This window comes from Pseudonocardia sp. Cha107L01, assembly GCF_052566575.1.
In genome coordinates, this window is record NZ_CP199579.1 from 1,816,147 (window position 1) to 1,873,817 (window position 57,671).

Sequence of the window (57,671 nt, forward strand, 5' to 3'; positions counted from 1 at the left end):
AACCCGGCCACGACCAGCATGATGCCGAAGACGACCAGGTAGGCGGCCCACGGCATCAGCCAGATGGTGAGCAGCTCGGCCACCGCGATGAAGAAGAAGAACAGGCTGAACAGCACGATGGTCAGCGCGACCAGGAAGAAGACGCTGCCCTGGACACCCTTCTTGACCTCGGCGGTCACCTCTTGCTTCGCCAGTTCCAGCTCGGCGCGCAGCAACGTGGAGACGTGCGAGGACGCCTCGCGGACCAGGCCGCCGATGGACGCGTCACCGTTCACCGACGGCTCCGCGGACAAGGGGATGGAGCGCAGCGGGGTCGGGACTTCGGTTCCCCGGCCACCGGGAGTCGGGTTGGCCACCTCGTTGCCTCCTGCCGGTACGTCATCTGGGTCACCGCACTCGACGCGGCTCCCAGCGGAAGATCGTGGTCGACATCGTGCCACGGCGGCCGGTGGGGTGCGTAGGGCAGTGCCCCGTGTTCGGCAAGAAGTCCGGTCGGCACACGATCGAGCGATTCGGCGCCCGAGTGTGCGTCCGGGCGTGGCGCGCGCCGGACAGCCGAGCTCGGCCTGTTCAGATACAGAGGTCAGTCGTCCGGGCGCCCGCGCAGCCGTTTGACCCGGCCCCGGCGGGTCTTCTCGTCCATCCGGCGCTGTTTGGCCCGTTTCGACGGGCGGGTCGGCCGGCGCGCCGGCGGGTCCGGTGCGATCGCCCTGGTGAGCATGGCCGCCAACCGCTCCCGGGCGGCCTCTCGGTTGCGCAGCTGCGAGCGGTGCTCCGAGGCGACCACGGTGAGCACGCCGTCGGTCAGTCGGCCGCCAAGACGGCGCAACAGCCGCTCCCGCAGCCGCTCGGGCACCGACGGCGAGCGCGCCAGGTCCACCGACAGCTCGACCCGCGAGTCGGTGGTGTTGACACCCTGCCCACCGGGCCCCGACGAGCGGGAGAACCGCCAGCTCAGCTCGCCCTCGGCGAGTACGAACGGCTGGGGGCCGGGTACGGCAATACCGCCGCGCCCGGCCCCGCCGTCGGCGGTCGGGCCGGTCAGTCCTCGCCCTTGCCCTCGGCGAGCCCGGTCGAGATCAGGTCCATCACGCTGGAGTCGGCCAGTGTGGTGACGTCGCCGATCTCCCGGTTCTCCGCGACGTCCTTGAGCAGCCGGCGCATGATCTTCCCGGACCGGGTCTTGGGCAGCTCGTCGACGACCATGATCTGGCGCGGTTTGGCGATCGGGCCGATCTCCTTGGAGACGTGGTCGCGCAGCGCCTTGATGGCTTCCTTGCCCTCAGTCGAGTCGCTTGCGGACTTGGCCACGTTGCCGCGCAGGATCACGAACGCGACGATGCCCTGCCCGGTGGTGGGGTCGGACGCGCCGACCACGGCGGCCTCGGCGACGGTCGGATGTGACACCAGCGCCGATTCGACCTCCGTCGTGGAGATGTTGTGCCCGGACACGAGCATGATGTCGTCGATGCGCCCGAGCAGCCAGATCGCGCCGTCGTCGTCGTACTTGGCGCCGTCGCCGGCGAAGTAGTAGCCCTGCTTGGCGAACCGCTTCCAGTAGGTCTCCCGGAAGCGCTCCTCGTCACCCCAGACGCCGCGCAGCATCGAGGGCCACGGCTGGTCCAGCACCAGGAAGCCGCCCTGCCCGTTGCCGACCGGGGTGCCCTCGTCGTTCACGATCGTCGCGGAGATGCCGGGCAGCGGGCGCATCGCCGAGCCGGGCTTCGTGGCGGTCACCCCGGGCAGCGGCGAGATCATGATCGCGCCGGTCTCGGTCTGCCACCAGGTGTCCACGATCGGGCAGCGGTCCTTGCCGATGTTCTCCCGGTACCACATCCAGGCCTCGGGGTTGATCGGCTCGCCGACGCTGCCCAGCACCTTGAGCGAGGACAGGTCGTACTTCTCCGGGATCTCCTTGCCCCACTTCATGAACGTGCGGATCAGCGTCGGAGCGGTGTAGTAGATCGACACGCCGTACTTCTGGATGATCTCCCAGTGCCGGCCCTCGTGCGGGGTGTTCGGGGTGCCCTCGTACATCACCGAGGTGGCCCGGTTCGCCAGCGGTCCGTAGACGATGTAGGAGTGCCCGGTGACCCAGCCGATGTCGGCGGTGCACCAGTAGACCGACGTGTCCGGTTTGAGGTCGAACACGTTGCGGTGGGTGTAGGCGGCCTGGGTCAGGTAGCCGCCGGAGGTGTGCACCACGCCCTTGGGCTTCCCGGTGGTACCCGAGGTGTAGAGGATGAACAGCGGGTGCTCAGAGTCGAACGCCTCCGGCGTGTGCTCGTCGGACTGGCCCTCGACGACGTCGTGCCACCACAGGTCGCGGCCCTCGGTCATCGACACGTCGGTCTCGGTGCGCCGGACCACGATGACGTGTTCGACGCTGGGCGTGTCGGTGAGCGCCTCGTCGATGTTCTCCTTCATCGGCGCCGGCTTGCCGCGGCGGAACTGCCCGTCCGAGGTGATCACCAGCTTGGCCTCGGCGTCCTGCACCCGGGAGCGCAGTGCGCCCGGGGAGAAACCGCCGAACACCACGCTGTGCAGCGCGCCGAGCCGGGCGCAGGCCAGCATCGAGATGGCGGCCTCCGGGATCATCGGCAGCTGGATCGCGATCCGGTCGCCCTTGGTCACGCCGAGCGAGGCGAGCGCGTTGGCCGCCTTGCACACCTCGCGCTGCAGGTCGGCGTAGGTGATGGTGCGGCTGTCGCCCGGCTCGCCCTCCCAGTGGAAGGCCACCTGCTCGCCGTGCCCGTCGGCCACGTGCCGGTCGACGCAGTTGTAGGCCACGTTCAGCTTGCCGCCGACGAACCACTTGGCGAACGGCGCGCCGCTCCAGTCCAGCACCTGGTCCCAGCGCTGCTCCCAGTGCAGAGCATCGGCCTGCTCAGCCCAGAACGCCTCGCGGTCGGCATCAGCGTGGGCGTACATCTCCTCGGTCGCGTTCGCCTGTCCCGCGAATTCCTCGCTCGGCGCGAAGCTGCGGGTCTCGGTGGACAGGTTGCTCAGGGTCTCGCTGGAGCCGGTCACCCGTTCCTCCTGGTGTTGGTGCGTGTGCTGTCTCATGGCCGAGTTCTCGCTGACCCGGCGCGTCTCCTCCGACAGGGATAGCCGCGGCTCACGGGTGGAAAACCTGTAGCCGACCGTAGCGGAGCGAGTACCCGGCGGCCGACCGGACCGGCCCCGAACGGCGGAGTTGGGACACCTCGGCCGTCGGATGGTCGGGGACGGTCCTGCCCGGCCGGGTGGGCGGGTGCCGCGCGGTCGGGTTGGGCGGGGTGCTGCCCGGTCGGGTTGGCGCACGCCTGGCAGGATCGCGGCCGTGAGCCCCGCGAGCGGTACCGCTGACCCACTGGCTCCGCTGGTCGAGCTACCCGGTGTGGCCGAGGCGGTGGCCCGCGCCAGGGAAGCGGTGGCCAAGGCGCACGCGCACCCGGTCAACCGACGCGGCTGGCCCGCCACGGCGGCCGAGGCCAGCGTCCGCGCGGCCCGCGCCTCGGCGGCGCTGGACGGCGGGGAGGCGGGGCTGCCCGCCGACGGTGTGGTGTCCGATCCGGTGTTGGCCGGCGCGCTGCGGGTCGCCGAGGAACTCGGCCGGCTGCTGCCCGTCTGGCGGAGCGCGCCGCTGCAGGCGCTGGCCAGGCTGCACGTACTGGCCGCGACCGACCTGGTGCCGGTCGCCGACCGGGACGCGGTGTTGGGCCGGCCGAGGACGATGGGCGGCGTCACCGAGCGGCTGGAGCTGCTCGGGCGGCTGGTCGGTACGAGCTCGGTGCCGGCGCCGGTCCTCGTCGCGGTGGTGCACGGCGAGCTGCTCGCGGTCTCACCGTTCGAGCTGGCCAACGGCGTGGTGGCCAGGGCGGCGGCCCGGCTGACCGGACTGAGCACCGGCCTGGACCCCAAGGGGTTGGCGGTGCCGGAGGTCGGGCACCTGCGCCGCGGCAAGGAGTACCAGGAGGCGGCCGCCGGTTTTGCCGCCGGCACCAGGGACGGGCTGGCTCGGTGGCTGCTGCACTGCTGCGCGGCATGGGAGCTCGGTGGCCGGGAGGCGGAGTCGATCGCCGAGGCAGCGTCCTGAGCCAGTGCCCGGGCCGCGTGGACTGAACCAGCGCTCGGGCCGCGTGGGCTGACCCGGTGGGCGGACGTCGTTGGCCGACCCCGGAACAGCGGGCGGACGTCGTCGGCCGCCCCGGAGCGGGTGGACGCCGTTGGCCGACCCTGGACATGAGTCGGGCGGCGCTCCCGAGGGGGCACCGCCCGACGCGTATGAATATCCGGGTTCCAGGCGTGCACTACGTGTCGTGCTCTTGGCCTCGGCGTCCGGCGTCCCAGTACGCAGGCCCACGACGACATGCCTCCCGCGGCGTGCTGTGCGTGGAGTGCCCGGTATTCATACCCGGAGCTCTGGCTGGGGTGGACGAGGCTTCTCTGCCGCCTCGCCCCTGGCCGACCGGAGGTCCGTGACACCATTCCTACTGGGTGGCTGCGGTCACATCAAGAGGTCAGCGCAGGTGCACCGTTACAGACACGCTCGGTACCTGAACGGGTTGCCCCGACCGATGAGTAGTCATCCGTTCAGAGTCTTGTGGCGGAGTCGTTGTCAGGGGTTGGTGAGCTGGTCAGCCGGGGTTTTGCCGGCCGAGCCACCGGGCGCCGAGCATGGCGACCACGGCTACCCCGCCCACCGCGATGGCCAGCGGGACGGTCCGGGCCGGCAGCAGCGAGCGGGCTCTCGAGCCCAGCCGGATGTGCAGCGGAATCGGCGCGACGAAATCGAGCACCGGCCAGCCGTTGGCCCGCGCGGCCCGGCGCAGCGCGCGGTCCGGGTTGACCGCGTGCGGATGCCCGACGAGCCTTAGCAGCGGCAGGTCGGTAATCGAGTCGGAGTAGGCGTAGCAGTCCTCCAACCGGTAGCCCTGGGCCTGCGCCAACGCCCGGGCGGCGACCGACTTGCCCTCGCCGTAGCAGTAGAAGTCGATCTCCCCGGTGTACCGCCCGTCGGCCACCGCCATCCGGGTCGACGCACTGTGCTCAGCGCCCAGAGCTGCGGCGATAGGCTGCACCATCTCCTCGCCGGAGGCGGACACCACCACCACGTGATGACCTTGACGGTGGTGGTCGTCGATCAGGGCGGCGGCCTCCGCGTAGATCATCGGTTGCAGGATGTCGCCGAGCGCCTGCTCGATCACCGCGCGGACCTCGGCCACCTCCCAGCCGGCGCACAGCGCACTGATCCGCTCGCGCATGCGCTCCATGAAGTCCGCGTCCGCGCCGGCGACCATGAGCAGCAGCTGTGCGTACCCGCTGCGCACCAGGGCCCGCCGCCCGATCAGGCCGCGGTCACGCAGCGGACCACTGAAGGCCAGTGTGCTGGAGCCGGCGATGATCGTTTTGTCCAGATCGAAGAACGCGGCGACGGAAGCGTGGCCGAGGTCGCCGGGGATGCCCGCCGTCGCGGGGGTGGTGCCGGTGGTTTGGGTACCGCCTGACGTGCTAGTCGGCGTACTCGTTCGAGTGCTGCTCGGCAGGCTCACGAGAGCGGCGGCGCCAACGGGGCTGGCGTCGCTCGGCGTGTTGTCGGCGGCTGGGGAGGGCGCCTGTCGGGTGCTGTCCGGGCTCAGTGGTGGGGTGCGACCGTGCACCTGATCGAGCATAGAGCCGCGCCGAGCGGGCCGGTCAACGCGCCCGTTGGATACGGATCTGTATCTGCCCACAAGAATTCGGGCGAGTTGGCCAAGATGGCGCTACAGTACGTAGGTCTGGCTTCGGCCGGATAGGTTCAGCTCGACCCCCCGGAGCTGAACCGTAAGACGACCCCCGCCTACCCCCCTGGCGGGGGTCGTCCTCGTTTCCGGCCCTTGTCGGACGGGCGGATCCGAAGGTGCGGAGATCGCTTTCGCACAGCTCTCCCACAGCATGCCGCGGGTGCCGCGTGAACCGGCACGATTTGTGACGCCGGTGCTCCAAATTTTCGCGCCCGGACATGTGACAGTCATTCGATGTTTACCAAGTGGCGTCCTCGGTGTGACGAACGCCACGCCACCGGGCAGGCCCGGCGCCGACCGCGGGCGCCGAGGGGTCCGCCCGGTCGGGGCGCGCGCCCCCGCGGGTGGGGAACCCCCAATTTCAGCATCTCGTGCGGCCCCGACAACTCCGCGTGGAGCAGCCGCTCAGGGCCTCACTTATCCACAGCACCACCGGTTATCCACAATTCGATCAAGGCCGCTATCGCTGCTCTCCCGCCCGGCCCAGGGTGGAAACAACACCTTGGGCGCCGGCCGGCAGCGGCGGCGCCCTAGCCGAACCGGGAGGTCTGGGCATGGATCAACAGCGAGCACTGGTGCTGATCGCCGATGGCGAGCTGCTGGATGACGTGCTGCGGCTGGCGGCCGCCGCCGGCTGCGAGCTGGAGCGTGTCCCCGACGCGGCGGCCGCGCGGCTGCGTTGGTCTTCGGCGCCGCTCGTCGTGCTGGACGAAGCCGCCGCGCGAGCCTGTGCCCACGCCGGTCTGGCGCGACGGCAACGGATCGTGGTGGTCAGTCGGGGGGAACCGCCGGGCGAGCTGTGGCAGCACGCGGTCGTGGTCGGCGCCGAGCACGTGATTGCGTTGCCCGACGCCGAGGGCTGGCTCGTCTCCGCGTTGGCCGATGCGGCGGAGGGGGTCCGGCACCGGGGTCGGGTGGTCGCCGTGGTCGGAGGTCGGGGTGGCGCGGGTGCCTCGGTTCTGGCCACCGCGGTCGCCATCGCCGGTATGACCGACGGCGAGCGGGTGATGCTGGTGGACTGCGACCCGCTCGGTGGCGGGCTGGACCTGCTGCTCGGCGCCGAGGACGTGCAGGGCCTGCGCTGGCCGGATCTCACGCTGTCCGAGGGGCGGGTGCCGTCGGCCTCGCTGCGCGCGGCGCTGCCCAGGCCGGCGCTCGGTGGCGGCCCGGGCGAGCTGACCGTGCTGTCCTGTGACCGCGGTGGCTCCGGCCCCCGACCCGGCGCGGTCGCCTCGGTGCTCGACGCCGGCCGGCGCGCCGGTGAGACCGTGGTGTGCGATGTGCCCCGGTACCCGACCGAGGCGGCGCTGGCCGCGTTGGACCGGGCGGACCTGACGGTCCTGCTGGTGCCCGCCGAGGTGCGTTCCACGGCTGCCGCCGCCCGGGTCGCGGGGCTGTTGCGGCAGCGGGGCTCGTCGGTCCAACTGGTGGTGCGCGGCCCCTCGCCGGGCGGTCTCTCGCCGCGGGACGTCGCCGCCGCGCTCGGCCTGCCGCTGCTGCACGCGATGCGGCCGCAGCAGGGGCTGGGTCGCTCGCTGGACCAGGGCACCCCGCCGGGCACCCGCAAGGGTCCGCTGGCGAACGCGGCCAGGGCGGTGCTCGACGAACTGCACAGCCAGGCCGGTTCGGCACCGCTCGGCGAGGTGTCCGCGTGACGGCGGCAACGCTCGTCGACCGGGTCCGCGACCGGCTGGCCAGCGCCGGTGCCGAGATCAGCTCCGCGGTGGTCGCGGCCGCGGTGCGGGCCGAAGCCGGTGGCGTCGTCTCCGACGTCGAGGTGCTGTCCGCTCTGCGGCTGCTCCAGCAGGAGTTCACCGGCGCCGGGCCGCTCGAACCGCTGCTCCGGGACACCAGGACCACCGATGTGCTGGTCACCTCGCCGGACGCGGTCTGGGTGGACCGAGGGGACGGCCTGGTCCGGACCGACGTGCGCTTCGCCGACGAGGCATCGGTGCGCCGGCTCGCGCAGCGGCTGGCGTTGGGCGCGGGCCGACGGCTCGACGATGCCAGCCCCTACGTCGACGCCCTGCTGCCCGGCAGCGGAGTTCGGCTGCACGCGGTGCTCGCCCCGATCGCCGCCGACGGCGACTCGCCGGGCAGATCAAGGCGCAGCTCGCCGGGCCGCGCGCGTCCTCGGCGGTGCTGGCCGGTCTGCCGGTCCTGGGAGTACTGCTCGGCCAGGGCATCGGGGCAGACCCGTGGCACATCCTGACTGCCACGCCGGTCGGTCAGCTCCTCCTGGTCGCGGGTACCGGTCTGGCGGGCGCCGGAATGCTCTGGAGCGGTCGGATCACGGCCAACGCGGTACCGCGATGATCCCGCTGCTGTTGTTGGCCGGCGCCCTGCTGGTGGCGCCATCGTGGTCACCGGGCCGGGCCCGGTTGTTCCGGCTCCGCCAGTCGGTCGAGCCCGAGGCCGGCGCGCGGCGGCGGGCCGGGCGCTGGACGTTGCCCGCCGGGGCCGGAGCGGCGGCCGCATTGCTCACCGCGACCTCCGTCGGTGGAGTGGGTGGCGGCCTGTTCGGCGCGGTGCTCGGCGTCGCCGTGGCCCTCGGCTGTCGGCGACTGCTGGCCCGTGAGGCCGCCCCGGCGGCGGACCCGCTGCGCCTGGCCGGTGGGTGGGATCTGCTGGCCGCCTGCCTGCGTTCGGGGCTGCCGGTCTCACTCGCCGTACGCGCGGTCGCCCAGCACATGCCGAGCCCGGCCGCCGCCGAGCTGAACGTCATCGCGGACCGGCTGGCGCTGGGCGCGGACCCGCACGCGGCCTGGGAGGTCCCCGAGTCCTCGCCGCTGCACAAGCTCGCCCGGGCTGCTCGCCGGTCCGCGCACAGCGGCGCAAGTCTGGCCGCCGTGGCCGAGGCGGCGGCCGTCGAGGTGCGCGCCACGGCGCTCGACCTGGTGGCGGCTCGAGGTCAGCGCGCGGGCGTGCTGATCACCGGTCCGCTCGGGCTGTGTTTCCTGCCGGCCTTCCTCGCCCTGGGTGTGGTCCCGGTCGTGATCGGCCTGGCCAGCGGCCTCGCGGTGGCGTGGTGAACGCCGCGACAACCGCCGGGTCGACTCGTCCGAGACCAGCCGCGCCGCCGTCGGCGGCGGGGTCCGAACGAAACCAAGGAGAAGATCATGATCGGATTGCGGACCTGGCTCACGGGGCGGTTGCGGTCGGCGTTGGCCGGCGAGGCGGGAATGAGCACCGCCGAGTACGCGATCGGCACGATCGCCGCCGCCGCATTCGCCGCGGTGTTGTACGCCGTCGTTCGAGGGGACGGGGTGGTCAGTGCACTCACCGCCATCGTGCAGCGGGCGCTGTCGGTCAACTTCTAGAACGCCTCCTCGGCTGGGCCCGGCGGCGGGACGACGACCGGGGCGCGGTGACCGTCGAGGCCGCGCTGGCGCTGTGCTCGTTGGTCCTGGTGCTGGCACTGGCGGTCGGTGCGGTGGCGGCGGCCGGTGCTCAGCTCCGCTGTCTGGACGCCGCGCGGGAGGCCGCGCGGCTGGTCGCCCGCGGCGAGCCGGACCGGGCTCGCCAGGCCGCCGCTGTCATCGCGCCCGGGAGTGCGCGGGTGGACATTCGTGTCGTCGGGGACGAGGTGACGGTTGAGGTGTCGGGCAGGGGCGTCGGGCGGTTGCCCGGACTCACCGTGTCGGGCCGCGCGGTGGGTGTACTCGAGCCGGGGGCGCTGCTCGGTGGCCCGTCCGGCGGCGAGCCGGTCGGCGCGGGGCCACCGTGAGCAGGCGTGCGGGTCGGAGCGCCGTCGGTGGCTCCGCGGCCGAGTCGGATCCGGGCCTGATCGACGGGATGGCGCGGCCGCGGGGCGTCGAGTCGGACCGCGGCCAGGACCGGGGCGTTGCGACGCTGTGGGCTGCCGGTGCGATGTCCGTTGTGCTCGCGGTCATGGTCGTCGGGATCAACCTGGGGGCGGCGGCAAGCAGCCGGCATCGGGCCGAGGCGGCGGCCGACCTGGCCGCGCTGGCCGCCGCCAGCCACGCCGGCGACGGTGAGGCCGCCGCGTGTGCGCACGGCGCTCGAGTCGCGCACGGGATGTCCGCTCGCTTGGTCAGTTGCCGACTAGCTGGCTGGGAGGCAGCGGTCGAGATCGAGGTAAGGCCGTCGCTCGCACTGGGCTCCTGGGGCGTTGCGCACGGGCGGGCCCGTGCCGGGCCGGTTACCGGTGATCAGTGAACGGGCCGTTTCCGCCACGGGGGACAGTCATCGAAAGACGCTAAGTGGTCGACTCATTTCGCCGAGCGGGCGTGACTGTGAGCATTCGGTGGACACCGCCCTTTGGTGGCGCGTTCACCCGCTGAACCATCTCGAGGGCCGCGCTCGTCGTAGACACCGCACCAATCGGCGACATGAGCTGGCATGTGTACCCACTCGCCCATTGACTTGTGCCTGCGCCGCTCGTTTGTGGCGAGCAACGCACTGATACGACGGAGGACGCGGCAATGTCGTGGTGGGACAGCTACCGGGCGGTGTACCGCGCCGAGCTGAAGGCCAGCGCATTCGAGCTGGCGGATCACAGTTGGCCGGTACTTCCCGGCAGCTACTGGCAGGCGGAGCGTTGGATCGGCGCGGAGGGCGCCGCGGTGGCAGGGCTGGCACCGATCGAGAGTGACGGTCTGGTTCGGGCCACCCATGACCCGGCCGAGGTGGACATCCGGTGGGCGGAGCGGCCCTATTCGGTGCTGCTGGCTACCGGCGCCGTCGTGGATGCCATCGAGGTCTCCGCGCTGGTCGGTCGCCGGATGTGCGCTGTGCTGCGGGAGCTCGGACTGGTGGTTCCCGTCGCGGCCACTCCGACCGGGCGCTGGTGGTTCGCGGTCCGGGCCGGTGAGGCGTTGCGCCCGGAGCTCGCCTCGCGGGCGGATGTCGTACTGCACGGCCGTGGATCCTGGGTGGCCGCGCCGCCGTCGGAGGGGCCACAGGGAGTAGTGCACTGGCGGGTTCCGCCGCCGGCCTGTGGTTGGCAGTTACCCAATCCGTGCGACCTGCAGGTTGCGCTGCTCGACGTGCTCGGGCAGCGCATCACGCTCGCCCCGGCGGACACCGGGATCGGGTCGGTGGGCACCGGGGTCCGCTCCTGACTGGTGTCGGCGCCGGCCCGGGGGCGCGGTCCGGAGCGCAGGTCTTCTGGGCTCCTGTTTTACCTCAGCCGTTTACCTCAGCCGCGTCCCTCGGGCTCGGGCTCAGCGGTCGTGCTGGCCGAGCGCACCCAGCACGATGTCGAGCACGATCACGGCACCGGCCTTGTCCAGCGGGTTGTTGCCGTTGCCGCACTTCGGTGACTGCACACAGGACGGGCATCCGGCGGGGCATTCGCAATCGGCGATGGCGTGCCGGGTCGCGGTGAGCCAGGGGACCAGCTCCTGGTAGCCCCGTTCGGCGAACCCGGCACCGCCCGGATGCCCGTCGTGCACGAACACGGTGGGTACGCCGGTGTCCGGGTGCAGCGCGGTGGACATGCCGCCGATGTCCCACCGGTCGCACACCGCGAACAGCGGCAGCAACCCGATCGCCGCGTGCTCGGCGGCGTGCAGCGAGCCAGGTACCCGGGATGCGTCCAACCCGGCGTCGAACAGCAGGGACTCTTCGATCGTGTACCACACCGCGCGGGTGTGCAGCGTCTGCGCGGGCATGTCCAAGGGCACCGTCTCGATCACCTCGCCGCTGGGGCGCCGCCGCAGGTACGACACCACCTGCGAGGTCACCGTGACATCGCCGAGCCGCACGGTGACCCCGGTGCCGGCCAGTTCAGCGCGGTCCAGTTCAGCGCCTCCTGGCCGGGACCCGTCCAGATCGGGCGCGACCATGCCCCCGGAGCCCTCGGGCGCGACGACGGCGACGTCCACCACGGTGCGGGCCGAGGTGTTCCAGGCGGGCTCCTCGGCGTGTACCAGCGCGAGCCCGTCGTCCAGGTTCAGTTCGTCGACCACGAAGCTCACGCCGCGGTGCAGGTACACCGCGCCCGGATGCAACGTCGACGTCGCAACCGCCAAGTCCGACGTACCCAGCATCCGGCCGGTGTCCGCCTCCACCACCACGACCTGGCCGGCGCCCGAGCCGCGGATGTCCACGCCGGCGGCCGGGCGTTCGGACGGCAGCGGCCAGAACCAGCCCGAGGGGCGGCGACGGAGCACCCCGTCGGCCGCCAACGCATCCAGCACCACGCGGGCCCGTTCGCCGCCGAACACCGAGGTCACCTCGGCCTCGGTCACCGGTGACTCCGCCGCCGCGCAGGCCAGCTGCGGCGCGAGCACGTACGGATTCGTCGGGTCCAGCACGCAGCTCTCCACCGGCCGCCCGAGCAGCGCGTCCGGATGGTGCACCAGGTAGGTGTCCAGCGGATCGTCCCTCGCCACCAGCACGACGAGCGCCTCCCGGCCGGCGCGGCCGGCCCGCCCGGCCTGCTGCCAGAACGAGGCGCGGGTGCCAGGGAAGCCGGCGATCAGCACCGCGTCCAGGCCGACGATGTCGATACCCAGCTCGAGTGCGTTCGTCGACGCCACCCCGAGCAGCTCGCCGGAACCCAGCGCGGCCTCCAGGGCACGCCGCTCCTCCGGTAGGAACCCGGCCCGGTACGCCGACACCCGGGAGACCAGCGACGGATCCACCTCGGCCAGATCGCGGGCGGCCCGCAGCGCGGTGACCTCCGCCCCCCGCCGGGAGCGCACGAACGCCAGCGTGCGCGCCCCCTCAACCACCAGGTCAGCCAGCATCCGGCCGGCCTCGGTGCCGGCGGAGCGCCGAACCGGTGCGCCGTTCTCCCCGGTCAGCTCCGCCAGCAGCGGCGGCTCCCACAGTGCCACCGTGCGTGGCCCGCGCGGCGAGCCGTCGTCGGTGACCGCGGTGACCTCCAGCCCGGTCAGCCGCCCCGCGGACTCGGCCGGCCGGGCCACAGTGGCCGAGGCCAGCACGAACGTCGGGGCGGCCCCGTAGAGCGCGCACAGCCGGCGCAGTCGGCGCAGCAACAGCGCCACGTGCGAGCCGAACACGCCCCGGTAGGCGTGACACTCGTCGATCACCACGTAGCGCAGCCGGCGCAGGAAGCTGGCCCACTTCGGGTGCCTGGGCAGGATCGTGCGGTGCAGCATGTCCGGGTTGCTGAACACCCACCGGGAGTGCGCCCGCACCCAGTCGCGCTCGTCCATCGCGGTGTCGCCGTCGAAGGATGCCGCCCGAACCTCGTCGAACCCGTGGGCCAGCACCGAGCCGAGCTGATCGGCGCCGAGGGCCTTGGTCGGGGAGAGGTACAGGGCCGTCGCCTTCGGCTCGGCCAGCAGCGTTGACAGCACCGGCAACTGGTACGCGAGGGACTTGCCCGAGGCGGTGCCGGTGGACAGCACCACGTGCCGCCCGCCGTAGGCGAGCGAGGCGGCCGCCACCTGGTGCGACCACGGCCGGCGCACACCCGAATCGGCCAGTGCCGCGACCGCTCTCGGGTGTGCCCAGCCCGGCCAGTCGCCCTCCACGGCCGGGCGGGCGGGCAGCTCGGCGACATGGGTCAGTGGCGACTCCCCGGGCGCCACCCCGGCCAGGACCCGGGCCAGCAGGCCACCGGGTACCGGACGCTCAGGGCACCCGCCGGCCGTGGTGGGGCGAGCGTCCAGCGGCGCCGGGGGAGCTGGCGGCGCGCTGCGCGAGGGACTGGGGAGGGCGGACATCGACCCCATTGTGACCCGCGGGACCGACAACCCCAGGAGACCGCCGTCGAACCGGTACGCCCAGCCGCGCGGCCGCGCCCCGCCCGAAGAGCCCAGATCCGACTCGGTTCAGTGGTTTGACCGGACTCGATTCAGCGCAGGTCCAGCGGGCGTTACCGGGACTTGGCAAGGTCGGCGAAACCCACAGGATTGACACCGTCTCGGGTGAATTGTGGGTGGATCGAGAATGACGCTGACCACGTTTTGCCGGCCATGCCTACACCCCTGCTCAGAGGGTCGGAGCCACCCCCATACACTGCGGCAACATCGGGAGTCGCTGCCTAGCGGCACCGTCATGAACAACGTGAGGATCGGTCCAAGGTCAGTACTGATCTCGCCGTCCCCCCGTTGACGAATGCGATTCAACCAGGAGGACGGATGTCCCGGCTCATCCTCGCGGAGGGCCTCGAGCTCTCCTCGAGTGACCGCACCGTTGTCGGTGTGGTCGCCGTGGTCGCCCTGATTGCACTGGTGATCGGTTTCGTGCTGCGCAAAGAGGTTCTGGCCGCGGGCCAGGGTACCGAGCGCATGCAGGAGATCGGCCGCGCGGTGCAGGAAGGCGCTTCGGCTTATCTCAACCGTCAGTTCCGCACACTCGGCGTATTCGTCGTGATTGTGTTCGTGTTGTTGTTCGTGCTTCCCGCCGACAACACCTCGGAGCGGATCGGACGGTCCATCTTCTTCGTGGTCGGGGCGGCCTTCTCGGCCACCATCGGCTACCTGGGCATGTGGCTGGCCACCCGGGCGAACATCCGGGTCGCGGCCGCGGCGCGCGAGGACGGAGGCCGGGAGAAGGCCATGCGGGTCGCGTTCCGCACCGGCGGCGCGGTCGGCATGTTCACCGTCGGCCTCGGCCTGTTCGGCGCCGCGCTGGTCGTCATGGTCTACGCCGGCCAGGCACCCAAGGTGCTGGAAGGTTTCGGTTTCGGTGCCGCACTGCTGGCCATGTTCATGAGGGTCGGCGGCGGCATCTTCACCAAGGCCGCCGACGTGGGCGCCGACCTGGTCGGCAAGGTCGAGCAGGGTATCCCGGAGGACGACCCGCGCAACGCGGCCACGATCGCCGACAACGTCGGTGACAACGTGGGCGACTGCGCCGGTATGGCCGCCGACCTGTTCGAGTCCTACGCCGTCATGCTGGTCGCCGCGCTGATCCTGGGCTCGGCGGCGTTCGGCCTGCAGGGGCTGCTGTTCCCGCTGATCGTGCCGGCCATCGGCGTGATCACCGCGGTGCTCGGCGTCTACATCACCCGGGCGAAGGCCGGCGAGGGCGGCCTCAAGGCGATCAACCGGAGCTTCTACATCTCGGCGCTCTTCTCCGCCGTGCTCTGTGTCATCGCCGCGTTCGTCTACCTGCCGAACAGCTTCGACAAGCTCAACGGCCCGACCGACACCACCGTGGTCACCGACGCCGCCGGCGCGAACCCGCAGGTGATCGCCTCCGTCGCGGTGATCATCGGCATCGTGCTGGCCGGTGTCATCCTGTGGCTCACCGGCTACTACACCGGCACCGAGCACAAGCCGGTCAAGGACGTCGGCGACTCGGCGCGTACCGGTGCCGCCACGGTCATCCTGTCCGGCATCTCGATCGGCTTCGAGTCCGCCGTGTACACGGCACTGGTGATCGCGGCGGCCGTGTTCGGGGCGTTCCTGCTGGGCGGCGCGTCGGTGACCGTCGCACTCTTCGCGGTGGCGCTGGCCGGTACCGGCCTGCTCACCACGGTCGGCGTCATCGTGGCGATGGACACCTTCGGTCCGGTCAGCGACAACGCGCAGGGCATCGCGGAGATGTCCGGCGACGTGACCGGCGCCGGGGTGGAGATCCTCACCGAGCTGGACGCGGTGGGCAACACCACCAAGGCCATCACCAAGGGCATCGCGATCGCCACGGCCGTGCTGGCCGCGACCGCGCTGTTCGGCTCCTACCGGGACGCCATCACGAGCACGCTGGCCTCGGCCGGGCAGGCGGCGGCGACGCTGCCCCGCTCGTTCCTCTACCAGGTGTTCAGCCCGAACGTCCTGGTCGGTGTGATCATCGGTGCCGCGGTCGTGTTCATGTTCTCCGGGCTGGCGATCAACGCGGTGACCCGCGCCGCCGGCGCGATCGTGTTCGAGGTCCGCCGGCAGTTCCGGGACAACCCCGGGATCATGGAGGGCACCGTCCGGCCGGAGTACGGCAGGGTCGTGGACATCTGCACCAGGGACTCGCTGCGTGAGCTGGCGACCCCGGGTCTGCTGGCGATCTTCGCCCCGATCGCGGTCGGCTTCGGTCTCGGCGTCGGCCCGCTGGCCGGCTACCTGGCCGGCGCGATCGCCTGCGGCACCCTGATGGCCGTCTTCCTGGCCAACTCCGGTGGCGCCTGGGACAACGGCAAGAAGCTGATCGAGGACGGCGTGCACGGCGGTAAGGGTTCCGCCGCGCACGAGGCCACGATCATCGGTGACACCGTCGGTGACCCGTTCAAGGACACCGCCGGTCCGGCGATCAACCCGCTGATCAAGGTGATGAACCTGGTCTCGGTGCTGATCGCGCCGGCCGTGGTCGCGCTGTCGGTCGGTGCCACCGAGTCGACGCCGCTGCGGCTGGTCATCGCGCTGATCGCAATCGTGATCATCGTGGTTGCCGTGGTCGTGTCGAAGCGGCGGTCCACCTCGATCGCCGACACCCCGGCAGAAGAGACCGTCGGATGACCTCAGCCTGACGTTCGGGCTGGTCAATGCTGTTCCGCGCCGCCTGGTTCCCAGTTGGGACCAGGCGGCGCGGTACGTTCGCCGCCGGTTTGCGGCGGTGTCGGCGCGACGGGGCGGGCCCCGGCGCCGGGCCGCGATCGGTGGTGAGAGGAGGTCCAGTGGTCCGTCGGGTGAGTGCGTCCCGGATCGGTTCCGTCGCGGTCGTTCCGGCGCTCGCGGTGTGCGTGCTGTCCCTGGTGGCCGGTTGTGGCGGGTCCGGTGGCGACAAGCTGCCCGCCGCCGACGACCCGGTGGCCTGGGCCGGCCGGATGTGCGCGTCGCTGCAGCCACTGAGCGCGGTCAAGATGGCGAGCCCGAAACTGGACCCGAACAACCCGGCGGTCAGCAAGTACGCGTTGAGTACCTACTTCGCCAGTGCCGAACAGGCCGCCGGGCAGTCGGTGGAGGGGCTGTCGCAGGCCGGGCCGTCACCGATCCCCGGTGGCGACGACGTGGCCACCAAGCTGCACGGCGCACTGGAACGGCTACAGACCGCCTACCACAACGCCAAGGCCCAGATCGACGACATCGACCCGAACGACCCGGTCGCACTGGGCACCCGGCTGCCCGACATCTTCAAGTCGCTGGTGGCCGCCAGCAATGACAAGGACCTCGAGACCATCGGGACCAACCAGGCGCTCAACGACGCGGTCAAGAAGGCGCCCAGCTGCTCGCTGGTACCCGCCGCGAGCCCGCCGGACGCGGGTTCGCCCGACCTACCCGACTCGCCCGCGGCACCGAGGGCACCGAACTAGAGCGGGCCCGTGCGGGAGACCGCCGACCAGCGCGAGCCGGGGTCCCGAGGCGGTCTCCCGCCACTCGACCGGGTGTGACGTCCGGCGCACTTTCCGCTGCGCCCACCGCGACACTGGCTCGGCCAATCGGTTGTTCTTGGCCGCTCAACCGGTTGAAACTCCCGCGCGGCGCCGCGCCGGCTGGTGATCACCGGGGCGCCGAGGCGAGGGCGCTGCCGTAGATCTTCTCGGGCGCGCGGCTCGGGCCCCGTCCACCGCTGGGCCGATCGTGGCCGGCAGCGGCGGCTGGCACGGGTCGCCGGAGGGTTGACGCCGCCCGCACAGAGCCCCAGCGGGCAACTCCGGGGCGGCGGTTACCCGCAGGCCCTCAACCGACCCCCGGGCGGCCCCCAGGTGCACCTGTGCGGCGGCCGGGTGAACATCCTGGGCCACCCAAACGCCGGCCCCCGTCCACCCTGGCGATTCCGACCCGCCGGATCGTCCACCTCTGGGTGAAGTCGTCGGTCCGGAGGGCAATCGGGCGAGTTTCTGTCGGCGCGTCGGTGTAGTGGAATCGAACAGCTGTTCTACTGTGATCGCCGTGGCGCAGCTGTCCTTCTTCTCCGCCGAGGCGAGCGACGCCCGGCTGGACGACCTCGCCGGGTTGCTGTGCGGGCCGGCGCAGGTGGTGCGCTTCGGCGCCAGCGATACCGCCCGGCTGAGCATCGTGCTCGCCGACCCCAGCCGAGCCCCCGCGCTGTGCGCCGCCGCTGCCGCCCGGGGCGTGGTCACCGAGCTGGCCCACAGCGAGGGCGGGTCCCAGGTGCTGCGCACCGCGTTCCGCAGGGACCTGGTCGAACTGGCTGGTCAGTGGTGTCGGGGCGCGATCAAGTCGGTGCCGGAAGATTTCACGATGGACGGGGCGTTACTACGGATGTGGGTGCTCGGCGCGGGACTGCCGGACCGCCGCTCCGGCTACCTCCTCGGGCTCGACCCACACGCCCCGCAGACGCACGTGCCGTTGGCCGAGGCGGTCACCAGGCTGGGCCTGCCGGTGATCCGCCTGGGACCGCGCGGGGCCGGTCCGGCACTGCGGATCTGCGGCACACGGCGGTTGCGGCGCCTCGCCGAGCTGATCGGGGAGCCACCGGCCTACACGCCGGCGGCGCACTGGCCGGATGCGCTGCTGCCCGCCGGCTGACCCGGTGCCGCACCGGGCCGGCGGCGGCGCGCCGGCTGCATCCGGCGTACGGTCGCGCACCGCGCTGAAGGCCGGCCAGCGAGCCGGTCCCGGGTGGAGTCGACCGCGACGACGGCGGGCGCGGGGCCGGGTCCCGGCCGGAACCGCTCGGACAGCGTCAGCCGCCGATCCGGACCGCTCGATCCACGGGCTTCGGCGGGGTGTCCGGCCCCTCGGCGGGACCGTTCTGGGGCCACCCCGGCCGACCCGGACCGTCGGCACCGGCCGGGGGTCGGCAACCGGGTGGTCGAGGAGGATCGGTCGGGCCTGCTGGTAACCCTGTCCGGACGCCCGGGTTGTGCCGGAAGGGGGGACGGGGCGGGTGGTTGAGGCCGGTGGGTCCGCTGATGCGGGTTGACGGGCTGGTTACGCTGCCGCACGGCTCCTCGGACTTGACCGATGGCCCTGTGCGGCGACCGCCCCGGATGTGTCAGTCTGGCGGGAGCTGCTTGTGGGGGGTAGCTGGTGGCGCGGTCGGTTGAGCGCCAAGAAGAAGGGAACGGACGCGGAAGTGGCAGCGGCAAGGACTAGTGGGGGCTCGGCCCGGAAGAAGAACACCGGGAGCAGCAACGGCACTGGCGCGAGCTCGAGCAACGGCAACGGCGCGGCCACCCGCAGGCTGGTCATCGTCGAGTCCCCGGCGAAGGCGCGCAAGATCGCGTCCTACCTGGGCGCGAACTACGTGGTCGAGTCGTCGCGAGGTCATATCCGCGACCTGCCACGCGGTGCCGCCGACGTCCCGGCCAAGTACAAGGGCGAGTCGTGGGCCCGGCTCGGCGTGAACGTCGACAACGAGTTCGAGCCGCTCTACGTGGTCACCCCGGAGAAGCGGGCCACGGTCACCGAGCTCAAGGACGCCCTCAAGAACGTCGACGAGCTGCTCCTCGCGACGGATGGGGACCGCGAGGGCGAGGCGATCGCCTGGCACCTGCTGGAGACGCTGAAGCCGAAGGTGCCGGTCAGCCGGATGGTCTTCCACGAGATCACCGAGCCGGCGATCCTGGCCGCCGCCGCCAACCCCCGCGAACTGGACCACGACCTGGTCGACGCCCAGGAGACCCGGCGCATCCTGGACCGGCTCTACGGCTACGAGGTCTCTCCGGTGCTGTGGAAGAAGGTCATGCCGAAGCTCTCGGCGGGCCGGGTGCAGTCGGTGGCGACCCGCATCATCGTGCAGCGCGAGCGGGAGCGGATGGCGTTCGTCTCCGCCGGCTACTGGGACATCGCGGCTGTGCTGGGCACCGACCCGTCGGCCGCCAAGGACGAGACCGGGCCGCGCACCTTCGGCGCCAAACTCGTCTCGGTCGACGGCACCAAGGTGGCCACCGGGCGCGACTTCGGCCCGGACGGGCAGCTGAAGGGCTCCGCCGTCGCGCTGGACGAGGCCAGCGCGCGCCGCCTCGCCGAGGCACTCGACGGCCGGGACTTCACCGTCGACAGCGTCGAGTCGAAGCCCTACACCCGCAGGCCGTACGCGCCGTTCATGACCTCGACGCTGCAGCAGGAGGCCGGCCGCAAGCTGCGCTTCACCTCCGAGCGCACCATGCGCTCCGCGCAGCGGCTGTACGAGAACGGCTACATCACCTACATGCGTACCGACTCGACCACGCTGTCCGAGTCGGCGATCAACGCGGCCCGCACCCAGGCCCGTGAGCTCTACGGGGACGCCTACGTCGCCGACAAGCCCCGGCAGTACACCCGGAAGGTGAAGAACGCCCAGGAGGCGCACGAGGCGATCCGCCCGGCCGGTGAGTCGTTCCGCACCCCGGGGCAGATCGCCCGCGAGGTCGACGGCGACGACTTCCGGCTCTACGAGCTGATCTGGCAGCGCACGGTCGCCTCGCAGATGGCCGACGCCCGGGGCACCACGGTGTCCGTGCGGGTCTCCGGCACCGCCGTCACCGGCGAGGAGTGCATCTTCGCCACCTCCGGTCGCACCATCACCTTCGCCGGCTTCCTGAAGGCCTACGTGGAGACGGTGGACGACCAGGCCGGCGGCGAGGCCGACGACGCCGAGTCGCGGCTGCCGCAGCTGACCGAGGGCCAGTCGCTGACCGCCGAGGAGCTCAACCCGGAGGGCCACTCCACCAACCCGCCGGCCCGCTACACCGAGGCCAGCCTGGTCAAGGCGCTCGAGGAGCTGGGCATCGGCCGCCCGTCCACCTACAGCTCGATCATCAAGACCGTGCAGGACCGCGGCTACGTGTGGAAGAAGGGCAGCGCGCTGGTGCCGTCCTGGGTGGCCTTCGCGGTGATCGGGCTGCTGGAGCGGCACTTCGGCCGCCTCGTCGACTACAACTTCACCGCCGCCATGGAGGACGAGCTGGACTCCATCGCGTCCGGCTCGCAGCACCGCACCGACTGGCTGTCCGGGTTCTACTTCGGCTCCGAGCCGGCCGCCAACGGGTCCGGCGACACGAACGGATCCGCCGCCGACCGGTCGGTGGCGCGCTCCGGCGGGCTGAAGAAGCTGGTCGGGGTCAACCTGGAGGAGATCGACGCCAGGGAGATCAACGCGATCCCGCTGTTCAGCGACTCCGAGGGCCGTGAGGTCGTGGTCCGGGTGGGCCGCTACGGGCCGTACCTGGAGCGGATCGTGGATGGTACTTCGCAGCGGGCGAACCTGTCCGACGAGCTGCCGCCGGACGAGCTGACCCCCGAGATCGCCGAGGAGCTGTTCTCGGTGCCGCAGGAGGGTCGCTCGCTGGGCGCCGACCCGGTGACCGGGCACGAGATCGTGGCCAAGGAGGGCCGCTACGGGCCCTACGTGACCGAGCTGCTGCCCGACCCGCCCGAGGGCACCCCGAAGGCGAAGCTGCCCAAGCCGCGCACCGGCTCGCTGTTCAAGTCGATGGCGCTGGACGCCGTGACGCTGCAGGACGCGCTCAAGCTGCTCTCGCTGCCGCGCGTGGTGGGCACCGACCCGGAGTCCGGTGACGAGATCACCGCGCAGAACGGGCGGTACGGGCCCTACCTGAAGAAGGGCACCGACTCCCGCTCGCTGGCGAACGAGGACCAGCTGTTCACCGTCGAGCTGGACGAAGCGCTGAAGATCTACTCCCAGCCCAAGCAGCGCGGTCGGGGTGCCGCGTCGTCCACGCCGCCGCTGCGCGAGCTGGGCACCGACCCGGTGTCCGGCAAGCCGATGGTGATCAAGGACGGTCGGTTCGGGCCGTACGTCACCGAGGGCGAGACGAACGCGTCGCTGCGCAAGGGCGACGAGGTCGAGTCGCTCACCGACGAGCGGGCCGCCGAGTTGCTCGCCGAGCGCCGGGCGAAGGGCACCGCGCCCAAGCGTGGCGGGGCGGCCCCGAAGCGCGGTGGCACCCGCCGCAAGTCCAGCACATCGGCCTGACCCCACCCCGGGTCACCGCCCAGCGCACCGTCAGGGTCTCACCTGACGGTGCGCATTGTGGCGCCGAAACGGCGGAATTCCCACGGAATCGGCAGGTCCGGAGCTAGGCTCCCGCGCTGTGAGCAGCGACTCGAAGCGGGCTCCGGACGGTGCCCTGTCCGCGGAGCCGCACACCGATCCGATGATTCCGGTGATCACCGACGACATGCTGCCGCCGCTGGAGAATCCCCGGGTACCCACGCTGGACGACCGCGCACTTGCCGCACTGCTCGCGGAGCTCGACGGCGACGAGAACGTCCCGTTCGAAGCCGACCAGGACCCGCTGTACGACCCGCTGGACCCGGTCGACGCGCTGGACCGGTCCGCCCCGAAACTCCCGGTCAGGCCGCTGACCGGCCCGCCGTCGCCGCGCGCCGCCCCCGATACGCCGCCGCGCGGCCCGGGTGCGGGCACCCGGCGACCGGCCGGGCCCACAAGCCCACCGCGGCCGGGCGCACCGGTCGGCCCGCCGAGGGTGGCCGCCGATCGCGCCGCCGGAGCCGCTGAGACCCCTGACCCGTCCTACCTGACCCAGTCGCCGGTCGGCCCGGTCCTGCGGTCGCGCTACGGGGAGTACCGGCCACCGGTCGTCAGCCCCGTGGTACCCGACGTACCGAGCCTGACCGGGCTGACCCGCCGCTCCCGGAGCAAGCTCGGTTCCAGGCTGTTCACCGTGGTGTTCGTGGCGATCTTCGTGCTCATCCTGATCCAGACGGTGGTCAGTGTCTTCAGTGAGAGCGCGGGACACTGAGCGGTTGGCGACCGGGGGCCCGAGGGGCCGGTAGATCGGGTCGGCGCTGGTAGGACCTGTTGCGGACCGGTGCCTTAAGTGTCTCTCATCATCGACGGCTACCCTGGAATGGCCCAGATAGCCCTACGGTGCGGCCCGCCGCCAGCGAGGAGGTGAGGCGCGATCGGTTCCGATTCGGCGCCCACCGGCGCGGCTGACCACCCGCCCGGCGCCCCCGATCCCGCGGCCTTCGGCGGTATCGACCTGTCATCCTCGGTCACTCACCGGGTTCGCGGCGTGCTGGCCATCCCGTCGTTCCGCCGGCTCTGGTTGGTCACCGCGTTGGCCTCCACCGGCGACTGGCTGTCGCTGCTGGCGCTCTCCGCGCTGGCCACCCAGCTGACCACCAGCTACCAGGCACAGAGCTTCGCGCTCGGCGGGGTGGTCGCCACCAGGCTGCTGCCCGCGCTGCTGCTCGGCCCGATCGCCGGTGTGCTCGCCGACAAGCTGGACCGGCGCAAGCTGATGGTGGTCTGCGACCTGGCCCGATTCCTGCTGTTCTTCTCCATCCCGCTGGTCGGCTCGCTGTGGTGGCTGTTCGCGGCCACGTTCATGATCGAGATCTGCTCGATGTTCTGGATCCCGGCCAAGGACGCCTCCATCCCGAACCTGCTGCGCCGGCCGGACCAGGTGGAGACGGCCAACCAGCTGAGCCTGGCGATGACCTACGGCGTCGCGGTGCTCACCGCCTCCGGGCTGTTCACCGCGGTGTCCACGGTGGGCAACCTGCTCGGTACCCGGCCGGGCCCGACCACCACCGTCTACATCGCGCTGATGATCAACGGCGCCGGTTACCTGCTCACCGCGCTGACCGTGTGGTTCAAGATCCCGGAGATCTCCGGGCGCTCGCCGGGGCGGACCAGGGAGGACGACGCCGGGTTGCTCGCGCTGTTGCGCGACGGCGCCCGGTTCGTCGGCTCGACGCCGCTGATCCGCGGCCTGGTGATCGGCATCATGGGTGCGTTCGCGGCCGGCGGCGCGGTCATTGCGCTGGCCAAGCTGTACGCGACCAGCCTCGGCGGCGGCGACGCCGCGTACGGCATGTTGTTCGTCTCGGTGTTCATCGGGATGGCCGCCGGGATGGGTGTGGTGCCCACACTGGCGCGGCGGCTGCCGCACAACCGGCTGTTCGGTGCCGCGATCGTGGCCGCCGGGTTGAGCCTGGTGCTGGTCGCCGTCGCGCCGCACCTGTTCGTCGCCCTGGCCGCGGTGGGGATGGTCGGCTGCTGCGCCGGGGTCGCCTTCCTCACCGGGCTCACGATCATCGGCGCCCAGGTCGCCAACGAGGTGCGCGGGCGGGTGGTGGCGTTCGTGCAGTCCATCGTCCGGCTGGACCTGCTGGCCTCGATGTCGGTGGTGCCGCTCGCCGTCGGCCTGGTGCAGACCAGGGTGATCACGCTGTTCAGCCACCCGGTGCACGTGGACGGCACCCGGACCGTGCTGGGGGTGGCCGGCCTCGTCGCCTCGGTGGTCGGTGTGCTGGCCTACCGGCAGATGGACGACCGGCGCTCCGAACCACTGCTGCCCGACCTGCTCGGTGCGCTGCGCCGCGGTGCCCGCCGCCCGGTCGGCGGCGTGCTGATCGCGGTGGAGGGGGCAACCGCGGCGGAGTCCGCCGAGCAGACCCGCCGGCTGGTGACCTGGCTGCGCGACGAGGGCTACCCGGTCAGCCAGCCCGGCGAGTTCCGGGAGGACGCGCCCCGGCTGACCGGTGCGGTACTCGGCGCCGAGCTGACCGGTACCAGGGCGCGTGCGCTGGCCGCGGCCGCGGTCCGCGCGGACGTGGTCGAGCGCGAGGTGCGGCCGGCGCTGGAGATCGGTGAGATCGTCGTGATGGACCGGTTCGTGGCCAACCCGCTGATGCAGCTCGGGCTGGCCCAGGCGGCCGCCGACGCGGCCGGCGGGATCGGCGGGTCCGGGTCGACCGCGTTGGCCGCGTCGGCCGCGGACAACCTGGACAGCAACGAGCTGCACAGCCTGACCAACTGGGCGACCGGGCGGCTGCGCCCGGACGTCACGGTGCTGCTGGACCGCGCCCCGTCCGCCGGCCCGACTCAGGCCGGCCGGCGCCAACCGCTCTCGATGGGTGAGGAGCACCTGCGGGTGCAGCGCTGGCTGACCAGGATGGCGGCGGCCGAGCCGCACCGCTACGTGGTGGTCGACGCGGACGCCGCCCCCGATGTCGTCGAGGAGCAGATCCGCGCTGGCATCCGGCCGCTGGTAGACACCGCCTCGCTGCGCCAGCCCAAGCGGCGCCCCCGCCTCGGCCTCGCGCTGGGCCCGCGGAGGTAGCTGTGGCATCCGTCGGCGGGGTATGGGCGGAGGTGGTCGGACAGGACCGGGTGGTCGCCGAGTTGGCGGGCGCCGTGGCCGATCCGACCGCGATGACCCACGCCTGGCTGTTCACCGGCCCACCGGGCTCCGGCCGCTCGGTGGCCGCCCGCGCGTTCGCGGCCGCGCTGCAGTGCCCGACTGGTGGCTGCGGGCAGTGCCAGTCGTGCCACACGGTGCTCGCCGGCACCCACCCCGACGTACGCGAGGTGGTGCCCGAGGGACTGTCCATCTCGGTGTCGGAGATGCGCGCGCTGGTGCAGATCGCGGCGCGCCGGCCGAGCTCCGGTGGCTGGCAGATCGTGGTGATCGCGGACGCGGACCGGCTCACCGAGGGCGCGGCGAACGCACTGCTCAAGGCGGTGGAGGAGCCGACGGCGCGGACCGTGTTCCTGCTCTGCGCGCCGTCCGACCACCCCGACGACGTACCGGTGACGATCCGCTCACGGTGCCGTCTGGTACCGCTGGGCACACCGCCGCCTCCGGCCATCGCAGCCGTGCTGGCCGCGCGCGACGGCATCGACGAGGAGACCGCGTCCTGGGCCGCGCTGGTCTGCGGCGGCCATGTGGGGCGGGCCCGGCGACTGGCCAGGGACACCGAGGCCCGGATGCGCCGCGAGCAGGTGCTGGCGCTGCCGCTGTCGCTGCGCGGGTTCGGTGAGGTGTTCTCCGCCGCCGACGACCTGATCGGCTCCGCCGAGGCGGAGGCGGCCGACGTGGCCGGCTCCCGGGACGCCGCCGAGCGGGAGGCGCTCTCGGTGGCGATGGGGTCCGGCGGTACCGGCAAGGGCGTGGCGTCGGCCCAGCGCGGCGCGAAAGCCGCCGAGCGTGAGCTGGAGCGGCGGCAGAAGTCCCGGGCGACCCGGAGCCAGCGCGACGCGTTGGATCGCGCACTGGTCGATCTGGCCGGCTTCTACCGGGACGTGCTGACGACGACTCTGGGCGCCTCGGTGCCGGCGACCCACCCGGACCGGGCCGGTGACACCCGGCGGGCCGCGTCGACCTGGTCGCCGGAGTCCACCCTGCGCCGGCTCGAAGCGGTACTGAGCTGCCGCGAGGCGCTCGAGGTCAACGTCAAGCCCCGGATCGCCGTGGAGGCCATGCTCACGATCCTCTACCGGGGCTGACTCGGCCGAAGATGCTCCCTCGGAGCACCGAGACTGAGCCGGCGCGGAGGCCCCGAAGCCGGCAGCTAAACTACCCGAGCACGACGCCGCCTTAGCTCAGTCGGTTAGAGCGACGCACTCGTAATGCGTAGGTCCGGGGTTCGACTCCCCGAGGCGGCTCCACAGGAACACCAGCTCAACGCTGGTGTTCCTCGCAGTAAGTGATCCACTTGTTCGGGATCATGGAATCCTTTGTGGAATCCCTGGTGTGTCGGGTCTACCTTCGCGTTCATGGCGACCGGACACGTCGAAGTCCTCAAGAGTGGCTTCCGAGCCGTCGTTTATGCAGGTAAGGACCCGATTACCGGCCGCAAGGGCTACCTCAAGGAGACTCATCCGACCCGGGATCTGGCCGTGCGGGCCAAGGAGCGCCTCGTTGGCCAGGTCGAAGCCGATCGGATTCCCGACCAGAGCGCCACGCTCGACCACCTCCTCAGACGGTGGCTCGAGGTCGCCGATCATGAGCTGTCCACGAGGGAGACCAACGAGGGGTACATCCGACGGACACTCGGGCCAGCACTCGGTGACATGCAGCTGCGCAAGCTGCAGCACAGGGTGGACATCGTGGACCGCTTCTACACGCATCTGCGCAGGTGCAATGTGCTCTGTGACGGTCGCCCCTACGTCGAGCACCGGCGGGCCGACCTCCATGAATGCGAGACCGCCAAGTGCCGGCCTCATGTCTGCAAGCCGATGAGTCCTGGCGCGGTCCGCCGAGTACACGCCATCCTCTCCGCCGCGATGAACTACGCAATCTCCTGGGGGTGGGTGGACCGCAACCCCGCGCAGTACGCCCACCCTCCGAAACTCGCCCGCCGCCGCCCGAAGCCCCCGGAGCCGGACCGAGTGGCCGAGCTGATCAACAGAGCGTGGGCGGATGACCCCGAGTTCGGTCTCTATCTCTGGCTGGCGGTCACCACCGGAGCTCGGCGTGGTGAGCTCGCCGCCCTGAGGTGGGTCAGCTGTGATTTGGAGCATGGCGAGCTGCTCATCGAGGACAACTACGTGGTCCGCAATGGAGAACAGCGCATCAAGGGCACGAAGACCGACGATCCCCGTCGGCTCTCGCTCGACACGTTCAGCGTCCGCCTTCTCGTCGACTTCAGAGCCGCTCGCAATGCCGCACTGCGGCCTGCCGGGATTGAGATCGCCTCGGATGCTTTCGTCTTCTCGCCTGACCCCGCCGCCAGGCGACCGTGGCACCCCGATCACTTCACGCACGCCTACGGCAAGTTGGCGACGGCCGCCGGCGTGGCGACTCCACTCCGCAACCTCCGACACTTCAATGCCACACAACTGTTGAGCGGCGGCGTCGACCTGCGGACCGTCGCTGGGCGCCTGGGGCGTAGCGACGGTGGGGCGACGACACTGAGGGTCTATGCCTCCTGGACGAAGAACGCTGACCGGCGCGCCGCGGAAACGCTCGCCGGCGATCTTGACGGGCTACGGAGGAAAGCCGCCGCCGAAGCGCCGGCTGACATCACCGCGAAGCTCGCACGCCGGTTGGCCGGTGCGAGTCTGCCGGCGGCGAAGTTGTTCCCCGAGGGCGGTGCTGCGTCGACGTTCCGAGATGTCTCGGAAGGTATTCGGGACGCCATGCGGAATGGCCTGCTGGAGCCGGGAGCGTTGTTGCCCACGATCGGTGAGATCGCCGATCGGTGCGGACTTGCCCGGTCCACCGTCCAGCGAGCTATCGAGCAGTTGAGAACAGCCCGGCTCATTGTCCGAAGTCGGGGCCGTTGGATCGTTGCGCAGCCGCACGCCGTGGCGGACACAGAGCGTTCGGAGCCCGCGTGACGTCCTCGGAGTCGCGGCTCGGCCACGGCCAACCCGTTGATCTGGAGTTTCGTGTGCCGTCCCCGGTGCAGGAGCTGGACGATGAACGTCTCTCCCGCCAGGGGGTCCGTGTCTTTCTGAAGCGCGACGATCTGATCAATTCCGAACTGCCCGGCAACAAGTGGCGCAAGCTCAAGTACAACCTCGAAGCGCCGAGTGTGATCCGGAGGACTGTCATGGCGCGCGGACGTAAGGCTGTGAAGGAGCGCTCGAGACCGGTTTTCGCGGACGGCAGGCCGATTCGGTTGGAACCGCCTGCAGGAACCCAGCCTGCATGGGCGACAACGCCTCCCTACCCGGCGGACCTGATGGTGCGGGATACCGAAGCGCCGGAGCCGCTCCTGCCCGAGGATGCCGGCCTCGGGATCCCGGTCGAGGTGACTGCGGGGGACGCACGTCACCCCCTCATCACGGTGGGCGACTCCATCACGATGGGCTTCAAGAGCCTCGCGATCACCGACACGAGCCTGTCGTGGCCCGCTCTCCTCGCGGGGGCGCTACAACTCGCCCCAGGAGTGTTCACCTATCCGACCTATCCCGGGCCTGTCGACTGTCCGGGTCTACCGCTGAACCTCGAGGCGCTGGTCAGAGGCATCGACTCCGCCGAGGCGGGCGGCCTGCCCGTCATCCGTGAGGTGCGTGGTGTGCACGCCGCGATCGCGGCCGTGACCCACGTGAAGGGCTACTGGGAGCATGGGCCGGGGGGCGGCGTGCCGCTCGGGTCACGCGCGTACCACCACAACCTCGCCGTCTACGGCTGGACCGTCCGCCAGGCCTACACCGAAACGATCGGGCAGGCGACGGCGGCGGTCACCGAGCCGCAGGGCCTCGTGAGCTCCTTCTCACCCGAGGTGTCGCACGCGTCTGAACGTGCAATGCTGCGTGCGCTGGAGGGGCCGTCGACGGGCCCTGATTCCACGGTCACAATGATCGACGCCGCGCGCGCCATCGGCGCTGACGGCGGCATCGACACGCTCGTGGTCGCCCTCGGCGCCAACAACGCTCTGCCCAGCGCGGTCCAGCTGCGCCTCGCCTGGTCCGGCATGGACGACAAGCCGACTGTGTGGACACCGAGCGATTTCGCTGCCGACCTGGGCGGCCTCCGCGACAAGGTCGCCGAGATCAACGCCCGCCGCGTCATCTGGGCGACGGTGCCGCACGTGACGATCGTTCCGATCGCCCGAGGGATGGGCGTCAAGCCTGCCGGACAACGCTACTTCGGCCGCTACGTCCACGCCTGGGTGTCTGACGCCGAGTACCTGCCCGGTGTCAACCCTGCCCTGACCGGCGAGCAGGCGTGGGCGATCGATTCGGCCATCGACCAGTACAACTACACGATCAAGAAGATGGTCTACGAGGCGCGGGTGGCGGCCCGACCGAGGGACTGGCTGATCCTCGACCTGTGCGGGCTGCTCGACCGGCTTGCGTTCCGCCGCTACATCGCCGACCCGCTGACCCAGCCCTCATGGTGGGCCGCGAAGGCCTACCAGCTGCCCCCGGTGCTGTCCGCGCTGACGCCGCAGCCGGACACGCAGTTCTTCACCTCCGACCAGCTCGGTAGACGCAAGGGCGGCCTGATCGCCCTGGACGGCGTTCACCCCACCACCATCGGGTACGCCATCCTTGCCCAGGAGGTGTTCCAGATCCTCCAGCACCTCAACCCGGACGTGCAGGGCAGTGGGATCGACTTCGCGGCCGCCCTCGCGGCCGACACGCTGGTGAGCCACCCGCCCAGCGGCCTCGCCGACGACCTCCGGCCGCTCCATGTGATCAACAGTGTCGTCGACCTCGTACAGGTTGCGCTGGGCAAGCACACGTCGTAGCCCCGTCCAGTGTCACGTTCGTCGGACCGGACCTCGAGCCCGCGATCGGTTCCATAAGGGGTGCGTGCGCGTTCAGTACGGCGAGACGCCCGAAGGGGCAGATGGGGGCCGCATCGTTGGCCTCAGTTGACTCAGCTCATTCGGCGTGGCGCGCAGACGCGAGACAGCGGTGCCGAACTCAGAGTCGGTGAGCACGCCACGGCCGCGCAGTTCCTCGAGCACCCGGAACTGACCGGTGGCGGTCACAGACGACGAGCAAGGGGCCGGCACACCCGTCGCGTGCGCGTCGACTAGCGCGGCGAACTCCCGGACCTTGCGAGAAGAAAGCACCGCCGCGGTCTTGATCGTCCACTGCCAGCCAGGTCCACTGATCGTGAGGAATACGTCGCGCACCGCCCCACCGTCGCTGGGGTTCGCCGCATCCGTGGTCGACTCGCTGACCGAGGTACGCACGCCCGCCAGCGAATGCACCTCGCGCCCGCGCTCGATGCGGTCGCGATACAGCGTGACGCCGTTATAGCGGGCCACCAGGTCGGTGAGCCGTGCCGCGCACCTCGGCCGCTCGGCCTTTGCCAGGCGATACTCGTCCCTGCCCTGCCGCAGCTGGACCCGAGTACGGGCCACTCCCTCGTGCAGACGCTTGCCGCGAGTCGTGATGTTATTGCGGAGCTGGGTGAACATCGGACCTCTCGAGGTGGTGGGTCGTATCCGCATCGTCGTTGACTACGGGTCCGGTGTCACGGGGTCGGGCGTGTAACGGGGCGCACGACGCTGAGGCCGATACCTGCCGGGCGGGTGTGGTGGAGCTGGCCAGGGGGCATGGAGCAGTGCCTGTCAACCCGTCCTGATCCGGCCGCGCCATGGCCCCGGAAGCGTTGGGTAGGGGTTCCTCTGCTGAGACACCCACAACTGAATGCGGTCGAACAGTGGCTGGCGGTGATCAATGTGCGGTGGGTACCTCGACGTCGTGGGCGTGGATCCACCTGATCCGCTCCGGCAGCCCGGGGAGCGCCGCGTCGCGGCGGCCGGCTGCGGCGCCTTCGAGCTTGTAGAAGCGGCCGGCCTGGCGCGAGTAGTGCTGCACCCGCCGCGCCCTGCTGCGCCGCAGCCGCTCGTAGGTAGCGAACGCGTCCGGGTAGCCCGATGTCCCGGCGCGGGCGAGCAGGCCGGCCAAGACGTAGGCGTCCTCGATGGCTTGGCCCGCGCCCTGGCCCTGGTGGGGCAGCGGCGCGTGCACGGCGTCGCCGGCCAGCACGACCCGGCCGCGGCTCCAACGGGCCAGTGGCGGCAGGTCCAGCAACGCCCAGAAATGCATGTCTCCGCCGACGTTGTCGATGAGTCCGAGAATGCGGGAGTCCCACCCGAGGCCGCGGAATAAGGCCAGCGCTTCCGTGCTGCTGCCCGCCGTGCGATGGCTGGTGCGCGTCCAGTCAGGGAGCCTGTCGGGCTGGTGGACGGCAAGCAAGTTGATCAGCGTGCCGTCATCGATGCCGAAGGCGACCACATGCGTGCCGGGGCCGCACCAGAACTGCATCGACGTCGGCGTCGGCATGTCGGGACAGCGCTCAACCGGGATTAGCCCGCGGAACCCGATCTCGCCGGACAGGACCGGGGCGATAGCCCCGGCGACGTGGCCGCGGACGGCCGAGTGGATGCCGTCCACACCGACCGCGATCCGAGCCAGCACGTCCGCTCGCCCGGCGAACCGCAACCGCACCCCGCCGAGCTCCTGGTCGATCCCGACCAGGCGGTGGCAGGTGTGCACCCGCTCCGGCGGGACCGCCTCGGCCAGCAACCGACGTAACGTGGCGCGGTGCAGCGTCAGGAAGGGGCCGCCCATGCGTTCGCGGTACCAGTCACCGACCGGGTGCGACCAGATCAGCGTGCCGTCGTCCCAGCGCCGGAAGTGGACATCCGGTGGCGCGTTGCCCGCCGACTCGGGGCGGACACCCAGCCGGTCGAGCAGCCGGGTGGAGTTGGCGGCGAGCGCGACGCCCGCGCCGACCTCACGCAGATCGTCGGCCTGCTCGAACACATCGACCGAGACACCCGCCCCCAGCAGCCCGATCGCTAGTGTCAGACCACCGAGCCCGCCACCCACCACCGCCACGTCGACGTCGTGATTCAGCGACCACGCCTCCATCGGCCCGCACCGGGGGCAAGGACGCGCCCAGCATCGGATTCACAGTGGCCTCAAGCCGGTCCGGGCGCAAGTGCCCCGCGCCGGTCCGTTTGTCGATCCCTACCGGACACCGGGGCGATGAGTCATCGGGAATTCGCCCGCCTCCGCCAGTAGGTGAGGTTGTGGCGGGTAGTCAGGATATTGGGGTGGTCGGGGCCCAACAACCGGACCTGGTCGGTAAGCAGCTGCTCATGGGCGTTGGCCGCGGCGGCAGCCGGTTGGCGAACAGGATGTGCTTTTGGCGAAACCACATCGTCGTCTTCGGTCTGTCTGAGAAGCGACCGGAAGGCCAAACGTCCGGAATCTGCCACCTGCCCCGCTAGTGGGCGAGGTTGTTGCGGTCGATCAGGGTGTCTGGGTGATCAGGGCCGAGTGTCTGGAGCCGGGCGGTGAGTAGGTTCTCGATGGCGGTGGCGGCGCCGGCCGGGCCGCCCTGCTGCTGGTCGCTTGGCGACGCTCCGCGCTAGATAGCCCTTACAGCTTGATCAAAGTTCGATGCGCGAGCCCATGACAACCGTGCGGTCGGGGGGCAGTTTGAAGTATGCGGCGGGTGTGGCCGCGTTGTGGGCGAGGGCGATGAACAGCCGCTTGCGCCAGGTCCACATGCCCGGCTGGGGGCCCCGTTCGATGATGATGTGAGACAGGAAGTACGACACGGTGTCCGCGTCGAATTCGAGTTCTTCGCATAGGCCGCGGGACGCACGCAGCAGGTCGGGGATGTGGTGGTCGTCCTGGAAGCCGAGCCGGGCGAGCAGGTGCACGATGCCGTCCGCGATGTGGCCGAGCTGGTCGACGGTCACCCGATCGCCCGGTGGGACGTGTGGCACGTTCTCCGACTGCACGCTGACGATCACGACCCGCTCGTGCAGCACGTGATTGAACTCGACGTTGGCCCGCAGCGCGAGTGGCGCGGTCTCCTTGGTGGGGTGGGGGAACACGGCGGTGCCGGGCACCCGGAGGATGCCGTCGGCGTTCAGCTTCTCCACGAAGTCCGGAAGCGGCCCCTCCACGTCGATGCGGCGGGCGGTCACGATCCGGCGGCCCCGCTGCCAGGTGGTCATCACCGTGGCCACCACCGCGGCGACGAGCAGTGGCAGCCAGCCACCGTGCACGATCTTGGTCAGATTGGCGGCGAGGAAGGTCAGCTCGACACCGCCGAACACGATGGCGACTAGCACCAGCTTCCACCGCGCCCAGTGCCACGCGGTCGTGGCGTAGATGAGGAACAGCGTGGTGGTCAGCAGCAGGGTCCCGGTGACCGCCAGCCCGTAGGCGGTGGCCAGGCGGTCCGAGGAGCGGAAGACCACCATCAACACGAGCACGCCGCCGAACAGCAGCCAGTTCACCGCCGGCACGTAGATCTGGCCGCTCTCCTGGGTGGAGGTATGCCGGACGGTCATGGGCGGCAGGTACCCGAGCCGGACGGCCTGGCGCGACACCGAGAACGCCCCGGAGATCACCGCCTGCGAGGCGATCACCGTGGCGCAGGTGGCCAGCACCACCAGCGGCAGCTGCGCCCAGCCCGGGGCGAGCCGGTAGAAGGGGTTGTCCACGGCGTGGGGGTCGGTCAGGATCAGCGCCGCCTGCCCCAGGTAGTTGAGTGTCAGCGCGGGGAAGGCCAGGACGAACCACGCCACCCGGATCGGGCGTCGCCCGAAGTGGCCCACGTCGGCGTAGAGGGCCTCGGCGCCGGTGATCGCCAACACCACCGCGCCCATTGACAGGAACGCGGTCAGCGGGTGGACGGCGAAGAACGACACGGCGTAGGTCGGCGACAACCCGAGCAGCACGCTTGGGCGCGCGGCGATTTGCGGCACACCGAGGACGGCGAGCGTGGCGAACCACAGCACCATCACCGGCCCGAACAGCCGCCCGACCTGGTGGGTTCCCCAGCGCTGCACCACGAACAGCAGCGTCAGGATGGCGATCCCGATCGGTAGCACCGCCTGAGCGAGCTCGGGCCGGGCGACCTCCAGGCCCTCCACCGCCGAGAGCACCGAGATGGCCGGGGTGATCAGCGAGTCGCCGTAGAACAGCGACGCGCCCAGTACACCAAGGGCCAGCGCGGTCGAGGCGAGCCGGGCCGAGCAATCGGACACGCCGCGGACCAGCGCGGCGAGCGCCATGACGCCGCCCTCACCGTCGTTGTCGGCCCGCAGGATGAAGGACACGTACTTGACCGTCACGATCAGCGTGACCGACCAGAAGATCAGCGAGACGACCCCGTACACGTCGCCCGGCGTCGGGCTGACCGCGTGGTTGTCGATCGAGAACACCGTCTGCACCGCATAGAGCGGGCTGGTGCCGATGTCACCGAAAACGATACCGAGCGCGCCGAGGGCGAGCCCGAACAGGCCGCCGCCGTGGGCAGCCGGATGGTGGGGAGTGCGGCCCCCCACAGCCGGCTCGGGGACTAGCTCCGCCGCACGGTCGGCGGCCTGGCCATCGGTCACCCAGTCAGTCTGCACCCGTTGGCCGCGCCGGGACGGACGGCCACCTCGGCCTGGATCACCACAGTTCGCCCCGCGCTGATCCAGGCCGAGCGGACCACAAACGTTCGGTAGAGGATCGTTTCCGTCCACCGGATCACTGCCCGTGAATGTTGGCCGGTTCCGTCTTCCCAGCGGGCGCCGGAGGTAGGGCGCGCCGACGCAGTGGCGAGCTGGCCGTTGGACTTGGCGGACTTGGCGGACTTGGCGGACTTGGCGGCGGGTGGCAGGCTGCCGCGCCATGGCGAAACCCGCGATCACGAGCCCGGTCGAGTCGATCAAGTGGCTCGACGACGTCGCAGACCACGACTACGCCGCAGCGGCGGCCTACCTCTCGATCAAGTTCGGTGAAGACGCCGTCCAGAAGATGGTCAAGAAGCTGAAATCGGCGCGGTTGGTCACCCGGCGGGCGAACGACGTCCTGCGCGCGGCGGGCCTGGAGCCGGCGCCGCTGAGCGATCCCGGCGTGCACAAGGACCTGGTCAAGGCACTCACCGGGAACGCGCTAAGCCCGATTCTGGTGATCACCGGTACCCCGCACGCCGATATCGCAGACGGCTACCACCGAGCCTCGCTCGTGTATCAGCTCGATCCGTACGGAGCCATCCCGCTCAAACTCACCTGATCCAAGAACTTCGGCTAGATCAACACCTCCGCCGCCCCAGTCTCACCGGCCAACCAATCCCCAGCGTCCGGTAGGGGATCGTCGGCGTACGCGCTGATCGACTGTCGCGCCGCTGCCGGTGCGTGCCGTCGGAGGCGTCCGGTTGCCGTTCGCCTGCGGACAGCGTGACCAACACGACCACAGGGCAGTAGAAGAGGCCGCCGGACGACGGCGGGCTCACACCGACACTTCGGAACCGGTGCGCGGTTACTCACAACCAGTGCGCCATTTCAGTCGGAACAGGTGCGCCTTTTGGTCCTTGCCGTGATCAGCATCGTCGATGCCATCGCCGGCTAACCGCGTGCCCCCGGAGCTCAACGATGCGTGGTTGGGGGCGTCGGTGGGTCAGGAGAGCGGTACATTTTGGGCGAGGCGTGTTGGTCGGCGTATCGCAGCACGGTTTGGGCGTAGGCGTGGCCGAGTCGGCGCCGGATGATTTCTTCGGAACACGACATCGCCGGGGGCCAACCCAACCCGGGTATGCCCTCCTACGGGCTCACGGTGCGAGGCGTACCGCGGTGATGCCGTGATTGGTCGGCAGGAACAACGCATTACCGCTCGAGGCGGGCGTGGCGAAGCGGCTGGCGTCGCCGACCGACAGGGTTGCCAGCCGGGCCCCCGTCGCGGCGTCGAGTCCGATCAGGGCGCCGTCCTGCTGGAGGGACCACACGGTGCTCCCGACGATGAGCGGTGAGCCGCTCACCGTGGACGGCGCCTGCCACCCCTTGCGCAACCCGCCATCGGTGGCGATCCGCAACTGCAGCAGCCCCGACGTACAGGGCAGGTAGGCGACCGTGCCCCCGCCCTGCACCGGTGCGCTCGCGCCGCCCCCGTATGCCTGGCAACCGTCGACCGTCCCCTTCTGCCCGCCGACCCCACCGAGGGCGCCGAGGTCCACCAGGAACACCCCGCCGCGCTTTCCGGCGGCGAGCGCTGAGTGCCTACCGGGAACCACGTTGGGTGCGAAACGTCGCCGTTCGCTGCCCCCCAGCGGTCACAGCGACGGGGTGTGTCGCTCTGAGCAGGCATAACGGCTGCGGCACCCGCAAAGCTGGGATCTTTTAGTCTGAGGTTCGGCGGCCTTGATGGTGAGCGGGATCATCGGTCGGAACGGGCTGTGGTGTGGATTAGGCGGCTGGGCCCGCCGCCTTTTCCTGGGTACTCAGCAGGCTTTCCAGCTCGTCCGCGGCGATGTTTGGACTGTTCCCGATTTCATTGACGCTGGTTTAGGCTGCCAGTTCGGTAAGTTTTCTGAACCCTAGCTCGTATTCGATGGGTGTCAAGTAGGCGAGTGTGGAGTGTCGCCTGCGGCGGTTGTAGTAGCTTTCGATCCAGAGGAATGTCTGTTGTTGTACTTCGGTCGCACCGCTCCATGGCCGGGTGTGGATGAGTTCTTTCTTGTAGGTTGCGAAGAATGATTCGGCGACCGCGTTGTCGAAACAAGTAGCGCGCCGACCCATTGAGCGCTGTACGCCGTTCTCGGTGCAGAAGTTAGCGAATTCTCGGGACGTATATTGACAGCCTCGGTCGCTGTGGAATATGACCCCGGCCAGGGGTTTACGGGTGACCAGTGCCGCGGCGAGGGCCTCGACGATGAGGCTGGTGCGCAGGTGATCGGCGACGGCGTAGCCCACCACTTTGCGGGAGTGCAGGTCGATCACAGTCGCGGTGTAGACCCAGCCGTCGACTGTCTGGACGTAGGTAATGTCGCCACACCAGCGGGTGTCGGGTGCGTCGGCAGTGAAGTCCTGGCCGATCAGGTCTGGGGCGTCGATAGGGCGTAGACCTGCGACGGTGGTCTTCTTCCAGGCTCGGGGGTGGCGTCCTTGCAGGCCGGCGGCACGCATCAGGCGCCAGACCCGCTTGGGAGCGGTCCGCACGCCGCGCACGACCAGCTCAGCCCAGACCCGGCGCACCCCGGGGTGGCCGTGCAGGTCTTGGTGGATCTCGCGGATGGTCTCGGTGAGCTCGGCGTCGGTGCGTTCGCGCTGGCACGGCCCTGAGGTCAGCCATCGGTAGTAGCCCTGCCGGATCACTCCGAGCTGGTCGCACATGAACGTAACCGAAAACTGCTCATCGGTTGCCCAGTCCGCGATCGCCGCGTATTTCACGGCTGTTCCTTCGCGAACCAGGTGGCAACTTTTTTTGCGAAGTCCCGCTCCATCTTCACAATGGCGATCTCTTTACGTAGCCGTATCAGTTCGGCACGTTCAGACTCGGACAAGTCCTTGTCAGGAGTGCGACCGGACTCTCTTGCTGACTTCACCCATTTACCCAACGTCATCTCGTGGACGCCGATACTTTTCGCTACCTCAGCGATAGTGCGGCCGGAATTGAGCACGAGGCTAACGGCCTGGTCCTTGTACTCCTGGGTGAAGTGTCGGCGTGTCGCCACGCGAGTACCTCCGCTGCGATCAGCGGCAGTCTACGACCGGCTGTCTACAAGATCGGGAACGGTCCAGTTTGCGCCGTTCCGGGAGCGCAGGCGGTGGCCGATGGTTGCCGCGGCGGCCTGGTATTGCTCGTCCTGCAGCAGCGTGTTCACAGCTTCTCGGATTTCGTCGGGCGGGGCGGTCTTGGGTAGGACGCGACCTGCTCCGGCTGCGGCGATCGCTTTGCCGATCATGGGTTGGTCGAGCATCGGATGCATGGGGAGGATGAGTAGTGGTAGGTCGTGGGCGAGTGCGCGCGTGGTGGTCGAGTGGCCGCCGTGCCCGATCACGAGTGATGCCGAGGGCATGATCTCGTCGTGTGGGAGGTAGCGGTGTAGCTCGACGCCCGGGGGTGCGGTCAAGGTGCGGGGTTCCACGGCGCCGGTGGTGACGATGGCGCGGATGGGCAATCCGGCCAGCGCTTCCAGGATCGCCTGTAGGGCGGCCACCTGGCCTTCAAAGAAGATGGTGCTAAGGCTGACCAGCACGAGCGGTGTCTCGCCGGGGGCGTTGTGGTTTGGCTTGGTTTGCACGACGCCGGTGTAGCGAACATTGGTTGGCAGTCGGCGGTTGCCGACGGGGTCGAGGTCGCGGTCGGTTGCGACCAGGACGCGGTCGGCGTTGTTCCACAGTCGGCCTGGTCGCATGCCGCGCAGGGCCGCGACGATACCGATCGGCCCGCGGCTCCAGTTGTGGGTGTGGTAGCGGTGCAGCGAGTGCATTAACACAGCCGTCGGCACGCTCGCCTTTTCCGTTGCACGGAGGGCGCCGAGAGTCATCGAGTCCACCACCGCGAGATCGACCGGCGCCCGACTGAGTTCGGAGCGCACGTCGTCTCCGATCCTCGGGTCGGTAAAGACGCCGAAGAGGAATCTTAGGAGGAACCGTAATCCGGTGGCGGGTTCTTCCGGCGACCACGGTCGGGTGTGGTTGTAGGCCACAAATTCCAGGCCGGCCGCGGTCACGACGTCGCGCTGTTGGGGGTGCCCGAGGACTCGGACATGGTGACCACGGCGGCGCAGCTCGTGTGCGATGCCGAGCATGGGTGGCACGTTGCCGCCGCCGTCCCAGGTGATGACCAGGATCTGAGCCATGTCAGCTCCGTTCGGGTAGGTCGGTTCGATGGGCTGGTTCTTGGAGGACGGCGGTCACGAGGCGGCGCATGCGTTTACAGGTGCTCGCATGATCGAGTCCGGTGTCGCGGCGCAGGATTTTCCAGGTGAGAACGTCGGTGGCGATCACGAGCAGGTCGACGAGCTCCTCGCGGTCGGCGCGGTCGGCGAGTTGAGGAGCGAAGACCTCTTCGACCCAGTCGCGATGAATTCGGCGGCCGCGCTCGATCGTGCGTCGGGTGAGTGCGTCGTTGTGCTCCTGAGCTTGCAACCGCAGTGACCAATTGCCGATCCGGTCGTAGAAGGTCACGATCGTGTCGACCGCCGCCGCGACATCTCCGACCGGCGTGGCCCGTTCCGCGCGTACCGCCTCGACCTGGCGGGCTTGGGCGTGCTCGAACAGTTCGTTCCTGCTGCCGAAATGCCGCAGCACGGTCTGGACACTCACACCTGCCCGCTCGGCGACGTCGGCGAGAACGATCTCGAGTGACAGCCGCTCCTCGGACAGGGTGATCACGGCGTCCAAGATCCGCGACCTGGTGCTCGCGGTGGCCTCGGCCCGTGCTCTCATCGTGTAGGTGCGAGTCGTTTTCATGTTGATGAGAGTTAACGCCAAATTCTGATTTCGCGTCAATCGGCATTAGCGCGAAAGTCCGGCGTCGTCCGGGTGACGCGACTCGGCCCGCAGGGCCGAACGTGTGAAGACGCACCTGCTAGTGGCGGGTACGTTCAGCAGAAGGCGCCTCGCAAGCCCTGGCGTGGTTGGGGCGCTGAGGTGGTGGCGGATGGGAATCACGATGGGTGCGAAACGTCGTCGTTCGCAGCGTCTCTAGCGGTCACAGCGACCGAGCATGTCGCTCTGACCAGGCACAACGGCTGCGGCACCTGCAAAGCCGGGATCTTTTATCCGCTGCTTGCGAGATTGCCAAATCGGCCTCAGCCACTGTTCAAGGGGCCGTGTTCGGCGGAGCGGGCTGGCCTTGCCGGGCCGCCGAGATGCCGAGCGCAGGTTCTGGAGTAGGGGCACTTGTTGGCTCGGATCTTGCCCCAGGAGGTGCTTCGGCTTCGGGGTGGCCAGGCGTCGGACGATGTGGAGCAGTTGGTCGCCGTCGACGAGCTGTATCCCGTGGGCCTGGGCCAGCTCCTGCGCTTGCGGGTGAAGCTAGCCCGCCCTGAGGTGTTGGTCTGTGCCGTTGGGTGCCGCTCAGTGACCGTACGGATCCGCGTTGGCGCCAACAGTCACGAAGAAGTCTGAGCTGCCGGCCCACGCGGACACGACGGCGTAGGGTGTGCAAGCCCAGTGCTGTCCTTTACGATCACCGTCACGCCGATCACCGACGATGGCGGGGGGGTCGTGAGGTGCCAATTTACGTTCACAAGGTGTGGAGTCGGGCTCGGCTTCCTCTCGTCCTGCTCGCCGCCATCGCCGGCGTGGCCTCCTGTAGCTCGGGCCCGTCGAGCGGCTCGGGCTCGACGACCACGACCGGCTCGTCGAGCACATCTGCGTCGGCCGACGCCGGCAACCCCGGACCGTGTGTGGCCGATGTGTCCCAGGTTGTCGCCACCAAGCCGGCCGCGGCATCGACGTCCTCGCCCCTCCCCGCCCCGTTGGTCTCGTCTCTGGACGCCGCGGCCGCTTCCGCGTTCAAGGCTGCGGCCACACCGGGGGCGATCGTGGGGGTGCGCACTCCCCAGGGAACCTGGATCAAGGCCTACGGCTCTGCTGATCCCGCCACCAAGGCACCGATGACGACCGACATGCACATGCGTATCGGTTCGGTGACCAAGACGTTCACCGGCACCCTTATCCTTCAACTGGCTCAGGAAGGGAAGCTCTCCCTCGATGACCCCATCGAGAAATACGTGTCGGGCATCCCCAACGGCAACAAGATCACGCTGGTCATGCTGGCCGATATGACCAGTGGTATCGCCAGCTACTACACCCAGCCGTTCTTGGACAAGTACTTCGGTAATCCCGAGACGATCTTCACTCCGGACCAACTCATTGCCTACGGAGTGCCCGAATCCCCGATCTTCTCGCCGGGAGACAAATTCAACTATTCGAACACCAACACCATCCTCTTGGGCAAGGTAGTCGAAAAGGTCACCGGGCGGTCCTTCGGCGACGTCCTGCAATCCCAGATCTTGAACCGGCTCAGACTGTTCAACACCTCTGGGTTCCCCGATACCTCGCCCGCGATCCCTGACCCGCACCCACAGGGGTACACGCTGCAGGGGAGTGGTACACCGGACCATCCGGCCAATGCCACCAACTGGAATCCGTCGTTCGGGTGGGCGGCGGGGGCCATGATCTCGACGGTTTCGGACATGCTGATCTATGACCGGGCGCTCGGAACCGGTCAGGGCATCCTGTCGGGGGCAATGCAGACCCGGCGGCTGGAATCGTTCCCCAAGCCGGCGGGGTATGGCCTGGGCATCGCCTGCAGCGGCGGATGGGTCGGGCACACCGGCGAGCTGCCCGGCTTCAACTCCACCGTCTTCTACCAGACCGCCTCAGATACCTCGGTTGTGGTGCTGGTCAACAGCGACATCGCCTCGGGGAATTGCCCGAAGTCCCCGACCCTGACTGACAATCCGGGTCAGCTCCCGTGTTCGTCCCCAGCCACCCGGATGTTCGTGGGTGTGTCTAAGGCACTTGGCTACGAGTTCGTGCCCCCGCCACAGAATTAGCGAGCGAGCGAGGGCACCGGGCCCTCTTTGCCAGGCTGAGGTGAGACACCCCGAGTGAGTACGGGGTTCCTGATCGGGAGGGCGGGATCGCAGACCGCCCGCGCCGACCACATCGAACGGCTTGCCAGCTCACACCAGCCCATGGCGTCGATGCCCGACCAGTGCGCTAGCTCGGACCTTTTGAGCTCAGCGGTGGCCATTTCGGTGGCCACCACAGCTGACTGGCCGGCTCCGGCGGTCAGCGATTCATCGCGCCGCATCCGGCGAGCTGCGCATTTTGGATGCGTAGCTCGGCTGCTGGCCTTCGCACCGGCGCCGAGGCCTCCGCTGGCATGACGTCTGGCATGGCGAGGCCTGTTCTCCCAGTTCGCTCTGTGCGCTGCGCGACATGCGATGCGGCGTCAGTGCTGCTAGGCGTGTTCTAGCGTCAGCGCGCCTCTCTCGTAATGCGTAGGTCCGGGTTCGACTCCCCGAGGCGGCTCCACAGTTCGGCTGAGGCGCTTGTGATCAGCCGGCGAAGCCCGATCCCGGGACCTAATGCCGGATGACTGTGTCGAGCTGTCCGAGATCACTCGGCGGATGCAGTTCGCGCCGGATGGGAATCACGATGGGTGCGAACGTCGTTGTTCGCAGCATCTCTAGCGGCCACAGCGACGGTTACTGTCGCTCTGAGCCGGCATAACGTCTGTCGCACCCGCAAAGCCGGAATCTTTTAATCCGCGGATCGGACCATTGCCGAGCTGGCACCTTTCCTTAGCCAAGGGCGCCGCCTCCGGCCAGCCCGGTCGGTCAGACCGAAGCGGCGACAGCCCAGAGTTCTTCGGCGAGGGTGGCGTCTGTCCAGGCCAGCGGGCTTAGCAACACTTCAGTCGCACCCGCGTCCAGGTAGCTTTGAAGCTGACGCCTGACGGATTCCGCTGAACCCACCGCGGCAAGGTCTACAGCGCTAGCGACACGCTCTCGCGCAATCACCTTCTGATACGACGGCATGGCCTCGAAGAAGCTCAACTGCTCGGCCACGAAATTCTTCGCGGCGTCAACGTCGTCGGACACGATTGTGGGAACCTGCGCGATGATCCTGGGTTTCGACCGTCCAGCGTCGGCGGCCGACTTCGCGATGGCCGGTTCGATGAACTCTGCGATGGTCCGTGGACCGGCGAGGAACGGCAGCGTGCCGTCGGCCAGTTCGCCGGTCACCTGCAACGCCTTTGGGCCCATCGCGGCTATGTACACCGGGACGGGTGTGCCCCCGGCGACCCGCACCGGCCATCCGGGCTGTGCGGTGATCTCGTTGCCGCTGAAGTCGACCGCTCCGGTATCGAAGATGGACCTCAGTACCGTCAAGTGCTCGCGGAGGCGTGTGATCGTGTTGGGCCACGACCTCCCGAAGGCCAGCCGCTCCGGTTCGTGCCCGCCCAGTCCGAGGCCGAGGCTGAAGTTGCCGTGCGAGGCGGCCTGCGCCGTCTGCGCTAGCGATGCGACGATCAGCGGGTGACGCGGGTTGATCGGCACCACCGCCGTGCCGACGCCGAGCCCCGGCACTTCGGCGCCGACCAATGCGGCGAGGGCGATCGCGTCGTGATCGTTTTGCTGGCCCAGCCAGACCTGGCGGACGCCGAGGTCGTACGCACGCCTGGCCTGTACCACCGCGTCATCGACGACATTGATTGCTTGCGGGTTGGGAAACAACAAGATTCCAGTCGGCATAGTACGTCCCTCATTGATCACGGGGTATTTGGCCAGGTCAAGCTAGGTGTAGAACCGTCGGCATCTAAGGCATCGCCTATTCCGCCCCCGTCGCCTGGATTGTTGGCGCTGATCGCAGGTAATTCGTGCCGCGGGCGTTTGCTCAGATGTAGGTGAATATCCGGTCCGCGCTGAGCCGAGAGATCGGCTTGTTGCTGACCTGGGTGAGGTCCGGGTAACCGAGAGCGAGCAGCACAGTGGTGGTGTAGCCGTCTTCGCGGATCTCGAATTCCGCGTCGACGGAGTGAGGGTTGAAACCTTCGAGCGGGAGGGCTTCGATGCCGAGTTCGGCGGCGGCCATCATTGCCAAGCCCACCGTCATGTAGGTCTGTTTTTCCATCCAATGCGTTATGTCTTTGAAGTTGTAGGTGCGCCAGTCAAGGAAGTCGTGGACCGAGCGCTGCCACTTGTCCCTGTATTCACCCTCGGGGAATCGGCCGTCGGCGTTCTCCTGGGCGAACACACTCTGCAGGTGACTGTCGGGCAAGTCGGCGCGGGTGGTGACGATGATCGCGTGTGATGCATCGATCACCTTTGAGCGGTTGCCTGCTTCGAACATGTCGCCAAGGCTGTTCGCGAGGCGTTGTTTCGACTGGGCCGAGTTCATCACGTAGAAATGCCAGGGCTGCACGTTCAGTGACGACGGCGCCGAACGCAGAAACGCCAGGAACTTGTTGAAGGTCACCTCTGAGATAGCCCGGTTCGGGTCGAAAGCCCGCGTGAGGTGCTTGTCCATGATTTTGTCGAGGTTCATGATGTGTCGATCCTTAGCTCAAAGTGACTCAACTACGAACTGGCGCCATCTTCGATGTGCCGCTCTTTCGCCAGGGTCCAGGCCGTGGGCCATCACTTCGGCGAGCGAGCCTGTGTGTAATGCCACAAATTTTCGTACCTCGGAGCCGGCCATGGCATACATCTCCTAAGGAAGCAATCCGATGCTTGCATCGATGTTCTGAGTGCGATCAGCGAGTTGGGCGGACATCGATCGATCTCGACGTGGCAAGTGAGCGCGATTGAGATTAGGCGCTGGCCGCGATGTTGTTCTCCGCGGTGCGGATCTTTTGGAAACCGATCCAACCCCAATGGCCTCGGCCTTGGACCTCGCCCGGCCCGAGCTCGGGGTGAGGACGACAGCGATCGGCGTCTCGACAACTCCGTCCGGCGCGTAGAACTCGCCGATAGCGCCGCCGTCCCGCACTTTCACTGCGTCGTGCCAGGCGTCGAAGATGTGGTCACTCTCGGGGTACGTGCCGATTACGCGGCAGTGCCTTCCACGAACGGGAGGTCGATGTCCGTTTCGATGACGTTGTTGAGGTAGTTGGTCAGCAGGAACGAGACGCTCAGAGCGACGATGGCAAGGATCTGTGGGTCGCTGTACCCGGCGTCGCGGACGGCGGCGAGTTCGGCGTCGCTGACCCTGCCGCGGCTGTTGACCAGCTCTTGGGCGAAGCCCGCGGCCGCGGCTCGTTTGGGGTCGGTTGAGCTGCCGCTACGCCCCAGAGCGATGTCGTCGTCGGTCATCCTGGTCATCTTGCTGGAGGCGAAGGTGTGCGCGGCCAAGCAATAGTTGCAGCCGTTGGTCTGCGACACCGCGAGCGCGATGCTGTTGCGGGTCTTGGCATCCAGAACGGTGAGGGTGCGCTGCAGCGATGTGACAGCTTCCAGGACGACGGGGTTGGCGGCGATCGCTTTGAACGTGTTGGGGACAAAGCCCATCTGAGCATTGATTGCCTCCAGGACGGGCTGAGCGGCCGCGGGCGCGGCTTCGGGGGCAGTGATCGTGAAACGAGACATAGTCGGTCTTCTTCCGTAAAGGTGGACGTCGGGTTGGGATGAGTTGGCGGGGGAGAAGCACCCGCTCGGTCAGGGTTCAACCCCTGTGGATGAGTTAGGCCGCGACGTTCAGGGCGATGACGTTGGCTCCGATGCACAGCCACTGGCCGTCGCGGTGCTGGTATTCGTCGGTGTAGCGGCCCTCGCGCGCTCTCCCGCTGCTCACAAAGAGGACTATACAGACCAGTTTATGATGTGCAAGGCGGGCCCGGGGTCGAGTGAGTACCCTGAGTCGGCGAGAGGGGCGACATCGCCGGCGAACCGACGTATTCGCAGGTATAGGACGTTACTCGACTGGTTCTCCCGCAGTTCACCTCGCTGGGCCGGCCGTGGAGACGGTCGGGTCGACGGCAGGGAACAAAGAGGATTGATCTCGCGTTCATGGACAACATGGTCCAGTTTCGACAGTCGTGGCACGACGGGAACGCAGGGGCGGTGACCGCCGTCTGCGAGCTTGGCGCCGGGCGGCTGGGAGCCTTCGATACCGGTAGGACGGCCTGGGGCGACAGTTCGACACCGCGCGTGGGGTGCACGTTCGCGATGAATTTATCGTCCACAAGCCAACCTCTATGCTTGCTGTGGTTCCACAGCTGATCCGATCCGATCTCCGACCCGAGATCGAGATCGAGATCGAGGCAGCGGTGGTGCCAGGCAGTGCGACGACAGGTCAGGACGCGTGAATTCGGATGTCTGGATCAAACGGTGGCGCCGACGCCGCGGAGATACGTCGAACGGTACGCGGCCTGCAAACCCGCTCGCGGATCATCGACTCCGCGCAGCAGCTCTTCTACATCAGGGGCGTGCACGCCACCACGCTCGATGACATCCGAGCCGCCAGCAAAACCAGCAAGTCGCAGCTGTACAACCACTTCCCGGACAAGCTGGCGCTGATCCACGCCGTGATCGACGTGACATCGCAGTTCGTACTCGATCGAGAAGAGCAGCGACTGCGTGGCGTGCGGACCCTCGCCGGACTTCGACGTTGGCGTGACGCACTGGTCCAGGCCAACGCTCTGCAGGATGGCTCCTACGGCTGCGCCCTCGGCGGCATGTCGATCGAGTTATCCGACATCGACGAGCGGTCCCGCAAAGCGCTGTCAGAGACGTTCCAAGCCTGGGAACGGCTGCTCATCGATACCCTCACCCGGCTGCAGGTACTGGGCGTGCTCAGTGAAGAGGCCAGGCCCGCGGACCTCGGCACGGCGCTACTCGCGGCCCTGCAGGGCGGATACGTGCTCGCGCAGAGTGCGCACAACTCCAAACCCATGGGCATCGCGTTGGACATGGCACTCGATCACCTCGACTCCTTCGCCACGCGACGCGATACCCGCTGACGATCGACGGCGGCCGCCTAGTGCGCGCCGGTGGCCAAATCGCCCTGGGGGATGAGCTCACGGCGAATCGGATCGGCGACGGGACGATGCAGCTGACTGGACCGGAAGTCTGGGAGCACGGAGTGGATGCGGACACGTCGACGCCGGCCGGGTAGACAACCACGCGGAAGCTCCTGGCTGGACAGGCGATCTTGGTGATGAACCCATCCACCAGGAGCTTCTTCACGTCCGGATCACCCGTTCAGCTTGGTATCCCGAATGTGCGGCGGACCAATCGGCCCCTCACCGCCCTGGCCACGCGGCTGGCGCTGATCCACGAGGAGGACCGGCCCTGGTTGCTGTCTCTGAGTCCTTACGGACGAACGCGGATGATCGTCTTCCCCGTGATCCGCTCGGTCGGGTTGAAGGCGGCGACCGCATCGTCGAGGGTCGCGACTGTGCCGATGTTCGTCCGCACTCGTCCGTCCCGCACCCGCCGGGCGATCTCACTCAGTTGGTCGCGGTCGGACACGACGACGAAGTCGATCGCCAGTCCGTCGGCGGGCCGCGCCTCGGGCGGCCCGGTGACGGTCACCAGCGTTCCTCCGGCTCGGACCAGAGCCGCGGACCGCTTCTGGATCTCGCCTCCGAGGACATCGAACACCAGATTGACTCCACCCACGTCTTCCAGGGCGTCATTCTCGAGGTCGACGAACTCGTGCGCGCCGAACTCGAGTGCTTTTTGACGGCTGGCAGTGCGCCCGGTGCCGATCACGTGGGCGCCGGCCTCACGCGCCAGCAGGGTTGCCATCGAGCCGACTGCGCCGGCCGCGCCGTGCACGAGGACACTCTGTCCCCCCTGAAGGCGGCCGTGGTCGAACAGACCTTGCCAGGCGGTCAGGCCAGTCATCGCGACGCCCGCGCCCACCGTGAAGTCCACGTCGCCCGGCAGCGGCGCGAGGTTCCGCGCCTCGACGACTGCGAACTCCGCCAGCGTGCCGTCTCGAGTCCAGTCCGTGAGGCCGAATACCCGCTGGCCCACGGATAGTCCCGCCGTGCCGTAGCTAAGAGCGGTGACCACTCCGGTGAACTCGTGGCCGGGGATCGACGGCGTGCGATCACGGCCGCGCCGGTCGATCCAGGTCGAAGGCCACTCCAGCTCATCCCCGGTGAATCCCGACGCATGAACTTCAACCACGACATCGCCATAGTTCGCGCCCTCAAGGCTGGCGAGCCTCTCCGTATCCGGATCGGGCCGCTCTACCAGCGTCATTCCAGCCGTCCCGGCGGCCCGGTCCGTCACTACGATCGCTTTCATCTGAACACCTCTCTGGATTAGTCTTCGCCTACACGGCGCTTGGGTCTGCGTCACGTTCCGCACTGACTCGACTGGCTGGCTATGTCTTGTTGCTCGGGGAGCGCCGGGCTCGTTATGCCGATTGCCGCCCGGCGATCGCGTCCGGAGTCCCTTACGGACGAACGCGGATGATCGTCTTTCCCTTGATCCGCTCGGTCGGGTTGAAGGCTGCGACCGCGTCGTCGAGGGGCGCGACGTGTCCGATGGCTGTCCGTAGCCGTCCGTCGCGCACCCGCCGGACGATCTCGCCCAGCTGAGCACGGTCAGACTCGACTACGAAGTCGATCGCCAAGCCATCGGCGGGCCGCGCCTCAGGCGGCCCGGCGATGGTCACCAGCATTCCTCCGGGTCGGACCAGACCCGCGGACCGCTTCTGGATCTCGCCGCCGAGGACATCGAAAATCAAATCGACTCCGCCCACGTCTTCCAGAGCGTCATTCTCGAGATCGACGAACTCCTGCGCGCCGAACTCGAGCGCGGCCTGCCGGTCGACAGCCCGTCCGGTTCCGACGATGTAGGCGCCGGCTTCGCGCGCGAGTTGCGTCACCATCGACCCGACTCCGCCGGCCGCGCCGTGCACGAGGACGCTCTGACCCGCCCGAACGCGGCCGTGCTCGAACAGTCCCTGCCACGCGGTCAGGCCCGAGATCGGCAGGCTCGCGCCCACCGTGAAGTCGACGTCGCCCGGCAGCGGCGCGAGGTTCCGCGCCTCGACGACTGCGAACTCCGCCAGCGTGCCGTCTCGAGTCCAGTCCGTGAGGCCGAACACCCGCTGTCCTACCGACAGCCCCGCCGTGCCATAGCCAAGCGCGCTCACCACTCCGGCCAGCTCGTGCCCAGGGATCGACGGCGTACGGTCTCGGCCGAGGCGATCGGTCCACGTCCCGGGCCACGTCAGTTCATCCCGGGTGAATCCCGACGCATGAACCTCAACGAGGACATCGTTCCCCGCCGCCTCCGGCTCGGGCCGCTCCGCCAGCGTCATCCCGGCCGTTCCCGCCGCCTCGTCCGTCACCACAATCGCCCTCATCAGGCACCTCCCTGTATCCAGTCCTCGCCACTAGGCCGCAACCGACTTGATGGACTATATAGTCCACGTACTATCGCTGCAGAGACACCCTGCCAGACGAGAACGTACCGTCATGGCCGTCATGAGCAGTGCGTCTCTAGGTCACTGATGGGCGACAGAGGTTTTCCGATCGATGTCACGCAGGTCTTTGATGGACATAATAGTCCAGTTGACTGACGCTCGTTCGTACGAACAACGCCCCGAGCAGGCCCGTGAGGCACGCGCCGCGATCAAGAAGATCTGCGACGACGAGCGCACCGACATCAAAACCATCCTCGGCATCCTGCGCGATGACACCTCAACAGCGGAGCGACTCGCGCAGCCGCGTGCGCCCCGGGGCGGGCTCGGCCGGCTCACAGAGCTGCTCGATACGGCCGAGGCGGGCGGCGTGCGGGTGGAGCCGCTTCGGAGGTCATTTTGGCGGTCACGATTGCCACGGCGCCGACGCTAGCGCCGAAGCAGTCCCCTTGAGTGCGCCACTTCTGGCTTGATCTAGTGGTCCACTTCGGGCCGCATCAGGCGGTCAGCGCGAGGCATGCTGCTCGCCCGGGCCGCCCGCGATCCCGAACCACCGCGAGCAGCACTCGACGGCGCCTCAGCCACGTTCAGCCCTTCGCAGCGACCGACCGCCGCGTCGGCTAGGCCCCATCTCCGCGAGGCTCGGCCGGATCGTTGCCTGACGTGTGATTGAGAACGAATACCGCAGGGCCCGAATACCTGACGCGCTTGAGCTGCGTCGACACGCGATCGGTGGCAAGGCCGTCACGGCGATTCTGGCTGCCCTGGAGATCGTCGTGCCGCCTGGGCCGGCCACTTGCGCCGATGCTCCAGGTGGGGCGTGGAATCCTCCGTGGAATCCGATCCGTCGTTCCCGCAGGGCCGTCGGTGCGATGAGTGTCCTAGGTGGTGCCGTCAGTGCTGGTGGCGCGCCGGGAGCAGGCGCACGTGCCCCTCGTAATGCGTAGGTCCGGGGTTCGACTCCCCGAGGCGGCTCCACAGAAGGGCCAGGTCAGAGATCTGACTTGGTACCTGTGGTCTAGTCTGCTGATCACCTTCTGGCATGAGGTGCAGATCTCCACGGTCAGCCGCGGCGTGATCGTGGACCGACCGTGTCCGGTCTCGGAGTTGGAGATGACGAACCCGGCATGAACCAGGGGGTTGTCCGCGCCGCGGTTGCCGCTGAACGGCGAGGTGTAGTTGGTTAGCAGCTCCGGGGCGTAGGCACCGATCGCGTCGCACTTGACCACCACGTACATGCGGGTCTCGCTCAGATCGCACTGGGTGATCTGCACGTCCACCCCGGCGTCACGGATGCCGTGCAGCACGGTCACCAGCACATCGAGGTTGTCGGTGATCCGATACTGCGAGCTCAAGAAAGCCCGCCCAATACCGTGGTGGGGGCCGCCGTTGACCAGCCCACGCACCAGGAATCGGTAGTCCGGATCTGCTCCCATCAGTGTGTTCACGGTCTGGTCGAACAGCGGGATGTGCTGTTCCCGTAGCCGTCGCAGGAACTTGATGGGGATGTCGAGTTTCGCGGCGAGGTTCGCGTCCGCGGTCGCGGTGGGCCGCAGCGACACCTGCCCGGGGCCGACCCCATCAGCGGTGATGACCGGCTCACCCGCGCCGGTGACGAGCACGTTCCCGTCCGCGACCACCAGATCTCGCGCTGGAACGACCACGTCAAGTTTCGAGGCGTGCTGGACCTCCAAGAGGGCGGACGGATCGGCGAGGGTGGCGTTGCGGGTGGTCAGGGGTGTGTCGGTGACGGTCATGAGGACCTCCGGGAGAGTCGAGGCTCGCCTGGGCTGATCGCCTCAGGCGGCCCCACCGCCGCTGGTGGTGGGGCGGGACTCATCCGCCCGGCGGGTGTGGCGCGGGCGGGGTCCGGCGCTCACCCGCATCGGTGCGGGTAGGCGGACATCGCCAACGAGGGCACGACCAGTCGGGCAGAGTCCCCGCGACCCACACCCAGGGCGGTGGGAGACACCCGCCGAACCAGCCGACGACTCGAGGGTCACCCGGTAGGCAGCAGTTCGAGCCCCTCGTGCTCGGCGAAGTCCGCGAAATCCTTCTGATTGAACGTGGCCAGCGGTAGCCCCCGCACCAGACAACAGGCCGCAATCCAGGAGTCGTTGAACGAGCGGGGCCGCCCGCGCAGATGCGCGAACGCCTGCAGCTCTCCCCACCGCGCGGCGACCCGATAGTCGTAGGGGAGTACCACCAGCGCGTCGAGAAATGCCTGCATCTCCGCGACCCGGCACGGTCCCCACCGGCGCACCAGGGTCCACTTGACCAACTCGCCGACCGTCACGAACGTGATCGCGGGCTCGTGTCCGACCAGGCCGCGGACCACCGATGCTGGGGCTCGATGGCGCCAGAGCGCGGACGCGACATCGGTATCAAGGACGATGACGCTCACGACAGATTGGCGCGTCGCGACGCGTACAGGTCATCAAGGAAGGCCTGGTACTCCTCGTCGGACTCGAACGGGTCGGTACTGGCGGCCAGGTCATCGGCCGTGCGCAACGGCTGCACGCCGCTGCGGCGCACGAGTTCCTCGGTCGGTACGTAGTCGTCGCCGGCCTTGCCGGCGGGCCGCTGTGGTGCACCCATCGCGATCACCTCCTCCCTGTCGTTACCTATCTCAGCATCCCACCGGTGGGTGACAACCGCGCTCGCGCCACACCAGAGCGCGGTTCAGCGAGCGACCCGGGTGCCAACCCGGTTAGCTGTGGTTGGGCTCCCACCGGAGGTGTCCCGGCCCTGTGCGGCCGGGACACCTCGCCCGGGGGACGGCGACGCGGGCTTACCGGTCCCAGCCACCGTCGCGGAGGCGCTGCTCCTGTAGCCGGCGGGCCTGCTCCTGCTGCTCCTGCTGCCGCGCGTTGCTGGCGTGACTGCAGCTGCACCCGCCGTCGGCGGTGCGCATCGCGATACAACGACTAGTTAACTGAACTCTTTGTCTGAACTCGGATCGCGTGTTGGGGCAGCGTGACCTCGACGTCGGTGCCACATGGCGGTGGTAGGTGATGCAGGTCGCGGTGCAGCATCAGTGCGGTGATTGGCGGGTTGGTGCGCAGCAGAAGCCGGGCGAGGGGTCGGCTGGGAACGATCTCGAGTATCTGGGCTCGGACATGAAGGCCCGCTGGTGTCGACGGGTCGTGTGCGTTGATGAGGATCTCCTCCGGCCGATAGAAAACGGTGCCATGCGGGCTGTCTTGGTCCAGGGGGCTGATGGATAGGTCGCCGACGTGCAGGCCTTGGGTGTCGCGGCGAGATGGACCGAGCTCGATCCAGCCGAGCAACCGCGCGGTGACCGCGTCGGCCGGGTGCTGAGTGAGGTGGGCGGCTGGGCCGGTCTGTCGCAGGGTGCCGGCGGCGAGGATGGCCAGGTCGTCGCCGAGGCGTAGGGCTTCGTCGCGGTCGTGGGTGACGTGGATGGTGGGCACCCGCAGCTCGCGGAGGGTGTCTCGTAGGACGTCGCGGAGTTCCTCGCGAACGGGTTGGTCGAGGGCGGAGAGGGGTTCGTCGAGCAGCATCGCGGCGGGTTGAGCGGCGAGCGCGCGGGCCAGGGCGACTCGTTGGCGTTCCCCGCCGCTGAGCGAGCGGGGTGCCCGGTCGGCGAGGTGGGCGATTCCGAACTTGTCGAGCAGGTCCTGGACCAGCGGGGCGGGGTGGCGTCGGCGTAGTCGTGGTGCGAAGCCGACGTTGTCGCGCACCGACAGGTGCGGGAACAGCGCCGCGTCTTGGAACACCACCGCGATTCGTCGTTGCTCAGCGGGCAGGTTGGTGATGTCGCGGCCGTTGAGATGCACAGTGCCCTGCTGTGGGGTGCGGAAGCCAGCGATGGTGTCCAGCAGCATGGACTTGCCGGCGCCGGAGGGGCCGAGCACGACCAGGACCCGACCGGCGGGCACGGCCAACTCCAGCGGGCCCAGTTGGAACCCTCCCGCCTGGGTGCGGATCCCGGAGATCGTGAGCACCCTCAGATCCGATCGCGTCCGGGGCCGGCCACGAGCCATCCCGCGGCCAGGGTGCGCAGCACCAGGAACGTGGCCAGCGAGACGACCAGGAGCAGTACCGCCGCCGAGGCGGAGTCGGCGAGCCCGGCGGAGAGGAACTGGTTGTAGATGGCCACCGGGGCGGTGGCCGGGTAGTAGGCGAGGATGACCACGGCGCCGAACTCGCTGATGGAGCGGGCGTAGACCAGCACCGTGCCGGTGAGCACACCGCGCCAGGCCAGCGGCAGGCTGACCCGCAGGAACGTCTGCGCGGGGGTGGCGCCGAGGCTGCGGGCGGCGCGTTCGATGTTCGGATCCAGGGCCTCGAACGCGACGCGGGCGCTGTTGACCGCGAACGGTGCGCTGACGAACAGCATCGCCACCACGATCCCGGCCTGAGTGCCGTAGAAGGAAAGGCCCACGGCGCCGGCGGGGGCTCCGATCCAGCCGGTGCGCCCGAACACGAACAACAGGGCGATCCCGGCGACGGTGTGTGGCACGGCCAGTGGCAGGTCGACCACCGCCTGGACCAGGGCCCGGCCCCGGAACCGGTGTCGGGCCAGGAGATAGGCCAGCGGGACCGCGAGCAGGGTGGCGAGCACGGCGGTGATGGCGGCGTCTTGAAGGCTGAGCTGCAGGGCGTCACGGATGTCGGCCTCGGCCAGGGCGGTGCCGAGGCTGGCGGGAGAGCTGATGGTGATCAGGCGGATCACCGGCAGCACGATGAAGGCCAGGAGTAGTCCGCTGGCCAGCCACGTCAGCGCCGGGAACAGCCCAACCGGGATTAGTCCGCCCGGCCATCGTCGGCGCGCCGTGGTGTCGGCCGTGGCGGCCACTCAGCCTCCCGGCAGCGTGGCCGGGGTGGTGAGCGGGCGCAGCGGGGCGGGTAGTGGCTGGCCGCCCGCTACCGCGGGGCTGAGCACGGTGAACCCGTTGTCGTTCATGATCTTCTGTCCGGCGGGGCCGAGGACGAACTCGACGAATTGCCGCGCCGCTGCCGGGTTGGGCGCGTTGGTCGGGATGGTGAGGGCATAGACGATGGGCTTCCCCGTCTTCGCACCCGACGACGTCGGCACGCTTACGCTCCGGTAGGCGGCTGCCTGGGCGGGATCGGCCAAGTCGATCTGCGGGGGGAGATCGATGAATCGCAGGTGGTGCTGCAGCGCGTCGGAGCGGTAGATCCCCAGGTAGTCGATCTGCCCGGACTGCAGCGCCGGCAGCAGCTGGGTTTCGGTGCCGACCAATGTCCCGGGCGGGGAGTTGGCGAGCACGCCGGCCGCAAGGTTCGGCTGGTGGTAGTAGCCCTGCGCCAGGGCCAGCATCTGCAAGATCTGATAACCCGACGGATCGGTGTCCGGGCTCGACCGCCCGATGTGTAATCCCGGCTGGGCCAGCACCTGATACCAGTTGGTCGGGGTCAACCCGGCGGCACCTTTGCTGTGGTCGGTGTAGGCGAAGGTGATCCGGTTCGAGGCGAACCCGACATACCAATCGGCGAACCGGGTACCACCGCCGGCGCCGAACATCTTCGCAGGGATCAGCGAGTAGTCCGCCACCCCGAGCACGTCGACCGGGGCGGCCAGCTCGGTGACACCCCGGACCAGCTCGACGCTGCCGGCGAAGCGCGACTGCACCGTCACCCCAGGGTTCTGCGCCTTGAACGCGGCGATGACCTGCTTGAACGGGCCGGCCAGGGTGCCGGCCCCGTTGACGATCAATGTGCCCGACACCGGCGCCGAGGGCCCCGGGGTCGGCGCTGTGCCAGTCGAGGACGACCCGCAGGAGGCCACCAACAGCGCGGCACACAGCGCCGCCAATCCCGTTCCGAGCCTGACGCCGCGTCGCATCGGTGACTCCTTCTACACAGCCAGAACCAACCGGCCAAGGCTATCTAGCCTGACCGGTATTTGATCTGTTTCCCCGCTCGCGTCGGTTCCCGGATACGGTCCCTGCGAACCTGGTGGAGTTCGATCAGCCCGCCATGGGCGGGAACGTCGATGGTGAGGCGCTCGGTTGAGCTGGGGACAGGCGTTGCTGGGGTTCGCCGCGGGCTTGGTGATCGCCGTTCTGACCGCGCCGGTCGGCGTGTCCGGGGCGGTGTTCTTGCTGCCCGTGCAGCTCGACGTGTTGCGGGTGCCGAGTCCGGCGGTGACCCCGACGAATCTGTTGTTCAACATCGTGGCCACCCCGGGCGCGCTGCTTCGCTACTGGTCCCAAGGGCAGCTGAGCGGCCCGCTGATCGGACAGCTCGCCCGAGCAACGGTGCCCGGTGTGGTGATCGGTGCGCTTATCCGGGTCTATCTCGTGCCCGGCGTGCAGGTGTTCCGCCTCATCGCCGCTGGTGTGCTGTTACCGCTGGGGGTATGGCTGTGCTGGCGCACTGCCGCTGGGTCCGCGCGTCGGCCCGCACGGTCGCTGTCTCCGCATGCGATCAGCGTGCTGGCGCTGGTGGTCGGGGTCGTCGGGGGGATCTACGGCATCGGCGGCGGCTCGCTTCTCGGCCCGATTCTGGTTGGTGCCGGGATGCCGGTCGCTGTTGTCGCCCCGGCCGCGTTGGCCTCGACGTTCTTGACCTCACTGCTGGGGGTGGCAACCTACGCGCTGCTCGCGATGGCCACCACTGCTCCAATTGCCCCGAATTGGGTCTTGGGTTTGGCGTGTGGACTGGGCGGGCTGATCGGTGGGTACCTCGGCGCCCGCCTACAACCCAAGATGCCGGACAACGCCCTGCGGCTACTCCTCGGCGTCATGGCGATCGCACTTGCCATCACCTACGTGATCCAGTCCCTCAGCGCCTGACCCGGTTCACCACCTGGTGCGCCGCGGCGGGGGACCTTCGGCCTACTGGTTCGGCACTTCGACAATGACCTCGGTTGATTTGATCACCGCGACCGCGATCGCGCCCGGTTGCAGGCCCAACTCTCTGACCGCCTCGCTGCTCATCAGCGACACCACGCGGTGCGGACCGCACTGCACCTCGACCTGGGCCATCACCTCGTCGGTGGTCACCGCGGTGACCAGACCCACCATCCGATTGCGGGCCGAGCGCCCCACACCGGAGTGATCGGACCCGTTCTCGACCTAGCGCCGGACCGTATCGTCACTGACCCCGAGCAGGCCCGCGGCTTCGGAAATCTTGAACTGCGGCACCCGCGAGAGCATAGAACCGCACACCACGATGCCCGTGCGCCCAGCCGTGCCAGGGCGACCGGCCCGACAGCTCACCCAGCGGGCCCGCCTCAGGCCACAAGCGCCGGGTTGATCCAGACGGCGCTGGTTATGGCGAGAGGTCCGTCGGATGCAGCTCCGCACGGACTCGAAGGAAGCGCGTCGGGTGGCGCCACCGGTGGTGTTCGAACGCAGTGTCGACGTCGAGCTCAACGATCACATCCGGCGAGACCTTGGTGTAGTGCACCGGGTCTGCGCCCAACTGCCCGAATCGGCTCGCCGGGATAGCCGCCGGCCAAGGATGCTCATCCGTCGACTCGGTAAGCACGGCGGCAAGTTCGACCCGAGCCGACAACGGGAGCGGGCGCGTTCGTCCAGCAATGCGCAGCCGGCCCCGGCCATCGACCTTGCCGACGATGAGTGCGTGGGGCGCCGAGAGCGGGCCAAGGACACCTCCAACGACGGCTTCAGCGCTGAGCCGGGTCCGGAGCTTGCGCCACGTCCTCCCACCTGCCCGATAGGACTGGTCCATGCGCTTGGCCACGACTCCCTCGACTCCGGCATCAGAGTGCTCGCGCAACCAGGCCTGAGCGACCCCGGGATCGGTGGACATGGGCATGAGGACCAGGCCGACGACCGTTTCGCCAGAGCACCAGCTCGCCGTCTAGCACTACCTCGACGTCTAGCTGCCGCAATGCGGTGACGATCTCCGGGAAGTACCGGCCCAGCGGCCGCTGCTGGCGAGAATGGAGCGCGACGCGCTGAGCACCGCGATGGGCGAGAAGGCGGAAGCCGTCCATTTTCGGTTCGTAGGCCCAGCCGACGCGGGAGCTCGTGGGCAGTTCCTGGACGGTCACGGCGATCATGGGGCGCACCGGGTACTCCACTCCCGCTATGCCCAGCCGTGCGTTCACCGCACGACGGTAGGCAGGTCACACTCGGTCCGAGTAGGTGGACTACCGGTGACCGCGCCGATCCAGCGGCGCGCCTGACAAAGCTTGATCGTTTTCTCGACAGGCTGAACCAGTGACAACCAGGCGCCTCGGGCGGGTCGAGTACCACGAGATTGGACTTCGTTGGCGCGTGATCTTTCCCGACGTCGAAAATGAGGCCGCGACGTCCTACCTGCGTGACCTTGCGGCTTCGGACTGCAGTCCGTCCACCCTGCGCAGCTACGCCTACGCCCTGCTGCGGTGGTTTCGGTTCCTCGACGAGCACCTCACCCGTTGGGAACGCGCCGAACGTACCGATGTCCGCGCCCTGACTCAACGTCATTCTTTTCGGGGTGGGCGGGCTCGTTGAAGCGGGCGGGCTAGGCCGTCGCCCGACAGTGGTGCGGGGCCGGGACGACGTGGCCGTCCGGCAGGAACTCGCCGCCATCATCGAAGATGACCACACCGTTGCAGAGCCGACACCAGCCCTGGTCCCAATGCTCGGCCTCGATCCGCGCGGCTCGATGATCGGGTGTGTTCGCCGAGGGACACGGCGGCTGGTGCTGGCACATGGTCCACCTTCGTTTCCTGATCGGGCCGCCGGCGGCGGGTCACACCGCCGGGACACAGTTGGCGCCGCGGAGCGGGAACCAGGCCGGGCCGGGGGGTCGCCCGTCTTGCTCCCGCTCCGCGTCGTTCTGGGGGACGCCCGGGGGTGCGCCCGCCCCTTTGGGGAGCTGGACCTAGATGTTCCCGGACGGCGAATCCACCGCGCTAGAACCGAACACGCCGACTTGGGTATCGGCGGAGCGGAAAACGTAGTGAGCGAAGCGCCTTTGCACGGAGCGGACTGAACTGCTGGCTACGCTTCGTCGATGATCCACCTGGTCGATGGGGCGCAGCCGTGACGTCCCTGGACGACGTACCGCTGTCGGTGCTCGACCTCGTACCGGTGACCAGTGGTGCCAGCGCCGTGGAGGCCCTGCGGCGGACCGTCAACCTGGCCCAGCACGCCGAGCGGCTGGGCTTCCACTGGTACTGGATCGCCGAGCACCACAACCTGCGCACCTCGGCCGCCACCACGGAAAACGAAGGACGAAAGTGGTGCCCAGCGGATCCGGGCGGGTGGGGGTATCAGCCGACCAGGGTGCCGAAGCCGCCGTCGACTCG

General features: G+C 69.1%; 50 protein-coding genes, 1 tRNA gene and 2 pseudogenes (3 of these 53 cut by a window edge). 25 read left to right on the plus strand and 28 right to left on the minus strand.

The features are described from left to right. The 3 genes from ACTXG6_RS08630 to acs form a co-directional block, all read right to left on the minus strand. Positions 1-356, minus strand: the 5' portion of a protein-coding gene (locus ACTXG6_RS08630) for a phage holin family protein (protein WP_445187231.1). 133 nt of this gene lie to the left of the window's left edge; 356 of the gene's 489 nt are visible here — the first part of the coding sequence; its start codon is at positions 354-356; the stop codon falls past the left edge of the window. A 227-nt stretch (positions 357-583) separates the two neighbouring features. Next, a complete protein-coding gene (gene arfB / locus ACTXG6_RS08635; protein WP_445189955.1) occupies positions 584-1,003 on the minus strand; it encodes an alternative ribosome rescue aminoacyl-tRNA hydrolase ArfB in 420 nt (139 codons plus the stop codon). A 38-nt stretch (positions 1,004-1,041) separates the two neighbouring features. Then, positions 1,042-3,066, minus strand: a complete 2,025-nt coding sequence (gene acs, locus ACTXG6_RS08640) for an acetate--CoA ligase (protein ID WP_445187232.1) — start codon at positions 3,064-3,066, stop codon at positions 1,042-1,044. Positions 3,067-3,322: 256 nt separating this feature from the next. Between acs and ACTXG6_RS08645 the strand changes: the two genes are divergently transcribed. Then, on the plus strand, positions 3,323-4,078 hold the full coding sequence (locus ACTXG6_RS08645; protein WP_445187233.1) for an oxidoreductase: 756 nt from the start codon (positions 3,323-3,325) through the stop codon (positions 4,076-4,078). Between the two features lie 541 nt (positions 4,079-4,619). Here the strand turns inward: ACTXG6_RS08645 and ACTXG6_RS08650 are convergent. Further along, positions 4,620-5,444 carry an HAD family hydrolase gene (locus ACTXG6_RS08650; protein ID WP_445189956.1) on the minus strand — a complete coding sequence of 275 codons (825 nt, stop codon included), beginning with the start codon at positions 5,442-5,444 and terminating at the stop codon, positions 4,620-4,622. An 875-nt stretch (positions 5,445-6,319) separates the two neighbouring features. Between ACTXG6_RS08650 and ssd the strand changes: the two genes are divergently transcribed. From ssd to ACTXG6_RS08685, 7 genes and pseudogenes are all read left to right on the plus strand, one after another. Further along, positions 6,320-7,420 (plus strand): septum site-determining protein Ssd, encoded by a 1,101-nt coding sequence (ssd, locus tag ACTXG6_RS08655; protein WP_445187234.1) that lies wholly within the window; start codon positions 6,320-6,322, stop codon positions 7,418-7,420. After that, positions 7,417-7,851, plus strand: a pseudogene (locus tag ACTXG6_RS08660) (TadA family conjugal transfer-associated ATPase); the annotation flags it as partial. The gene ssd and the pseudogene ACTXG6_RS08660, both read left to right, overlap by 4 nt. Positions 7,852-8,077: 226 nt before the next feature. Continuing rightward, entirely contained in the window at positions 8,078-8,797 is a 720-nt protein-coding gene (locus tag ACTXG6_RS08665; protein WP_445187235.1) for a type II secretion system F family protein, read from the plus strand. 87 nt (positions 8,798-8,884) lie between these two features. Continuing rightward, positions 8,885-9,085: a DUF4244 domain-containing protein gene (locus tag ACTXG6_RS08670; RefSeq protein WP_445187236.1), complete on the plus strand. Its 201-nt coding sequence runs from the start codon at positions 8,885-8,887 to the stop codon at positions 9,083-9,085. A gap of 47 nt (positions 9,086-9,132) precedes the next feature. Further along, positions 9,133-9,492 (plus strand): TadE family type IV pilus minor pilin, encoded by a 360-nt coding sequence (locus ACTXG6_RS08675; protein ID WP_445187237.1) that lies wholly within the window; start codon positions 9,133-9,135, stop codon positions 9,490-9,492. Next, the gene (locus ACTXG6_RS08680) at positions 9,489-9,944 is read left to right on the plus strand and encodes an Rv3654c family TadE-like protein (protein ID WP_445187238.1); all 456 of its coding nucleotides are present in this window, start codon (positions 9,489-9,491) and stop codon (positions 9,942-9,944) included. Before ACTXG6_RS08675 ends, ACTXG6_RS08680 begins: the two co-directional genes overlap by 4 nt. Positions 9,945-10,210: 266 nt before the next feature. Further along, a complete protein-coding gene (locus tag ACTXG6_RS08685; protein ID WP_445187239.1) occupies positions 10,211-10,849 on the plus strand; it encodes a bifunctional DNA primase/polymerase in 639 nt (212 codons plus the stop codon). 102 nt (positions 10,850-10,951) lie between these two features. On the opposite strand, the gene ACTXG6_RS08690 is transcribed toward ACTXG6_RS08685, so the two are convergent. Further along, positions 10,952-13,426, minus strand: coding sequence for a DEAD/DEAH box helicase (locus tag ACTXG6_RS08690; protein WP_445187240.1), 2,475 nt, complete (start codon positions 13,424-13,426; stop codon positions 10,952-10,954). Positions 13,427-13,843: 417 nt separating this feature from the next. Between ACTXG6_RS08690 and ACTXG6_RS08695 the strand changes: the two genes are divergently transcribed. The 10 genes from ACTXG6_RS08695 to ACTXG6_RS08740 all read left to right on the plus strand — a co-directional run bounded on the left by ACTXG6_RS08695 (position 13,844) and on the right by ACTXG6_RS08740 (position 29,509). After that, complete coding sequence (locus ACTXG6_RS08695) at positions 13,844-16,156, plus strand: sodium-translocating pyrophosphatase (protein WP_445187241.1); 2,313 nt, start codon at positions 13,844-13,846, stop codon at positions 16,154-16,156. Between the two features lie 158 nt (positions 16,157-16,314). After that, a complete protein-coding gene (locus ACTXG6_RS08700; RefSeq protein WP_445187242.1) occupies positions 16,315-16,950 on the plus strand; it encodes a hypothetical protein in 636 nt (211 codons plus the stop codon). A gap of 571 nt (positions 16,951-17,521) precedes the next feature. Beyond that, entirely contained in the window at positions 17,522-18,130 is a 609-nt protein-coding gene (locus ACTXG6_RS08705; protein WP_445187243.1) for a hypothetical protein, read from the plus strand. A gap of 550 nt (positions 18,131-18,680) precedes the next feature. Next, positions 18,681-21,524, plus strand: a complete 2,844-nt coding sequence (gene topA, locus ACTXG6_RS08710; RefSeq protein ID WP_445187244.1) for a type I DNA topoisomerase — start codon at positions 18,681-18,683, stop codon at positions 21,522-21,524. 118 nt (positions 21,525-21,642) lie between these two features. Next, a complete protein-coding gene (locus ACTXG6_RS08715) occupies positions 21,643-22,314 on the plus strand; it encodes a hypothetical protein (RefSeq protein ID WP_445187245.1) in 672 nt (223 codons plus the stop codon). A gap of 276 nt (positions 22,315-22,590) precedes the next feature. Further along, positions 22,591-24,645 (plus strand): bifunctional MFS transporter/dTMP kinase, encoded by a 2,055-nt coding sequence (locus tag ACTXG6_RS08720; protein WP_445187246.1) that lies wholly within the window; start codon positions 22,591-22,593, stop codon positions 24,643-24,645. Between the two features lie 2 nt (positions 24,646-24,647). Next, positions 24,648-25,811, plus strand: coding sequence for a DNA polymerase III subunit delta' (locus ACTXG6_RS08725; protein ID WP_445187247.1), 1,164 nt, complete (start codon positions 24,648-24,650; stop codon positions 25,809-25,811). An 85-nt stretch (positions 25,812-25,896) separates the two neighbouring features. Continuing rightward, positions 25,897-25,973 (plus strand) — tRNA-Thr (locus ACTXG6_RS08730). Between the two features lie 108 nt (positions 25,974-26,081). Next, positions 26,082-27,647: a tyrosine-type recombinase/integrase gene (locus ACTXG6_RS08735; protein ID WP_445187248.1), complete on the plus strand. Its 1,566-nt coding sequence runs from the start codon at positions 26,082-26,084 to the stop codon at positions 27,645-27,647. After that, positions 27,644-29,509, plus strand: coding sequence for a hypothetical protein (locus tag ACTXG6_RS08740; protein WP_445187249.1), 1,866 nt, complete (start codon positions 27,644-27,646; stop codon positions 29,507-29,509). Before ACTXG6_RS08735 ends, ACTXG6_RS08740 begins: the two co-directional genes overlap by 4 nt. A 72-nt stretch (positions 29,510-29,581) precedes the next feature. Here the strand turns inward: ACTXG6_RS08740 and ACTXG6_RS08745 are convergent, their stop codons facing one another. The 3 genes from ACTXG6_RS08745 to ACTXG6_RS08755 form a co-directional block, all read right to left on the minus strand. Beyond that, on the minus strand, positions 29,582-30,190 hold the full coding sequence (locus ACTXG6_RS08745; protein WP_445187250.1) for a hypothetical protein: 609 nt from the start codon (positions 30,188-30,190) through the stop codon (positions 29,582-29,584). 259 nt (positions 30,191-30,449) lie between these two features. Then, the gene (locus tag ACTXG6_RS08750; protein WP_445187251.1) at positions 30,450-31,652 is read right to left on the minus strand and encodes an FAD-dependent monooxygenase; all 1,203 of its coding nucleotides are present in this window, start codon (positions 31,650-31,652) and stop codon (positions 30,450-30,452) included. A 524-nt stretch (positions 31,653-32,176) separates the two neighbouring features. After that, complete coding sequence (locus ACTXG6_RS08755) at positions 32,177-34,144, minus strand: potassium transporter Kup (protein WP_445187252.1); 1,968 nt, start codon at positions 34,142-34,144, stop codon at positions 32,177-32,179. Between the two features lie 277 nt (positions 34,145-34,421). Here ACTXG6_RS08755 and ACTXG6_RS08760 point away from each other — a divergent pair, with 277 nt between their 5' ends. After that, the gene (locus ACTXG6_RS08760) at positions 34,422-34,805 is read left to right on the plus strand and encodes a hypothetical protein (protein ID WP_445187253.1); all 384 of its coding nucleotides are present in this window, start codon (positions 34,422-34,424) and stop codon (positions 34,803-34,805) included. 535 nt (positions 34,806-35,340) lie between these two features. Here the strand turns inward: ACTXG6_RS08760 and ACTXG6_RS08765 are convergent. From ACTXG6_RS08765 to ACTXG6_RS08785, 5 genes are all read right to left on the minus strand, one after another. Beyond that, a complete protein-coding gene (locus tag ACTXG6_RS08765) occupies positions 35,341-35,799 on the minus strand; it encodes a hypothetical protein (RefSeq protein ID WP_445187254.1) in 459 nt (152 codons plus the stop codon). Between the two features lie 271 nt (positions 35,800-36,070). Next, on the minus strand, positions 36,071-36,955 hold the full coding sequence (locus ACTXG6_RS08770) for an IS3 family transposase (protein WP_445183283.1): 885 nt from the start codon (positions 36,953-36,955) through the stop codon (positions 36,071-36,073). Next, on the minus strand, positions 36,952-37,239 hold the full coding sequence (locus ACTXG6_RS08775) for a transposase (RefSeq protein WP_445183284.1): 288 nt from the start codon (positions 37,237-37,239) through the stop codon (positions 36,952-36,954). Before ACTXG6_RS08775 ends, ACTXG6_RS08770 begins: the two co-directional genes overlap by 4 nt. A gap of 30 nt (positions 37,240-37,269) precedes the next feature. Continuing rightward, positions 37,270-38,370 carry a glycosyltransferase gene (locus ACTXG6_RS08780; protein ID WP_445187255.1) on the minus strand — a complete coding sequence of 367 codons (1,101 nt, stop codon included), beginning with the start codon at positions 38,368-38,370 and terminating at the stop codon, positions 37,270-37,272. A gap of 1 nt (position 38,371) precedes the next feature. Continuing rightward, complete coding sequence (locus ACTXG6_RS08785; protein WP_445189957.1) at positions 38,372-38,905, minus strand: TetR/AcrR family transcriptional regulator; 534 nt, start codon at positions 38,903-38,905, stop codon at positions 38,372-38,374. A 1,019-nt stretch (positions 38,906-39,924) separates the two neighbouring features. On the opposite strand from ACTXG6_RS08785, the gene ACTXG6_RS08790 reads away from it, so the two are divergent. After that, positions 39,925-41,079, plus strand: a complete 1,155-nt coding sequence (locus tag ACTXG6_RS08790; RefSeq protein WP_445187256.1) for a serine hydrolase domain-containing protein — start codon at positions 39,925-39,927, stop codon at positions 41,077-41,079. A gap of 789 nt (positions 41,080-41,868) precedes the next feature. Here ACTXG6_RS08790 and ACTXG6_RS08795 read toward each other — a convergent pair. From ACTXG6_RS08795 to ACTXG6_RS08805, 3 genes are all read right to left on the minus strand, one after another. Continuing rightward, positions 41,869-42,786: an LLM class F420-dependent oxidoreductase gene (locus ACTXG6_RS08795; protein WP_445187257.1), complete on the minus strand. Its 918-nt coding sequence runs from the start codon at positions 42,784-42,786 to the stop codon at positions 41,869-41,871. A 142-nt stretch (positions 42,787-42,928) separates the two neighbouring features. Next, entirely contained in the window at positions 42,929-43,579 is a 651-nt protein-coding gene (locus ACTXG6_RS08800) for a nitroreductase family protein (RefSeq protein WP_445187258.1), read from the minus strand. A 500-nt stretch (positions 43,580-44,079) separates the two neighbouring features. Further along, positions 44,080-44,619 carry a carboxymuconolactone decarboxylase family protein gene (locus tag ACTXG6_RS08805; RefSeq protein WP_445187259.1) on the minus strand — a complete coding sequence of 180 codons (540 nt, stop codon included), beginning with the start codon at positions 44,617-44,619 and terminating at the stop codon, positions 44,080-44,082. 725 nt (positions 44,620-45,344) lie between these two features. Between ACTXG6_RS08805 and ACTXG6_RS08810 the strand changes: the two genes are divergently transcribed. Beyond that, entirely contained in the window at positions 45,345-45,992 is a 648-nt protein-coding gene (locus ACTXG6_RS08810) for a TetR/AcrR family transcriptional regulator (RefSeq protein WP_445187260.1), read from the plus strand. Positions 45,993-46,344: 352 nt separating this feature from the next. Here the strand turns inward: ACTXG6_RS08810 and ACTXG6_RS08815 are convergent, their stop codons facing one another. Both ACTXG6_RS08815 and ACTXG6_RS08820 read right to left on the minus strand, forming a co-directional pair. Further along, the gene (locus ACTXG6_RS08815; protein WP_445187261.1) at positions 46,345-47,289 is read right to left on the minus strand and encodes an NADP-dependent oxidoreductase; all 945 of its coding nucleotides are present in this window, start codon (positions 47,287-47,289) and stop codon (positions 46,345-46,347) included. A gap of 151 nt (positions 47,290-47,440) precedes the next feature. Then, complete coding sequence (locus ACTXG6_RS08820) at positions 47,441-48,358, minus strand: NADP-dependent oxidoreductase (protein ID WP_445187262.1); 918 nt, start codon at positions 48,356-48,358, stop codon at positions 47,441-47,443. Positions 48,359-48,530: 172 nt separating this feature from the next. On the opposite strand from ACTXG6_RS08820, the gene ACTXG6_RS08825 reads away from it, so the two are divergent. Then, a complete protein-coding gene (locus ACTXG6_RS08825; RefSeq protein ID WP_445187263.1) occupies positions 48,531-48,848 on the plus strand; it encodes a hypothetical protein in 318 nt (105 codons plus the stop codon). A 448-nt stretch (positions 48,849-49,296) separates the two neighbouring features. On the opposite strand, the gene ACTXG6_RS08830 is transcribed toward ACTXG6_RS08825, so the two are convergent. The 6 genes from ACTXG6_RS08830 to ACTXG6_RS08855 form a co-directional block, all read right to left on the minus strand. Next, the gene (locus ACTXG6_RS08830; RefSeq protein ID WP_445187264.1) at positions 49,297-50,172 is read right to left on the minus strand and encodes a hypothetical protein; all 876 of its coding nucleotides are present in this window, start codon (positions 50,170-50,172) and stop codon (positions 49,297-49,299) included. 242 nt (positions 50,173-50,414) lie between these two features. After that, the gene (locus ACTXG6_RS08835) at positions 50,415-50,819 is read right to left on the minus strand and encodes a type II toxin-antitoxin system VapC family toxin (protein WP_445187265.1); all 405 of its coding nucleotides are present in this window, start codon (positions 50,817-50,819) and stop codon (positions 50,415-50,417) included. After that, positions 50,816-51,013, minus strand: coding sequence for a hypothetical protein (locus ACTXG6_RS08840; protein ID WP_445187266.1), 198 nt, complete (start codon positions 51,011-51,013; stop codon positions 50,816-50,818). Before ACTXG6_RS08840 ends, ACTXG6_RS08835 begins: the two co-directional genes overlap by 4 nt. Before the next feature lie 329 nt (positions 51,014-51,342). Next, positions 51,343-52,383 (minus strand): ABC transporter ATP-binding protein, encoded by a 1,041-nt coding sequence (locus tag ACTXG6_RS08845; RefSeq protein ID WP_445187267.1) that lies wholly within the window; start codon positions 52,381-52,383, stop codon positions 51,343-51,345. Between the two features lie 2 nt (positions 52,384-52,385). Then, positions 52,386-53,237 carry an ABC transporter permease gene (locus ACTXG6_RS08850; protein ID WP_445187268.1) on the minus strand — a complete coding sequence of 284 codons (852 nt, stop codon included), beginning with the start codon at positions 53,235-53,237 and terminating at the stop codon, positions 52,386-52,388. Continuing rightward, positions 53,238-54,248 carry an extracellular solute-binding protein gene (locus ACTXG6_RS08855; RefSeq protein WP_445187269.1) on the minus strand — a complete coding sequence of 337 codons (1,011 nt, stop codon included), beginning with the start codon at positions 54,246-54,248 and terminating at the stop codon, positions 53,238-53,240. A 166-nt stretch (positions 54,249-54,414) separates the two neighbouring features. Between ACTXG6_RS08855 and ACTXG6_RS08860 the strand changes: the two genes are divergently transcribed. Then, complete coding sequence (locus ACTXG6_RS08860) at positions 54,415-55,200, plus strand: TSUP family transporter (protein WP_445187270.1); 786 nt, start codon at positions 54,415-54,417, stop codon at positions 55,198-55,200. Positions 55,201-55,242: 42 nt separating this feature from the next. Here the strand turns inward: ACTXG6_RS08860 and ACTXG6_RS08865 are convergent. Continuing rightward, a pseudogene (locus ACTXG6_RS08865) lies at positions 55,243-55,551 on the minus strand (TOBE domain-containing protein). A 581-nt stretch (positions 55,552-56,132) separates the two neighbouring features. Beyond that, entirely contained in the window at positions 56,133-56,435 is a 303-nt protein-coding gene (locus tag ACTXG6_RS08870) for an ATP-dependent DNA ligase (protein WP_445187271.1), read from the minus strand. Positions 56,436-56,595: 160 nt separating this feature from the next. On the opposite strand from ACTXG6_RS08870, the gene ACTXG6_RS08875 reads away from it, so the two are divergent. Then, positions 56,596-56,871 (plus strand): site-specific integrase, encoded by a 276-nt coding sequence (locus tag ACTXG6_RS08875; protein WP_445187272.1) that lies wholly within the window; start codon positions 56,596-56,598, stop codon positions 56,869-56,871. Positions 56,872-56,881: 10 nt separating this feature from the next. On the opposite strand, the gene ACTXG6_RS08880 is transcribed toward ACTXG6_RS08875, so the two are convergent. Next, on the minus strand, positions 56,882-57,073 hold the full coding sequence (locus ACTXG6_RS08880) for a DUF5999 family protein (RefSeq protein WP_445187273.1): 192 nt from the start codon (positions 57,071-57,073) through the stop codon (positions 56,882-56,884). Positions 57,074-57,405: 332 nt separating this feature from the next. Between ACTXG6_RS08880 and ACTXG6_RS08885 the strand changes: the two genes are divergently transcribed. Further along, a protein-coding gene (locus ACTXG6_RS08885) for an LLM class flavin-dependent oxidoreductase (RefSeq protein WP_445187274.1) crosses the window boundary here: on the plus strand, positions 57,406-57,671 show its 5' portion. It continues 10 nt past the right edge of the window; 266 of the gene's 276 nt are visible here — the first part of the coding sequence; it begins with the start codon at positions 57,406-57,408; its stop codon lies beyond the right edge, outside the window. Continuing rightward, positions 57,636-57,671, minus strand: partial view of an SDR family NAD(P)-dependent oxidoreductase gene (locus tag ACTXG6_RS08890; protein WP_445187275.1) — the 3' portion only. It continues 765 nt past the right edge of the window; the window shows 36 of its 801 coding nt (coding positions 766-801); its start codon lies off the right edge, out of view; it ends in the stop codon at positions 57,636-57,638. The genes ACTXG6_RS08885 and ACTXG6_RS08890 overlap by 46 nt on opposite strands.

Bases quoted from the DNA above. Each gene is read 5' to 3' on its own strand.
- ACTXG6_RS08745 (WP_445187250.1), bottom strand. From the start codon at position 30,190: ATGTTCACCCAGCTCCGCAATAACATCACGACTCGCGGCAAGCGTCTG.
- ACTXG6_RS08840 (WP_445187266.1), bottom strand. From the start codon at position 51,013: ATGGGTGCACCACAGCGGCCCGCCGGCAAGGCCGGCGACGACTACGTA.
- ACTXG6_RS08690 (WP_445187240.1), bottom strand. From the start codon at position 13,426: ATGTCCGCCCTCCCCAGTCCCTCGCGCAGCGCGCCGCCAGCTCCCCCG.
- ACTXG6_RS08800 (WP_445187258.1), bottom strand. From the start codon at position 43,579: ATGAACCTCGACAAAATCATGGACAAGCACCTCACGCGGGCTTTCGAC.
- ACTXG6_RS08815 (WP_445187261.1), bottom strand. From the start codon at position 47,289: ATGAAAGCGATCGTAGTGACGGACCGGGCCGCCGGGACGGCTGGAATG.
- ACTXG6_RS08750 (WP_445187251.1), bottom strand. From the start codon at position 31,652: ATGGAGGCGTGGTCGCTGAATCACGACGTCGACGTGGCGGTGGTGGGT.
- ACTXG6_RS08735 (WP_445187248.1), top strand. From the start codon at position 26,082: ATGGCGACCGGACACGTCGAAGTCCTCAAGAGTGGCTTCCGAGCCGTC.
- ACTXG6_RS08820 (WP_445187262.1), bottom strand. From the start codon at position 48,358: ATGAGGGCGATTGTGGTGACGGACGAGGCGGCGGGAACGGCCGGGATG.
- ssd (WP_445187234.1), top strand. From the start codon at position 6,320: ATGGATCAACAGCGAGCACTGGTGCTGATCGCCGATGGCGAGCTGCTG.
- ACTXG6_RS08855 (WP_445187269.1), bottom strand. From the start codon at position 54,248: ATGCGACGCGGCGTCAGGCTCGGAACGGGATTGGCGGCGCTGTGTGCC.
- ACTXG6_RS08870 (WP_445187271.1), bottom strand. From the start codon at position 56,435: ATGATCGCCGTGACCGTCCAGGAACTGCCCACGAGCTCCCGCGTCGGC.
- ACTXG6_RS08760 (WP_445187253.1), top strand. From the start codon at position 34,422: ATGGCGAAACCCGCGATCACGAGCCCGGTCGAGTCGATCAAGTGGCTC.
- ACTXG6_RS08695 (WP_445187241.1), top strand. From the start codon at position 13,844: ATGTCCCGGCTCATCCTCGCGGAGGGCCTCGAGCTCTCCTCGAGTGAC.
- ACTXG6_RS08805 (WP_445187259.1), bottom strand. From the start codon at position 44,619: ATGTCTCGTTTCACGATCACTGCCCCCGAAGCCGCGCCCGCGGCCGCT.
- ACTXG6_RS08880 (WP_445187273.1), bottom strand. From the start codon at position 57,073: ATGTGCCAGCACCAGCCGCCGTGTCCCTCGGCGAACACACCCGATCAT.
- ACTXG6_RS08665 (WP_445187235.1), top strand. From the start codon at position 8,078: ATGATCCCGCTGCTGTTGTTGGCCGGCGCCCTGCTGGTGGCGCCATCG.
- acs (WP_445187232.1), bottom strand. From the start codon at position 3,066: ATGAGACAGCACACGCACCAACACCAGGAGGAACGGGTGACCGGCTCC.
- ACTXG6_RS08830 (WP_445187264.1), bottom strand. From the start codon at position 50,172: ATGACCGTCACCGACACACCCCTGACCACCCGCAACGCCACCCTCGCC.
- ACTXG6_RS08780 (WP_445187255.1), bottom strand. From the start codon at position 38,370: ATGGCTCAGATCCTGGTCATCACCTGGGACGGCGGCGGCAACGTGCCA.
- ACTXG6_RS08795 (WP_445187257.1), bottom strand. From the start codon at position 42,786: ATGCCGACTGGAATCTTGTTGTTTCCCAACCCGCAAGCAATCAATGTC.
- ACTXG6_RS08685 (WP_445187239.1), top strand. From the start codon at position 10,211: ATGTCGTGGTGGGACAGCTACCGGGCGGTGTACCGCGCCGAGCTGAAG.
- ACTXG6_RS08810 (WP_445187260.1), top strand. From the start codon at position 45,345: ATGTCTGGATCAAACGGTGGCGCCGACGCCGCGGAGATACGTCGAACG.
- ACTXG6_RS08670 (WP_445187236.1), top strand. From the start codon at position 8,885: ATGATCGGATTGCGGACCTGGCTCACGGGGCGGTTGCGGTCGGCGTTG.
- ACTXG6_RS08825 (WP_445187263.1), top strand. From the start codon at position 48,531: ATGTCACGCAGGTCTTTGATGGACATAATAGTCCAGTTGACTGACGCT.